General features: G+C 43.5%; 50 protein-coding genes and 1 pseudogene (1 of these 51 running past the window's edge). 34 read left to right on the top strand and 17 right to left on the bottom strand.

All coding sequences use genetic code 11. The features are described from left to right. The 5 genes from H6F41_RS06920 to H6F41_RS06900 form a co-directional block, all read right to left on the bottom strand. Positions 1 to 1,006, bottom strand: the 5' portion of a protein-coding gene (locus H6F41_RS06920; protein WP_190402740.1) for an AMP-dependent synthetase/ligase. It extends 878 nt beyond the left edge of the window; the window shows 1,006 of its 1,884 coding nt (coding positions 1-1,006); it begins with the start codon at positions 1,004 to 1,006; its stop codon lies off the left edge, out of view. A 51-nt stretch (positions 1,007 to 1,057) separates the two neighbouring features. Beyond that, the gene (locus H6F41_RS06915) at positions 1,058 to 1,282 is read right to left on the bottom strand and encodes an Hfq-related RNA-binding protein (protein ID WP_190402739.1); all 225 of its coding nucleotides are present in this window, start codon (positions 1,280 to 1,282) and stop codon (positions 1,058 to 1,060) included. 135 nt (positions 1,283 to 1,417) lie between these two features. Beyond that, positions 1,418 to 1,942 carry an outer membrane beta-barrel protein gene (locus H6F41_RS06910; RefSeq protein WP_190402738.1) on the bottom strand — a complete coding sequence of 175 codons (525 nt, stop codon included), beginning with the start codon at positions 1,940 to 1,942 and terminating at the stop codon, positions 1,418 to 1,420. A 431-nt stretch (positions 1,943 to 2,373) separates the two neighbouring features. Further along, complete coding sequence (gene sfsA, locus H6F41_RS06905) at positions 2,374 to 3,105, bottom strand: DNA/RNA nuclease SfsA (RefSeq protein ID WP_199288691.1); 732 nt, start codon at positions 3,103 to 3,105, stop codon at positions 2,374 to 2,376. 117 nt (positions 3,106 to 3,222) lie between these two features. After that, the gene (locus H6F41_RS06900) at positions 3,223 to 4,329 is read right to left on the bottom strand and encodes an iron-containing alcohol dehydrogenase family protein (RefSeq protein WP_190402737.1); all 1,107 of its coding nucleotides are present in this window, start codon (positions 4,327 to 4,329) and stop codon (positions 3,223 to 3,225) included. Positions 4,330 to 4,623: 294 nt separating this feature from the next. On the opposite strand from H6F41_RS06900, the gene pruA reads away from it, so the two are divergent. The 3 genes from pruA to H6F41_RS06885 all read left to right on the top strand — a co-directional run bounded on the left by pruA (position 4,624) and on the right by H6F41_RS06885 (position 9,873). Next, positions 4,624 to 7,656, top strand: coding sequence for an L-glutamate gamma-semialdehyde dehydrogenase (gene pruA / locus H6F41_RS06895; RefSeq protein ID WP_190402736.1), 3,033 nt, complete (start codon positions 4,624 to 4,626; stop codon positions 7,654 to 7,656). Positions 7,657 to 7,837: 181 nt separating this feature from the next. Beyond that, positions 7,838 to 8,893: a HindVP family restriction endonuclease gene (locus tag H6F41_RS06890; RefSeq protein ID WP_190402735.1), complete on the top strand. Its 1,056-nt coding sequence runs from the start codon at positions 7,838 to 7,840 to the stop codon at positions 8,891 to 8,893. Continuing rightward, complete coding sequence (locus H6F41_RS06885; protein ID WP_190402784.1) at positions 8,893 to 9,873, top strand: DNA cytosine methyltransferase; 981 nt, start codon at positions 8,893 to 8,895, stop codon at positions 9,871 to 9,873. The genes H6F41_RS06890 and H6F41_RS06885 overlap by 1 nt, the downstream gene beginning before the upstream one ends. A 216-nt stretch (positions 9,874 to 10,089) precedes the next feature. On the opposite strand, the gene H6F41_RS06880 is transcribed toward H6F41_RS06885, so the two are convergent. Both H6F41_RS06880 and H6F41_RS06875 read right to left on the bottom strand, forming a co-directional pair. Further along, positions 10,090 to 11,226, bottom strand: a complete 1,137-nt coding sequence (locus H6F41_RS06880) for a citrate synthase (RefSeq protein ID WP_190402734.1) — start codon at positions 11,224 to 11,226, stop codon at positions 10,090 to 10,092. A 147-nt stretch (positions 11,227 to 11,373) separates the two neighbouring features. Next, positions 11,374 to 11,508, bottom strand: a complete 135-nt coding sequence (locus tag H6F41_RS06875; protein ID WP_190351601.1) for a photosystem II protein Y — start codon at positions 11,506 to 11,508, stop codon at positions 11,374 to 11,376. Between the two features lie 231 nt (positions 11,509 to 11,739). Between H6F41_RS06875 and H6F41_RS06870 the strand changes: the two genes are divergently transcribed. The 3 genes from H6F41_RS06870 (at position 11,740) to rpmA (ending at position 13,491) form a co-directional block, all read left to right on the top strand. Next, entirely contained in the window at positions 11,740 to 12,582 is an 843-nt protein-coding gene (locus tag H6F41_RS06870; RefSeq protein WP_190402733.1) for an undecaprenyl-diphosphate phosphatase, read from the top strand. 214 nt (positions 12,583 to 12,796) lie between these two features. Further along, positions 12,797 to 13,126 (top strand): 50S ribosomal protein L21, encoded by a 330-nt coding sequence (gene rplU, locus H6F41_RS06865; protein WP_190402732.1) that lies wholly within the window; start codon positions 12,797 to 12,799, stop codon positions 13,124 to 13,126. A gap of 80 nt (positions 13,127 to 13,206) precedes the next feature. Next, a complete protein-coding gene (gene rpmA / locus H6F41_RS06860) occupies positions 13,207 to 13,491 on the top strand; it encodes a 50S ribosomal protein L27 (RefSeq protein WP_190402731.1) in 285 nt (94 codons plus the stop codon). A gap of 89 nt (positions 13,492 to 13,580) precedes the next feature. Here the strand turns inward: rpmA and H6F41_RS06855 are convergent, their stop codons facing one another. Then, entirely contained in the window at positions 13,581 to 15,872 is a 2,292-nt protein-coding gene (locus H6F41_RS06855) for a heavy metal translocating P-type ATPase (RefSeq protein WP_190402783.1), read from the bottom strand. 539 nt (positions 15,873 to 16,411) lie between these two features. Here H6F41_RS06855 and H6F41_RS06850 point away from each other — a divergent pair. The 7 genes from H6F41_RS06850 to H6F41_RS06820 all read left to right on the top strand — a co-directional run bounded on the left by H6F41_RS06850 (position 16,412) and on the right by H6F41_RS06820 (position 22,793). Then, positions 16,412 to 17,272 carry an MBL fold metallo-hydrolase gene (locus H6F41_RS06850; protein ID WP_190402730.1) on the top strand — a complete coding sequence of 287 codons (861 nt, stop codon included), beginning with the start codon at positions 16,412 to 16,414 and terminating at the stop codon, positions 17,270 to 17,272. A gap of 37 nt (positions 17,273 to 17,309) precedes the next feature. Further along, a complete protein-coding gene (locus tag H6F41_RS06845) occupies positions 17,310 to 17,801 on the top strand; it encodes a thiol-disulfide oxidoreductase DCC family protein (protein WP_190402729.1) in 492 nt (163 codons plus the stop codon). Continuing rightward, positions 17,798 to 18,271: a TspO/MBR family protein gene (locus H6F41_RS06840; protein WP_190402728.1), complete on the top strand. Its 474-nt coding sequence runs from the start codon at positions 17,798 to 17,800 to the stop codon at positions 18,269 to 18,271. The genes H6F41_RS06845 and H6F41_RS06840 overlap by 4 nt, the downstream gene beginning before the upstream one ends. A gap of 88 nt (positions 18,272 to 18,359) precedes the next feature. Then, positions 18,360 to 19,379: an L-histidine N(alpha)-methyltransferase gene (gene egtD, locus H6F41_RS06835; RefSeq protein ID WP_190402727.1), complete on the top strand. Its 1,020-nt coding sequence runs from the start codon at positions 18,360 to 18,362 to the stop codon at positions 19,377 to 19,379. Between the two features lie 24 nt (positions 19,380 to 19,403). Then, complete coding sequence (gene ovoA / locus H6F41_RS06830; RefSeq protein WP_190402726.1) at positions 19,404 to 20,735, top strand: 5-histidylcysteine sulfoxide synthase; 1,332 nt, start codon at positions 19,404 to 19,406, stop codon at positions 20,733 to 20,735. Positions 20,736 to 20,844: 109 nt separating this feature from the next. Continuing rightward, entirely contained in the window at positions 20,845 to 21,165 is a 321-nt protein-coding gene (locus tag H6F41_RS06825) for a DMT family transporter (RefSeq protein ID WP_190402725.1), read from the top strand. A gap of 47 nt (positions 21,166 to 21,212) precedes the next feature. Continuing rightward, a complete protein-coding gene (locus H6F41_RS06820; protein WP_190402724.1) occupies positions 21,213 to 22,793 on the top strand; it encodes a CPBP family intramembrane glutamic endopeptidase in 1,581 nt (526 codons plus the stop codon). A 55-nt stretch (positions 22,794 to 22,848) separates the two neighbouring features. On the opposite strand, the gene tilS is transcribed toward H6F41_RS06820, so the two are convergent. Beyond that, positions 22,849 to 23,847, bottom strand: a complete 999-nt coding sequence (gene tilS, locus H6F41_RS06815; RefSeq protein WP_190402723.1) for a tRNA lysidine(34) synthetase TilS — start codon at positions 23,845 to 23,847, stop codon at positions 22,849 to 22,851. A 307-nt stretch (positions 23,848 to 24,154) separates the two neighbouring features. Here tilS and H6F41_RS06810 point away from each other — a divergent pair, with 307 nt between their 5' ends. Both H6F41_RS06810 and H6F41_RS06805 read left to right on the top strand, forming a co-directional pair. Further along, entirely contained in the window at positions 24,155 to 25,306 is a 1,152-nt protein-coding gene (locus H6F41_RS06810) for a hypothetical protein (RefSeq protein ID WP_190402722.1), read from the top strand. Positions 25,307 to 25,415: 109 nt separating this feature from the next. Further along, positions 25,416 to 25,856 (top strand): hypothetical protein, encoded by a 441-nt coding sequence (locus tag H6F41_RS06805; protein WP_190402721.1) that lies wholly within the window; start codon positions 25,416 to 25,418, stop codon positions 25,854 to 25,856. Between the two features lie 62 nt (positions 25,857 to 25,918). Here H6F41_RS06805 and tyrS read toward each other — a convergent pair whose 3' ends face one another. Then, positions 25,919 to 27,127 carry a tyrosine--tRNA ligase gene (gene tyrS, locus H6F41_RS06800; protein WP_190402720.1) on the bottom strand — a complete coding sequence of 403 codons (1,209 nt, stop codon included), beginning with the start codon at positions 27,125 to 27,127 and terminating at the stop codon, positions 25,919 to 25,921. Between the two features lie 134 nt (positions 27,128 to 27,261). On the opposite strand from tyrS, the gene sbcD reads away from it, so the two are divergent. Continuing rightward, positions 27,262 to 28,557: an exonuclease subunit SbcD gene (gene sbcD / locus H6F41_RS06795; RefSeq protein WP_190402719.1), complete on the top strand. Its 1,296-nt coding sequence runs from the start codon at positions 27,262 to 27,264 to the stop codon at positions 28,555 to 28,557. Here the strand turns inward: sbcD and H6F41_RS06790 are convergent. Next, entirely contained in the window at positions 28,519 to 29,181 is a 663-nt protein-coding gene (locus tag H6F41_RS06790) for a TatD family hydrolase (protein WP_190402718.1), read from the bottom strand. The two genes, sbcD and H6F41_RS06790, sit on opposite strands and share 39 nt — an antisense overlap. Positions 29,182 to 29,393: 212 nt before the next feature. Between H6F41_RS06790 and H6F41_RS06785 the strand changes: the two genes are divergently transcribed. Further along, positions 29,394 to 30,293: a branched-chain amino acid ABC transporter permease gene (locus H6F41_RS06785; protein WP_190402717.1), complete on the top strand. Its 900-nt coding sequence runs from the start codon at positions 29,394 to 29,396 to the stop codon at positions 30,291 to 30,293. Positions 30,294 to 30,324: 31 nt separating this feature from the next. Here the strand turns inward: H6F41_RS06785 and H6F41_RS06780 are convergent, their stop codons facing one another. Beyond that, positions 30,325 to 33,621 carry an ATP-binding response regulator gene (locus H6F41_RS06780; RefSeq protein WP_190402716.1) on the bottom strand — a complete coding sequence of 1,099 codons (3,297 nt, stop codon included), beginning with the start codon at positions 33,619 to 33,621 and terminating at the stop codon, positions 30,325 to 30,327. A gap of 60 nt (positions 33,622 to 33,681) precedes the next feature. Continuing rightward, a complete protein-coding gene (locus H6F41_RS06775; RefSeq protein ID WP_190402715.1) occupies positions 33,682 to 37,152 on the bottom strand; it encodes a methyl-accepting chemotaxis protein in 3,471 nt (1,156 codons plus the stop codon). 656 nt (positions 37,153 to 37,808) lie between these two features. Here H6F41_RS06775 and H6F41_RS06770 point away from each other — a divergent pair. Together H6F41_RS06770 and rpsU are read left to right on the top strand one after the other, a co-directional pair. After that, the gene (locus H6F41_RS06770) at positions 37,809 to 38,867 is read left to right on the top strand and encodes a 1,9-bis(guanidino)-5-aza-nonane synthase (RefSeq protein ID WP_190402714.1); all 1,059 of its coding nucleotides are present in this window, start codon (positions 37,809 to 37,811) and stop codon (positions 38,865 to 38,867) included. A gap of 216 nt (positions 38,868 to 39,083) precedes the next feature. Then, the gene (rpsU, locus tag H6F41_RS06765; protein ID WP_094532977.1) at positions 39,084 to 39,275 is read left to right on the top strand and encodes a 30S ribosomal protein S21; all 192 of its coding nucleotides are present in this window, start codon (positions 39,084 to 39,086) and stop codon (positions 39,273 to 39,275) included. Positions 39,276 to 39,440: 165 nt separating this feature from the next. On the opposite strand, the gene H6F41_RS06760 is transcribed toward rpsU, so the two are convergent. Together H6F41_RS06760 and H6F41_RS06755 are read right to left on the bottom strand one after the other, a co-directional pair. Next, on the bottom strand, positions 39,441 to 39,962 hold the full coding sequence (locus tag H6F41_RS06760) for a thermonuclease family protein (RefSeq protein WP_190402713.1): 522 nt from the start codon (positions 39,960 to 39,962) through the stop codon (positions 39,441 to 39,443). A 136-nt stretch (positions 39,963 to 40,098) separates the two neighbouring features. Continuing rightward, positions 40,099 to 40,599 carry an LmeA family phospholipid-binding protein gene (locus H6F41_RS06755; RefSeq protein WP_190402712.1) on the bottom strand — a complete coding sequence of 167 codons (501 nt, stop codon included), beginning with the start codon at positions 40,597 to 40,599 and terminating at the stop codon, positions 40,099 to 40,101. Between the two features lie 120 nt (positions 40,600 to 40,719). Between H6F41_RS06755 and H6F41_RS06750 the strand changes: the two genes are divergently transcribed. The 5 genes from H6F41_RS06750 (at position 40,720) to H6F41_RS06730 (ending at position 44,819) form a co-directional block, all read left to right on the top strand. Next, positions 40,720 to 41,331, top strand: coding sequence for a sigma-70 family RNA polymerase sigma factor (locus H6F41_RS06750; RefSeq protein WP_190402711.1), 612 nt, complete (start codon positions 40,720 to 40,722; stop codon positions 41,329 to 41,331). Further along, entirely contained in the window at positions 41,328 to 41,762 is a 435-nt protein-coding gene (locus tag H6F41_RS06745) for a hypothetical protein (protein WP_190402710.1), read from the top strand. The genes H6F41_RS06750 and H6F41_RS06745 overlap by 4 nt, the downstream gene beginning before the upstream one ends. A gap of 59 nt (positions 41,763 to 41,821) precedes the next feature. After that, positions 41,822 to 42,466 carry a Spy/CpxP family protein refolding chaperone gene (locus tag H6F41_RS06740; RefSeq protein WP_190402709.1) on the top strand — a complete coding sequence of 215 codons (645 nt, stop codon included), beginning with the start codon at positions 41,822 to 41,824 and terminating at the stop codon, positions 42,464 to 42,466. 299 nt (positions 42,467 to 42,765) lie between these two features. Then, positions 42,766 to 43,767 carry a COX15/CtaA family protein gene (locus H6F41_RS06735; protein WP_190402708.1) on the top strand — a complete coding sequence of 334 codons (1,002 nt, stop codon included), beginning with the start codon at positions 42,766 to 42,768 and terminating at the stop codon, positions 43,765 to 43,767. Between the two features lie 47 nt (positions 43,768 to 43,814). After that, a complete protein-coding gene (locus tag H6F41_RS06730) occupies positions 43,815 to 44,819 on the top strand; it encodes a heme o synthase (protein ID WP_190402707.1) in 1,005 nt (334 codons plus the stop codon). A 43-nt stretch (positions 44,820 to 44,862) separates the two neighbouring features. On the opposite strand, the gene H6F41_RS06725 is transcribed toward H6F41_RS06730, so the two are convergent. After that, a complete protein-coding gene (locus H6F41_RS06725) occupies positions 44,863 to 46,743 on the bottom strand; it encodes a polysaccharide deacetylase family protein (protein WP_190402706.1) in 1,881 nt (626 codons plus the stop codon). An 80-nt stretch (positions 46,744 to 46,823) separates the two neighbouring features. Continuing rightward, positions 46,824 to 47,663, bottom strand: coding sequence for a YdcF family protein (locus H6F41_RS06720; RefSeq protein WP_190402705.1), 840 nt, complete (start codon positions 47,661 to 47,663; stop codon positions 46,824 to 46,826). Between the two features lie 353 nt (positions 47,664 to 48,016). Between H6F41_RS06720 and H6F41_RS06715 the strand changes: the two genes are divergently transcribed. From H6F41_RS06715 to H6F41_RS06670, 10 genes and pseudogenes are all read left to right on the top strand, one after another. Further along, positions 48,017 to 49,321, top strand: a complete 1,305-nt coding sequence (locus H6F41_RS06715) for a response regulator (RefSeq protein ID WP_190402704.1) — start codon at positions 48,017 to 48,019, stop codon at positions 49,319 to 49,321. A gap of 176 nt (positions 49,322 to 49,497) precedes the next feature. Continuing rightward, positions 49,498 to 49,857: a response regulator gene (locus H6F41_RS06710; protein ID WP_190402703.1), complete on the top strand. Its 360-nt coding sequence runs from the start codon at positions 49,498 to 49,500 to the stop codon at positions 49,855 to 49,857. Between the two features lie 42 nt (positions 49,858 to 49,899). Then, complete coding sequence (locus H6F41_RS06705; RefSeq protein ID WP_190402702.1) at positions 49,900 to 50,265, top strand: response regulator transcription factor; 366 nt, start codon at positions 49,900 to 49,902, stop codon at positions 50,263 to 50,265. 1 nt (position 50,266) lies between these two features. Next, a complete protein-coding gene (locus H6F41_RS06700; protein WP_190402701.1) occupies positions 50,267 to 50,755 on the top strand; it encodes a chemotaxis protein CheW in 489 nt (162 codons plus the stop codon). Positions 50,756 to 50,809: 54 nt separating this feature from the next. Beyond that, positions 50,810 to 52,618 (top strand): methyl-accepting chemotaxis protein, encoded by a 1,809-nt coding sequence (locus H6F41_RS18935; protein ID WP_242022952.1) that lies wholly within the window; start codon positions 50,810 to 50,812, stop codon positions 52,616 to 52,618. Positions 52,619 to 52,681: 63 nt separating this feature from the next. Next, positions 52,682 to 55,597, top strand: a complete 2,916-nt coding sequence (locus tag H6F41_RS06690; protein WP_190402700.1) for a hybrid sensor histidine kinase/response regulator — start codon at positions 52,682 to 52,684, stop codon at positions 55,595 to 55,597. A 6-nt stretch (positions 55,598 to 55,603) separates the two neighbouring features. After that, the gene (locus H6F41_RS06685) at positions 55,604 to 56,116 is read left to right on the top strand and encodes a chemotaxis protein CheW (RefSeq protein ID WP_190402699.1); all 513 of its coding nucleotides are present in this window, start codon (positions 55,604 to 55,606) and stop codon (positions 56,114 to 56,116) included. Between the two features lie 138 nt (positions 56,117 to 56,254). After that, a pseudogene (locus H6F41_RS06680) lies at positions 56,255 to 56,419 on the top strand (hypothetical protein); the annotation flags it as partial. Positions 56,420 to 56,645: 226 nt separating this feature from the next. Continuing rightward, positions 56,646 to 56,954 (top strand): hypothetical protein, encoded by a 309-nt coding sequence (locus H6F41_RS06675; protein ID WP_242022951.1) that lies wholly within the window; start codon positions 56,646 to 56,648, stop codon positions 56,952 to 56,954. Further along, the gene (locus H6F41_RS06670; protein WP_190402698.1) at positions 56,951 to 57,520 is read left to right on the top strand and encodes a ParA family protein; all 570 of its coding nucleotides are present in this window, start codon (positions 56,951 to 56,953) and stop codon (positions 57,518 to 57,520) included. Before H6F41_RS06675 ends, H6F41_RS06670 begins: the two co-directional genes overlap by 4 nt. The last annotated feature ends 151 nt before the right edge of the window (positions 57,521 to 57,671 follow it).

Raw genomic sequence — 57,671 nt, 5'->3', positions numbered from 1 at the left:
ACCCAATCACTACAGGTAAGGCAAGCAATTTTGACCCTAGGGAAGGATACAGGTTTTCCACATTTAATCCTTGAACCACGCGCTTAGCGACAATATATGTCTGACTAGCATTGAAGAAAAATTTGACTAGTCCTTGTTTATTCGCAGGTTGCTCACGGAAGTTTTTCTGGACACCTTCATAGATCGATTCCCACAGGCGCGGCACAGCAACCATGTAGTGGGGTTTATGCTCTTTGAGATCCTTTTTGATGGTGCGGAGATTGGTGTAAATCTGGGTGCATCCTTGGGAAAAGATGAAATATTCAAAGGTGCGTTCGTAGGAATGCCATGTCGGCAAGATACTTAAAACTTTTTCATTGACCTTGAGCTGCAAAACCTGTTGCGCTGCTTCCACTTCATAGAGGAAATTACCATGGGTCAGCATGACACCCTTGGGTCTAGCCGTAGTTCCCGATGTATAGATCAACGTAGCAAGGGTATCGCGTTGGATTTGCGGATTGCCCAAGTCTTTGCTACTACCCAAAGCTAATAATTGCTGAAAGTTATAGGCTCCTTCGGGCGCGGTTTCATCAGAAAGCAAAATAATTTGCTTGACTGGTAATGTATGTAGTTCAGGTTCGAGCTTTTTGAGGGTGGCGAGATTTTCGACGACCAGTGCCACGCTGTCACTATGCTCAATGATGTATAGCAATTCGCTACGTTCGGCTTGAGAGCTGCGGGTGGCATTGGCGGCTCCGATCGCTAAAATACCCTGATCGGCAATTAACCAACGGGGTGAGTTATCGGCAATGAGGGCAACCTTTTCGCCAAAGTTTACGCCTAGCGATCGCAATCCTGCACCAAAGGCATTGATTTGCTCAAAGGCATCTCTATAAGAAATTCGCACAGATGGCTTACTGTGTGGATCATGGAGGGCGATCGCATCGGGATGATTGTTTGCCCCCTGCTGCCATAGTTGCCAGAGGCTAGTTGCAGATGCGATCGCAAAATTATTTTGGGTTGGCATAATCTGAAATTTTGTATCCTAATGCGACCGATTATCTCCGATTTTTTGCAATTAACCCTTAATAAATGCGATCGCTTGTTGCCAAATAATTACTTTTTCTGAAGCAACATCCATACAAATACTTTGATCATCAATCCATAGGATGCGACCCACTAATTGATCACCAGTAAGTAATTTAACTTGAGCTTCGCTCTTGTCACGGATGATGCTATGAATGCGACGAATACTGGGAAGGGCAGTATTGAGACCGATTTTGGAAGCTGTGGGTGCGCTCATCGTCTTAACCTATAACAGTTTTACGAATATTATCACCTTATCGTCGAAGTCATGGGCAAAGAAAAATAACGCAAAAAGGCGGCACAATGTGCCGCCTTTTTGCAGTTTGATCGCACATGATCACCAATCCTTACCCTAAAAACGTAAGCCTAAACCAGTTTGAAGAGAAGTTGCCGAGGTTCCAGGAGAATTGCGATAGGCATCAAAGGCAAAAATAACGTTGCCAAATAGAACGAGGTTGCTATTTGGCACTGTGTAATCAATTCCAGGCTGAACGACAAAGCTATTTTTATTGCCGACTGGGGTGGTATCAACGGTATTTGATAGGGATACACCCGCACCGATGTAAACATCAGTATCAAAGTTGAGGGGTACGTCAAAGGAAACCGTGGGGACAACGGCGGTGCTGCTGCCAATCAAAATTTGAGTACGAACAGAGACAGGAAATTCTAGAAATTTATAACGACCTGAGATTAAACCTGATGTGCGTGAGGACTCGCCAGCATTGTTGTTGCCACTGGTAAAGCCAAAACCAGCACCAAGTCCGACATAGCTGCCATAGGCTGGCTGTGCTTGAGCTGGTGCAATTGCGATCGCAGATAAACAACCCAATGCGGTCAAGCCAAGCAAAAATTTAGTTGGATTAATTAGATTTTTCACAGATATCACTTCCTTGTGTGAGAAACGAATTACTTGGTTATTTACTTAGTTTTTTGAATCTAGTTTTAGAAGTAACCCCGTCAGGGAGACAGACTATCACAAGTTGGTAAGTTTGGCGAAAAAATTTGTGATCTGCGGTGAGGGCTTTGGTGTAACGGTTTGCCTGTAACCTATAGAAATCGTTACAAAATCACCCAACTGGAGATATCACAGTTCAGGATTAATGTTGTACTGTATAGATGTAATTAGTAGCATATGTTACTAATTAAAAAATTACTTCTCAAAATCTGTTGATCTAAACCATGGCCGAATTAGCAGTCTGTGTAGTTTTGACGTTTGGAGTTCCCTATACATTTTGGCAAATCGTTAAACCCTTCACCGACATGTAGGAACTCATTCTAAAAAAGGAGCGCTAAGCGCTCCTTTTTTTGTTAGTTTTCTAGGCTCGCCAAGCCCAAATAAGTGATTTTGGTTGGCTCGATCGCAAAACGACAGGGCAATACCTTTACGCCTTTTGCGATCGCCGCTTTTAAAAGCCGAGCATATTCAGGATCAGCCTCGGCTCCTGCGGCAAAGCGATCGCAATCACCACGATTAATAAAAAAGATTAGTGCCGCATTGGTATCTTCATCTATAACTGACATCAGCTCACGCAGATGCTTCTGCCCCCTTGTGGTCACAGTGTCAGGAAATAGCGCCAGCTTTCCCTTACACCAAGTCGTATTTTTAACTTCCACATAGGTTTTCTGCCCTGCCTTTTCCCCATTGGTCAACAAAAAATCAATGCGGCTCTTTTCATTGCCATAGGCAACCTCGCCTTTCACCGTTGTATATGGCTCTAGCTCTGGTAATAAATATTGTTCGAGCATATGACCAATCACACGATTGGGGAGACTCGTATTCACGCCAATCCATTGCTCATCTAGATAAATAGCTTCCCAACTGTAGGATAATTTTCGCTTGGGACTAGGGTGATAGGAAACTAAAACAGGGCTACCAATTTGGCATACACCTGTCATGGGGCCAGTATTGGCGCAGTGCGCCGTAATTAATTCGCCATCATCCAGTTCGATATCCGCAAAAAAGCGTTTGTAGCGACTAACGAGACGACCCGTGCGGAGGTCTGAATAGGTATGAACTTGTGGGGAAGGGATTGACGACATCAAAAACTCAGTAAGGCAAATATTGATTAGTGTAGAGGCAATTCATGAATTGCCTCTACACTAAATAAAAATAGGCTTGTGTCTCCCACGTAGTGGGAGACACAAGCTTATTTTTTGTTAATTTGTGACAAGAATTGGGCTAGTTGTTGATACCATTGCCGCGAGAACTTGGCTTGGCGATACGCTAAAGGGCAAACGGTGGATATCAGAATTTGGCTGACAGGCAATTTCGGCAATTTGCTCTAATTCCGCTAGCGTCACCTGACTCAAGCCTAGATCGGCTAAACAAGTTGGTAAGCCAATCTCTTGATAGAACTTGAGTAATTGATGACGTGAGGAAGTTGCCAGTTGATTGCCTTGAAATTCTTCTAAACGAAGCTGCACCAAAATACCATAGGCAACTTTTTCCCCGTGAAGCGTACCGTGGGTTTGGTGTAAATGGGTAAGGGCATTATGAATCGCATGAGCCGCGACAGTACGACAATTTGCGCCCCCGATACCACCGATTGCTCCTGCTAAACAAACTGTTGCATCGACGACTTCGCGCCATGTTTGACTATGGGGATTTGCGATCGCATCGGCGGACTTTTGAAACAAGATATCACGCAGGATTCGCGCCTCTTGGACTGCCGCAATCACCATAGTTTTTTCACTACTGCCACTGCTGACCGAGGACTCATACCATTTTGCGATCGCATCACCAATACCTGAAACAAGGGTGCGTTTGGGAGCTGTGGCGATGATGTCATAGTCCACAACCATCAAATCAGGGCAACGATCGAGGGTTACGTCATAGTCAAACGCACCATCAGCATCATAGACATTACTCAGAGCTGTCCATGCCGCACAGGTTGCGCCAGTGGTGGGGACGGTGACGATTGGCAGTTGGCTTTGGTGGGCGACCAATTTGGCAGTATCTAACACCTTGCCACCACCAATACCGATAATTACGTGGGGTTGAGCTTGAGAAACAATTTGACGCAACATCGCCAGATTGGCATCACTACAATCTGCGATCGCATCGGCATAGATAATTTCTAGCTCAGTATCTTTGAAATGACTTGCCGTAACTTGATTAGCAGTCTTTCCCGCAATTACTAGCGCTTTATGACCATAGCGTAATAGATATTGTGGGAGTTGCGCTAAAATCCCATTTCCCCGTAAAAGTTGGGCTGGTGCGATCGCTAAGATCGGTAATGTTTCCACCAAAGTTGTGTCTGACATTAGGTTAAGGCATAGTAAACATAGTATCTATTCTATCCTTTTGCTTCAAAATCCGACAATGTGGTTCTATATGGTTACCCAGACCCTCATCTAGTAACATCCATCAATTGGCAGCGCATTGTCATGACTTGGTTACAATTTTGAGGATAAATTTAAACTCGGTGAATCAACGAAAAACTATGAAGAGCAACAATCAGCGCTCCTGATTTTCTGTATGTACATAAAAAAGCTTAAAACAAGTAGAGGATAGTTGCTAGTTATACTGTTTGACTGCAGGGATTATGGACAAAAGTCGTGGTTAGCCAAACACAGCAAGCAAATACAAGCTTTGATACTTCTCTAGATATCTCTAAGTATGAAACGAAAACGCAAGAAATCGCGAAGAAGATTTTAAGTGGAACTGAAAAAAATTCTCTGTGGGCAAAACTATCGCAACTTAAAGATGACTTGCGTCTGGACGACAAGCTGATGGCTTGGACAATGGAAAATGAAGGCTTGCGAGTGCAGTTATTTCGGTTAATTGATTGTTTGCCAGCATTACAGAGCAAGGCAGAAATCGCTAGGCATATGCAGGAATATCTGGCTAGCGATGCTGTGGAAGTTCCTGCTTTACGCGCATTATTAAACTTTAGTACCGATAATCCCAACTCCATTACAGCAACAGCAGCAGCGACCACCCTCTCGACGGCAGTGGGAACACTTGCCAAGCGCTATATCTGCGGGGAAAATCTGGCAGAAGCAACTAAATCCATTGAGAAATTGCGCCGTGATCGCTTTGCTTTTACGATGGATTTGCTCGGTGAGGCAGTGATTAGCGAAGTAGAAGCTGAAGGCTATCTCAATCGCTATATTGGTATGATGGAAGACTTGTCAGCCAAAGCGAAGAATTGGGGCTTAATAGACCAGATTGATCGAGCTGATGGTGAAGAACTAAAACGGGTGCAAGTATCGGTTAAGCTCAGTGCTTTTTATTCCCAATTCGATCCCCTCGATCCTGTCAAAACCACGGAAAAAGTTAGTGAACCAGCCAGAATATTACTACGAAAAGCTCAAGCTTTAGGCTGTGGCATCCATTTTGATATGGAGCAGTATGAGTTTAAATCGCTCACATTACAAATTCTCAAACAAGTTTTAAATGAGCCAGAATTTTGCGATCGCACGGATGTGGGAATTACGCTGCAAGGCTATTTGCGCGACAGTGAACAGGATTTGCGTGATTTAGTAGAATGGGCAAAACAACGCGGTAAGCCTGTGACGGTACGCCTAGTCAAAGGAGCCTATTGGGATAGAGAAACAATTCGCTCCTATCAACAGGGTTGGGCTATTCCCGTGTTTTCCGATAAAGTCTCCACTGATGCCAACTACGAGCGCTTGATTCAGATTCTCTTAGAAAGTCATCAATATCTCTATGCGGCGATCGGTAGCCATAATGCGCGTTCTCTGGCTAAAGCAATTGCGATCGTCCAAACCCTGAATATTCCTAACCGAGCATTTGAAGCCCAATGTCTCTATGGCATGGGCGATAAGTTCGCTAAGGCAGTTGCCGATATGGGCTATCGCGTGCGGGTGTACTGCCCCTTTGGCGATTTAATTCCGGGAATGTCTTACCTAATTCGCCGTTTACTAGAAAATACTGCCAATAGTTCTTTCTTACGCATTAGTGGTGAAGGTAGCGACATCATTAAATTGGTTGCTGCGCCTGTGATGACGGAACGGGATGCGAATTACAACGGCGCACCTGCTCAAAATATTTTTGATGGCTTTGTCAATTCTAGCGATCGTGACTATGCAATTACAACAGAACGTGAAGCCGCACAAACTGCATTACAACAAGTTCGCAATCAACTTGGTAAGACCTATTTACCAATCATCAATGGTCAAGCGGTGGAAACCGAAAACTATATTGAATCAGTTAACCCTGCTAATTCTTCACAGGTAGTCGGCAAAATTGGTCTAGCCAGCATCAATCAAGCCGAAACAGCCGTTCAAGTTGCGAAAAATGCGTTCTCGTCATGGAAGAAACTCAGCGCTAAAGAACGGGGCGACATTCTCCGCAAGGCTGCCGACATTATGGAAGAGAAGCGTGAAGAATTAACGGCATGGATTTGTTGGGAAGTGGCTAAACCGATTCGCGAAGGTGATGCGGAAGTCTCGGAAGCGATTGATTTCTGTCGTTATTATGCCAAGGAAATGGAACGCCTTGAGTCAGGTGAACAGCGCCATATTCCGGGAGAAGATAACACGTACATCTATCAACCCCGTGGCGTGGTGGTGGTGATTTCACCTTGGAACTTTCCTTTTGCGATCGCATTAGGTATGAGTGTTGCTGCGATCGCCGCAGGTAACACCGTCATTCTCAAACCTGCCGAACAATCTTCTGTAATCGGTGCGAAAATCGCCGAAGTTCTCCACGCCGCAGGATTGCCCACAGGCGTATTTACCTATCTTCCTGCTAAAGGTTCCACCGTTGGTTCCCATTTAGTCAAACATCCTGACGTGCATCTAATCGCTTTTACAGGCTCCCAACAAGTCGGCTGTCAAATCGTTACTGAAGCCTCAATTTTGCGCCCCAAACAAAAACACATGAAGCGTGTGATTGCGGAAATGGGTGGCAAAAATGGCATCATTATTGATGAAAGTGCCGACCTCGATCAAGCCGTAGTGGGCGTAATGAATTCTGCCTTTGGTTTTGCAGGTCAGAAATGTTCCGCATGTTCAAGAGCGATTGTCCTTGCGACCGTTTATGACAACTTCATGGAAAGATTAGTAGAAGCCACTCGTTCTCTAATTGTCGGTGAAGCCCACCTGCCTGACACAAAACTCAGTGCTGTAATTGATGCGGCGGCGCAAAGTAATATCCAGAACTACATTGCTAAAGGCAAGGAAACTGCAAAATTAGCCTATGAAGGAGAAGTTCCCAGTCATGGCTTCTATGTCAGTCCAACTATTTTTGGCGATGTCGATCCTGACAGTACAATCGCTCAAGAGGAAATCTTTGGTCCCGTATTAGCAGTCATCAAGGCAACTAGTTTTGATGAAGCCCTTGCGATCGCCAATGGTACAAACTACGCACTCACAGGCGGCTTATATTCGCGCACTCCTTCTCATATCGAACGCGCCTATCGCGAGTTTGAAGTGGGCAATCTCTACATCAATCGTGGCATCACTGGCGCATTGGTAGATCGCCATCCCTTCGGAGGTTTCAAGCTAAGCGGTATCGGTTCCAAAGCTGGTGGACGCGATTATCTATTGCAGTTCCTAGAGCCAAGGTCAATTACTGAAAACACTCAGCGTCAAGGCTTTGCGCCTCTTGATGGAATTGAGTAATTAGGTTCAGACAAGGGGCTTAAGCCCCTTGTTCTTTGGGATATACTTGATAAATGCTGTATCGCATCGCCTAAACCTATGACCCAGACTATTGAGCAAAAATCCACGCTGTATGATCGCGATCTTAATTTGTGGTTAGAAGATGCGATTTTTTTACTTTTGTCAGCACAAGGATAGATTAATGACAACACAAGCAAGCCTATTTGGCTTAAACAATTCCAATCGAGATTTTTCTAAAGCCGATTCTTGGGGTAAAAATCAATTTAATTCAAGTTTTCCAGCAGCTTTATCTTGTTATCTTGACAATCAAGGAATTGCAGCTAATTACATATCTATGGCTAATCAAGAGTTTGTCATAAGTTTAATTGATATTGCTGTCGTATTTGGTATTAAACCTAGCAAAAACAATACCTATTTTGCTTTTGAAGCACAACATACGCCATTTCAAAAATATGTAATTGGTAGCTTACCTAGAACTGATCTGGTAATTCAAGATAGTTTGACAGGGCAATGCTTACGAGGATTAGAAGTTAAGTTAACCGCCATACCTGATAATACTACTTGCAATCTGAGTGATGACAAATTTGGTTGCGAGCTTGTTGTTAGACCTGACACAATCGTATATCTAGCAGCCAGTATATTTAGTGCAAATACCGAGATAGTCAAACATCATATAGAAAGTAGTGATGTTGTGATTGATAATTGGTCTGATGCTAGAGAAGTAATTACCAGTATTCAAAAAATTGTTGGCTGTATATCTGATATCAGTATTGCTATTGAAAAAAGTCAATCACCATTTCTTTTACATCCAATTTGGAAGACAGTTGGCAAATCGCCGAAGCTTGCAGAGAATTGTCTAGATGTTTTTGTATGGAGTGATGCAGCGTTTGCTTGGTTTATATCACAAATATCAAAAAATGATAATACTGTAACTCACATAACTCGTCAAACAAGAACAAGTATTTGGCTGTATAAAATGCTTTTAGATATCTGTATTCACAGCAGATGTGACTACAAAGACATCATTGACAAGCTTTCTTATAATACTAGAAATGATAAAGCTTTTGCTTCCGCAGGTAATGTAACTAATCCCTATATGTCATGTGAAAATTTGACATCTCCGAGGATTAAAAAAGACGAAATCAAAAATATTATTTTAGGAGGAGGACAAAATCTACTTAGTCCAGAGCGTAGATTTGACGCGATTATTTTTAATTCACCAGAGCTATTCTCATGATTACAGCCGTTGATTTATTTAGTGGCTGTGGTGGATTATCTCTTGGCTTTCAGAAAGCGGGAATTGAGATTTTGGCAGCTATTGATAATTGGAATATCGCTTTAGATATCTATAGAAAAAACTTTGATCATCCTGCTATTCAACAGGATTTATCTGAAGAAATTACGTCAATTAAAATAATTGAAAAATATGCTCCTCAAATGATTATTGGTGGTTCACCATGTCAAGATTTTTCGAGTGCTGGTAAACGCAATCTAAATGGTGATCGTGCCAATCTAACTTATAACTTCGCAAACATTGTCTGCGCGATTAAACCACAATGGTTTGTGATGGAAAATGTGCAAAGAATTACAAAGAGTCCTATTCTTTCCGAAATATCGAAGCAGTTTATGAAATGTGGCTATGGTTTATCTAGTGTTGTTTTAGATGCTTCACTTTGTCATGTACCACAGGCAAGATCGCGTTTCTTCTTAATTGGTGAGTTTGGTGGAGATCAAAATGCTTTAGTAGATTTATTTAAAATTAATTTAGCAAATAAACCTATGACAATTAGGGATTATCTTGGAGATAGATTAAATCTACAATATTATTATCGACATCCTAGAAGCTATGCTCGAAGAGGGGTTTTCTCGATTGATGAGCCAAGTCCAACGATAAGAGGTGTGAATCGTCCTATGCCGCCAAATTATCAACTGCATAGTGGCGATCCACAGGATATTGATATTTCAACTATCAGACCTCTAACGACAATCGAACGAAGTTATATTCAAACTTTTCCCGAATCATTTAAGTTTTTTGGCACTAAAACAAATCTAGAGCAAATAATCGGTAATGCTGTTCCTGTGAATTTAGCTTTTTTCGTTGCTTCTACTATTTTAAAACACAAAAGATTTTCTAATTCTTTCTTGGAAACGAAAACTTTGTGTAAGGCAACCAAAGCAAAGGATAAAAGAATGATAGATTTAGTTGATGTTATTTAAATTCTTCCTCGCCTAAACTCATGACACAGAATGTCGATCAAAAAACGATGCTGTACGATCGCGATCGCAATTTGTGGTTAGAAGAAGCGATTTTTTACTTTAGCTTATTCAAAAAACTATGATTAAAACTCAAATTTTAGAAGAAATCAAACAAATGCCGAATAGCGATCGCTTGGGGCTAATAAAAAAGCGGCGCAATGCACCGCTTTTGATGATTTAGCGTTGATCGATGGGTTTATAGGTTACATCATGTAAGCCTGTATAAACCTGCGTGGGGCGGAAGAGACGGTTGTCAGAAAGCTGTTCCTTCCAGTGGGCAAGCCACCCCGGTACTCTTGCGATCGCAAAAATAGTTGTAAACAAATTACTAGGAATGCCCAGTTTTTTGTAAACCAATCCCGAATAGAAGTCCACGTTAGGGTGAATCCCTTTCGCACCAAGCTTTTCAAAGACTTGTTTTTCTAGTTCTAGTGCAATGTCATAGTAAGGATCATGTCCGAACTCATCAAACATTTTATGCACTAAATCCTGTAAAACGATGGCGCGAGGATCTTTAACTTTATAAATGCGATGTCCAAAGCCCATTAATTTCTCTTTACGGGCAATTTTGCGCTCAAGGTAAGCGGTGACATTATCAATCGAGCCAATTTCTTCGAGCATCATCATCACTTGCTCATTTGCGCCACCATGCAGGGGGCCAGCTAAAGTGCCGATCGCCGAAGTAATCACTGCATAGGGATCAGTCAATGTCGAAGCAGTCACCAAGGCGGCAAAGGTGGAAGCATTAACGGTATGCTCTGCATGAAGGGTGAGGCACACATCAAATACATGCGCTGCGAGCGGATCAGGGACTTGCTCATTGAGCATGTAGAGAAAATTAGAGGCATAGTCTAGATCATCGCGGGGCATGACAGGATCATTACCTTGGCGCATCATATGAAAAGCCGCTACCATTGTCGGTACTTTTGCCAATAGCCTTACAGTTGCCTGATAGATAAAGTCCACATCATGGAAATTGGCTAAGGGATAAAACATCCCCAAGGCAGCGACACTAGTTTGCAGTGCATCCATCGGATGGGCATTATCGGGAAAGGACTTGATCATGTCCCGAATCCGATATTTAATTCTTCTTCTATGGGTAATATCGCTTTCAAATCTTTCTAGCTCGGCGGCTTTTGGCAATTCACCGAAGATTAATAAATAACTGGTTTCGAGGAAATTACTGTGAACACAAAGCTCCTCAATGCGGATGCCCCGATATTCCAGCAAACCTGCTTGACCATCAACATAACTTATATTGGACTGGGTTGCAGGAACCCCCTCTAAACCGGGTTTATATTCTCCGATCGCCATGTTTTAGCTACCTTACAAGATTAAATTTTGTTTATTTCTTAGCTTATTTTATCGCTATGTTTGCTTATGGATGTGCATCGGTAACAATCCACAGAGCAAAAGAGGACGCAAAGCGTCCTCTTTTGCTCTTGAGGCTTTACCCACAAGTTATTGAAAAGGGTTGTTACCTTGTTTGCCAAACAGAGATGCTTCTCCCTTAATTACGGCTTTACCAAGGTTAAAAGCTGCCCATAAAACCACTAAAGCAATTGGGCCTAAAACCACTAATACTCTTAAATCCATATACTTATACCTATTAAATAGAAACTGTTAGAAATTGCGTTTGTGTTCCATTATGCCAGCAAAGCCAGTAATTTCAACCCCAAAAACTAGAGCCAAGGCTTGCGAATTTCTAGGATTTCAGGGTTTTGCTTAGAGTATAAAACCAGAAGATGAGTGGCGGCGAGTAGCGCCGCTACTCGCATCTTGGGTTCAGTTGGTGATATATGTCTTTTATTCGCTCTCGAATTTTTTATGGAATACTGGCAAGCTTTTGTTTTAGGAATCGTGCAGGGACTAACTGAGTTTTTGCCGATCAGCAGTACCGCACACTTGAAAGTAATTCCCGCAATTTTGGGGTGGAAGGAAGCGGGACTATCCTTTGATGCCGTAATTCAACTGGGAAGTATTGCGGCGGTAGTTGGCTACTTCTGGAAGGATCTTAGTCATATTACATTGGGCAGCATCAAGGCAGTACGATCGCAAAATTACAAATCCCACGATTTCAAATTAGCTGTAGCAATTGCCCTTGGCACTGTGCCGATTTTATTTGGTGGCTTACTAATTAAAATTTTTGTCCCCGATTATGACAAGTCGGCATTACGGAGTTTAACTGCGATCGCAATTGCCTCCATCATCATGTCGAGTTTACTTGCCCTCGCGGAAATAATTGGACAGCGCAGTACCAAGGAAAAGCGTCAATTTCAGAGGTTAAGGGTAATTGACGGCATTTTAATGGGCTTAGCGCAAACCATGGCACTGATTCCGGGGGTATCGCGCTCTGGCTCGACCTTAACCGCAGGTCTGTTTTTAGGCATGGATCGGGTTGCGGCAACCAGATTTTCTTTTCTATTGGGTATTCCTGCAATTACGATCGGGGGTATTGTTGAGCTAATTAGTTTAATTAAGAAAGGATTTGGCGATGTGGGGATGCTCCAATTGGGGATTGGACTACTGTCATCGGTAATTTTTTCCTATCTGGCGATTGCATGGTTACTGAAATTTTTTCAAACCCATACCACATGGGTATTTGTCATCTATCGCTTAATATTTGGGGCGTTGTTACTGACAAGTGTGGGCTTGGGCTGGCTCAAGTAACCTAGTTTTGATATGAGAGGCGGCACTTCGTGCCGCCTCTCAAGTTTTTGGGAATAATAATTTTTCGCACTGTCAAAATTTATTTGTTTATTTCCTGTATAGTTATAGATCGCACGATCTTTCATGCTCGGATCGGGTTATTTCCAAAATTGGCGAAACTAAGTGAAATTAATTTCCCAATACCTGTACGGCATCTACTGAATATTTAAACACCATGAGTTACGCAATCATTGAAACAGGCGGTAAGCAATATCGCGTCGAAGTCGGCAGATTTTATGACGTTGAGCTACTTGAAGCCGAAGAAGACAGTAAGTTGACCATTGATAAAGTTTTATTTGTCAATATGGATGGCGATATTTCCATTGGTCAGCCCGTAGTTGATAGCGCCAGCGTAGAAGTTACCGTTATGCGCCATTTTAAGGCGAAAAAAGTAATCGTTTACAAAATGCGTCCTAAGAAGAAGACTCGTCGCAAGAACGGTCACCGTCAGCCCTTGACTCGGATCATGGTTGAAGCGATCAATCTAAGCGGTAAGGCTGCTTAATAATCGATAAAAGCCGCTTAATAATTAATAAAACGGCTTTTATTTGTGCATCTTTAATCATTAATGAGGATACAAACAAAATGGCACATAAGAAGGGTACAGGTAGTACAAGAAACGGTCGTGACTCTAATGCTAAGCGCCTTGGTGTAAAGCGTTATGGTGGTCAAGTCGTTAAAGCTGGCAGCATCCTAATTCGTCAACGTGGTACTAAGGTTCACCCTGGTAACAATGTTGGTCGTGGTAGTGATGACACCCTATACGCAACCGTTGATGGCGTAGTTACTTTTGAGCGCTTTGGTAAGACTCGTAAGAAGGTCAGCGTTTATGCAGTGCCTGTTGTAGAAGCTACAGAAGCAGTTGCTTAGATTAAATCAAAAATAATAAAAAAAGCGAGCTAAGCTCGCTTTTTTTATGCCCAAACCAGAAGATGAGTGGCGGCGCAAAGCGCCGCCACTCATCTTCTGGTTGCTCGCAATGACAAAGAGCTAAGCACCACACTCACAGAGCTAAATGCCATGGCTAAGCCTGCAATTGTCGGATTGAGCGAGATGCCAAAACTAGGATAGAGAATCCCTGCGGCGACGGGAATTGCGAGGGTATTGTAGCCAAAAGCCCAAAATAAATTTTGGCGGATTTTACTGAAGGTAGCGCGACTGAGTTGGATCGCAGGCACAACATCGCCGATGTCATGGCGCATTAAGACAATATCAGCGGTTTCCATCGCCACATCAGTACCAGAACTGAGAGCAATGCCCACCGTGGCACTGGCGAGGGCAGGGGCATCATTTACCCCATCCCCCACCATGGCGACGCGATGACCTTTTGCCAACAAATCCATCACCGCCGCCGCTTTACCATCGGGCTTGACCTCAGCAATTGTCCGATCAGCGTGAATTCCTAACTGATTTGCGATCGCAATGGCAGTTGCTTGACGATCGCCCGTGAGCATCCACACCTGTAACCCCATTGATTCCAGTTGACGAACTACTTCAGGAGCTTCGGGTTTAATGCGATCGCGCATGGCAATCATGCCCACCAGTTGGCGATTAGCCGCAATAAAGATGGGGGTTTTACCAAATTCTGCTAATTGTTTGGATCTCTCGAGCATTTCGCTAGAAATCTCGATATGACGATCCTTCAACCAATCACCATTCCCCACCAAAAGCTGCTCACCACTGCTCAGCGTCGCTTCCACACCACAGCCTGCAATGATTTGCGAAGATTGGGTTGACAAAAGTTCCAGATTTAATTCGGCGGCTTTGGCAATGGTCGCTGCGCCAAGAATATGATTCGCGCCCACTTCGGCACTGGCGGCGAGTTGCAAAGCTCGCAAAGCCGATGCTGGCACTTCGCGTTCTGCAACCAAACTTTTAAAGGTGGTTTGTTCGATTAGTTTGCGTCCGAACACGATTAGATCATCGGTAACGACATCGGTAATTTCAGGTTTACCTGTGGTTAAAGTACCTGTTTTATCAAAAATTACGGCGGAGAGTTGATCGATCTTTTCGAGACTTGCGCCACCTTTGATCAGGATACCTTTCTCTGCGCCTATACCTGTCCCCACCATGATCGCTGTCGGTGTGGCTAATCCGAGCGCACAGGGACAAGCTACCACTAAAACTGCGATCGCAAGTTTGAGGCTAAATACGATTTCGGCATCAAGTAGCCCGTACCAAATTAGGAATGTCAGTCCTGAGATTGCCATCACCGAGTAAGCAAAATATCCCGCCACACGATCGGCGAGATATTGAATGGGGGCTTTGCTCGCTTGGGCTGACTCCACTAATGCCACGATTCGCGCCAAGGTCGTCTCTGAGCCAGTTTGCAAAACTTGGACGGTGATTGATCCCGTCAGATTTAAAGTTGCCCCTGTTACCTTTGCACCTAATTGTTTTGCCACAGGCATTGACTCACCCGTGAGCATCGACTCATCGATACTAGAGCTACCGCTAATAATTTCCCCATCAACAGGAATCTTCTCACCGGGCAAGACAACAATGCGATCGCCAACCTGTAAATCTTCTACGGCGATGGGTACTTGTAGCTCACCATCAGCACTATTGACCAATAGCCTCGCGCTAGCTGGTTGCAACTCCATCAAAGCACGAATTGCCTGCGATGCTTTGCCCTTAGCCCGTTCTAACAAAGCTTGCCCCAACAGCACAAAACCTAACAGCATCACTGGCTCTTCAAAGAAACATTGCCAATTTAACTGCGGCACAAATAAGGCGATCGTACTTGCTAAATAGGCAGAAATCGTCCCCAAGCCCACGAGAGAGTTCATGTTGGGGGCGCGATACCAAAGTGATTTGAGCCCATCCCACCAAATGGGGCGACCAATCCAAGCGAGGGCAACGGTCGCGACTACCCAATGGGCGTACATATTGCCAATTAAGGGCAGATCCGCCACACCGATTAAGCCTAAATGTCCAACCAGCGCTAGGGTCACTAGGGCAGCAGGGATCGCTATTTCTCTGCTTAATTTTGAATTTTGAACAGAATTTGCGGTTGTAGAATTTGTGGTTGTTAAGCGGCGAGCGCTTTGCTTACTTTTATCGACAAATTCCGCTGCAAAACCTGCTTTTGCGATCGCATCAATCAATTGAGTTGCTAAATCCTGTGCTTCGCGTTCATCGCCATAGACTACGGTTGCCTTCTCGGTCAGCAAATTAACACTCGCGGCTTTTACCCCCTCACAGGCAAGCAAACGCTTTTCTACGGTTGCCACACATCCTGCACATTTCATCCCTGCGATCGCCAGAGCCAGCGATCGAGACGGGGTAGCGGGTGTTGATTTTATTACTGATCGAGTCACGGTCACAAGCTTGTATCCAACGTTGATGATCTAAAATATAGCCCCTAAACATAGTCATTTAGTGATAAATAGCTAGGCATAATTAAAACCCAAATCTAAAACCTGTGGCGCACGCTGCGCGTGCGCCACAGGTTTTAGGGTTTTATATTTAATTGCACCTAGCTACGCAGTCATTTAGTAGCACAGCTTTGCCGTGTCACTAAAAACTTTTAAATACGCCTAATTGCTGAACTGATCGAGATTAAATTACCTTCGCTCAGCTAGTTTGATAAAGTTCTGATACAGTGTTTTGACAACTTGGTATTTACTAAATTAGCTTACTGCATTGGCACTACTGCTAAAATTAAAACCAAAGTTGAGATACAAAGCTTACAGAATTCAACAGTTAAAGGATAGAGATTGACTAATATTTTCTAGACTTTATAGACTCGGCTCCGATAGTTCAAAATTCTCTGACCATGAGTTAGCTAATGTCCATTTCTGACAGCGAGTTCTCGATCCATTTTTGGGGTGTCCGTGGCAGCATCGCTACTCCCGGTGCAGACACAGTCCGATACGGTGGCAATACCCCCTGTGTGGAAATGCGTTGCCAAGGTCAGCGCATTATTTTTGATGGCGGTACAGGCATTAGGGTTTTGGGTCAGCACTTGCTCAATCACATGCCCATCGAAGCCAGTATTTTTTTCACCCATAGCCATTGGGATCATGTACAGGGCTTCCCATTTTTTACCCCTGCCTTTGTCAAGGGCAATATGTTCAAAATCTATGGCAAGGTTGCGCCGACGGGACAGACGATGCAGGTGCGCTTAGAAGAACAGATGCACCACCCAAATTTTCCCGTACCATTGGGGGTCATGGCATCCTGTTTAGAGTTTTTTGATGTCGAAGTCCCCAGCGTCATTGAGATTGGCAATGGTGTGACCGTCGAGGCAGGTACGCTCAATCATCCTGGAGAAGCCACGGGATATCGGGTGAGTTGCGGGGATCGGGTGGCGGTATATGCCACCGATACAGAACACTATAGCGATCGCCTCGATGAAAACCTGCTATACCTAGCGCGTGATGCTGATGTGTTGATCATGGATGCGACGTACTCCGATGATGAATACTATGCGTCCAATAATCCGAAAATTGGTTGGGGGCATTCGACATGGCAGGAGGCAATTAAAGTCGCTGAGGCCGCCAACGTCAAAACCTTAGTCATTTTTCACCATGACCCATTGCATAGCGATGATCAGCTTGACGAATTTGGACGAATGGCTAAGGAAAAGTTTGCAGGCGCAGTCATGGCGAGAGAAGGAATGCATATTTCCATCCCGCTTCGCACTTGAGGCAAAATAGGTAGATAACACAATCACTTCAACAATAATGTTATCTCCGCAAACCAGTTCACCCAATATCATCGCCAATCCCAGTCAGTCTTGGCAGATCAAGCTGCTGTTTGATGGCGCATGTCCCCTCTGTGTGCGGGAAGTTAATTTTTTAAAGCGTAAGGATCGCGATCGCAATTTGATTAAATTTGTTGATATTGCTGCCGATGATTACAACCCTGACGACAATGCGGGGATTAGTTTTGCAGAAGCCATGGGGCGGATTCACGCAGTAACAGCAGATGGCGAAATCATTCAAAATGTGGAGGTATTTCGCCGCATCTATGACCTCCTCGGCATTGGCTGGATCTATGCGATCACCAAATTACCACTAGTCGGGAGCATTGCCGACTCACTCTATGGAGTTTGGGCAGACTATCGACTCTTGCTGACTGGTCGTGCCGACCTCAAGACAGTGATCGCAGAAAGAGAGCAAAGATTACGCGCCTGTGATCAACGCTGTGCAGTCACCGAGCCAAAATCATCATGATCATCACTTGGATTGCGATCGCAGTAGTTACCTTTGTCATTGGTTTTGCCCTCAACCAACTTTATCCTGCGGATTACAAATGGTTTATGCGCCTGCGTCGTCCCCGATGGCTCACCTTTGAACGTGCTATTCCCTTTATTTGGATTGCGATTTTTATCTGTGGGATTACTTCGGCAAGCTTTGTTTGGCAAGCTCAGCCTGCCACTGTCAATACTTGGCTATTGATGGCTAGCTATGCAATTGTCGAGATCGCAGTTCTTGCCTATACACCAGTGATGACTCGTTTACGCAATGTCAGGGCAGGGGCAATCACTGGCGCAATCGGTTTTGGATTGGGTTTGATATTGACAATCCAAATATGGAGCATTTCTAGCTTGGCAGGATGGCTATTAATGCCCTATTTGCTATGGAGTCCTGTCGGTACTTATGTAACATGGGTGATGGCAAGACTCAATCCTCCCGAACCTTAGAATCAAAGTGAGAATCAACCGTAGGGACAATTCATAAATTGCCCCTAGTTGATATCCTGTAAGCACAAACCAAAACCCAAATCTGAGCATGACTGTCAAGCATTTACAAATTCTCCATCAACATAATTCCGCGATCGCACAGGCAGTTAGTAAAGATGGCGATGATGTGATTAAAGGTTTGACTCAAACAGCGAAGAGTTTACCATCTAAGTATTTTTATGATGATCGCGGTTCTGATTTGTTTGAGCAGATTTGTGATTTGCCCGAATATTATCCCACGCGCACCGAGGCATGGATTCTCAAGGAATATGCCGATGAAATAGCAACAATTACAGGCTGTTGTGAATTAGTGGAATTAGGTAGTGGTAGCTCCACAAAAACCAATTACCTATTAAATGCCTATCAAAAAGTTGCCGATTCCTTAACTAATCCGATCCCTGATGCCTTTAGTTACATTCCCATTGATGTCAGTGGCGGCATTCTCAAAACTACAGTTTTACAGTTACAACAAAAATATCCCACTCTCACGTTGCAAGGACTGATCGGCACATACGAAGAAGCATTGTTATATTTAGGCAAAAACCATTTGCGATCGCGAATGATCTTCTTTTTAGGTAGCTCGATCGGTAACTTCAATCAAGCGGAATCGGATGATTTTTTAAGCAAGGTTGCCCATGCCTTAACTAAGGGTGATTACTTCCTATTGGGAATTGATTTACAAAAGCCCAAATCAATTCTTGAGGCTGCCTACAATGACAGTCATGGCGTAACGGCTGCGTTTAATTTGAATATGCTTGCCCATTTAAATTGGCGCTTTCAAGGTAACTTCAATCTTGACTTATTTAAGCATCAAGCAATCTACAACGAAGTCGATCATCAAATTGAAATGTACTTACATTCACAATCCCCACAGCAGGTATCACTAGAAATCCTCGATTTGCAAGTCCAGTTTGCTGAAGGAGAAAGCATCCTCACCGAGATTTCTCGCAAGTTTGATTTAGAGGCAATTCAAGTACAACTGCGATCGCAAGGTTTAGAAACCATCAAAATTTGGACAGATCCCCAAAAGCGATTTGGTCTAGTGCTTTGTCAAGTTCCCCACGATTAACTCAAATTAGTGCTATTTAGTTCTATGCGGCCACCAAATCTCCACCACTGCGATCGTCAAGAAATTCTTGCCTATTTCCAAAATGCTTGGCAAATTGAAGATAGCTTAATGAAAAGTTTGGTTAATCCCGAAACCTTTTATACCAACCCCGATCCTCTTCGTAACTTACTGATCTTCTATTTAGGACATTCGGCGGTCTTTTACATCAACAAATTAGTGAGAGTTGGTCTCTTACAACAGCGACTTAACTCACATTGTGAAGCACTCTTTGAAATTGGAGTCGATCCTGAAAAGCCCGATGAGATCGCGGGTATTTTTGACAATCTCCGTCAAGCAGAAGTCGCCGCCGTATGGCAATATCGGCAACAGGTTTACCAATGCGTTACTGACCTAATTGAGCGCGTCAATATCCAACTGCCCATTACACAGTCTGATCCGCTCTGGGCGCTAATGATGGCAATTGAGCATCAATACATTCATATTGAAACCTCGTCAATGCTAATTCGCCAGTTACCCGTAGATAAACTGCAACGTCCTACAGGTTGGGAATATGCCCCCGCCAATGGCTATACCAAACCCAATGCGATGGTAGCAATTCAGGGCGGACTCGTGCAATTAGGGAAACCGCAGGATTCACATACCTATGGTTGGGATATTGAATATGGCGATCGCAGTGTACAGATAGAGAGTTTTTGGGCTAGCAAGTATTTGATTACCAATGCCGAATTTCTCGATTTTGTCAAAGATGACGGCTATGCAAATCGGCAATATTGGCATGAGAGCGCATTGGCTTGGCGAGTAGAACACAATATCCAGCATCCTAAATTCTGGATTCCTCAAGATAATGGCAGTTACAAATATCGCGCCATGTTTGATGAAATGGCGATGCCCTTTGATTTTCCTGTGGAAGTAAATCATTACGAAGCGGTCGCCTATTGTCGATGGAAAGGCGAACACATTCGCCTACTCAGTGAGGCAGAATGGCATCTTGCCTCCTATGGCGCAGCCGATCGGATAGAGCATCATAATCTCAATTTACGATTTGCCTCGCCTAGCTCTGTGGGATATTGCGATCGCAATATCCCTGATCAAAGCGATACAATGGATACAGGCTTATCAGATTTGCGCGGCAATGTTTGGGAATGGCTCAGCGATCATTTAACACCCCTCACAGGATATCAGCCGCATTATCTGTACGAAAATTACTCCGCACCATATTTTGATACGAAACATCAAATGATGGCAGGTGGCTCATGGATTACCTGTGGCACGGAAGCTGGCAAGTATTACCGCAACTGGTTTCGTCCCAATTTCTATCAACATGCAGGCTTTAGAATTGCTGCAAATGATTATTAGTCCAGTATATTTAAAACCCAAAACCATAGCTAGTGCAGTCCGCTACGTGGGCGGCACTAGCTATGAGTTACTTATTCAATAACAATTCATGAATGGAAAGAAGACAATTATGGATTGGATTATTTTAATTATTGCAGGACTATTGGAAGCTGTATGGACAAGCAGTCTCAAATATACCGATGGTTTTACTCGACCACTACCCAGCATCGTCACCATCGTCGCCCTTGTCCTCAGCTTTTTGTTGCTAGCACAATCTGTCAAAACCCTGCCCGTCGGTATCGCCTACACAGTCTGGACTGGCATCGGTGTGGTTGCAACGGTGACTGTGGGAGCAGTATTTCTCGGTGAATCACGGGATTTACCGCGCTTTATCTGCATCGGTCTCATTGTCGTCGGCATTATCGGTTTGCGATTGATAGACTCCAAATGATAGGATCAGCCCTGCCTTGACCTGTCCTATCGTCTGAAATCAAAAGAATGGATTCCGAGTCGTTGAATAAGAAATCCGCAAATACTAAGTCATTACTATTAAGTATTCTTAGTTTGTTATCTGTTTTATTTATTGTTTTAACCCTACAGGCAAGCTGGAATAATCCGCAGGAACAAACGAAATTAGACCTGTTGCAAACCGATCTGATTTTACAAGCTACCCAGAAAACATCTCCAGACCATGCTGCCGATGATATCTTTCAAGTTTTATTGGGCGATAGGAACCCTCAAGAGCTGTATCAACAATCCCTAGATAGTTATCAACAAGTTCTCAATGCGAGTAGGACTGCGCTCTCACGTTTTGATCCCGTTGATGCAGAAACTAATAATCCCCAAGTTCTATCGAAACTAAGACAAAAGAAACAAAGCAGCATCAGTGAAATTAGTATTCGCGCAGGTTTGTTGCAGGTACAAACGGGGGACATTCAAACTGCGATCGCAACATGGTCAAGTGTGGAAGATTTAGAAGGTAAATCTATGACCACCTATGGACTGACTGCTCAAATCCTCAAGGGATTATGGTCAGAGCCATCGATCCTATTTCCCAATGCCGAAACTCAAATTCGACGAACCCTTGATGGTTGGTATCGGAAAACTGCTTTGACTCGCCTTTACCAAGTCCAACAAAGAACCGAGAAACTTCCTGAATTAGCACAACAGGCTCAAATAGAAGTCAATGCTGCCATTAACCGTTTAGTAATTGTCAATTCAATTCCCCTAATTGGCGGCGGTGTCGGTATTTTGGTTTGGTTAGGATTACTAGTTCAATGGATTTTCTTTCGTAAGTCTTCGCCATTTCACAATAATTCACAGGAGCAAGGAGATCTACAAAAGAATCAATCACAAATTACTTGGCAAGTACCTTGGGGACTCGATATCACATGGGAAGTAATGGTGTTATGGTTCACTGCATTTTGCTTGATGACGCAATTAATTTTGCCGTTGATTTTTGAGCTATTGGGATTGCCATCGCTAGCCAGTGAAAATTTTACGATCCAAGCCCTATTAGTGCTGCTGCCCTATGTGTTGTCAGTTGCATCAATGTTGCCAATTTTGCAGACTAGTCTCGCTGCCTATCGCCCCTTACCCGAAGGTTGGTTTCGCTGCAAGTTTACTTCGCCACAGTGGTTAGCATGGGGCATCGGTGGTTATTTTGCCGCAGTTCCCCTAGTTTTGATTGTTTCTGTGATCAGTCAAAAATTCTTACAAGGACAAGGTGGCGGCAACCCCCTATTACCGATTTTGACCGATAGCCAAAATATTCTGCCTAAGTTTTTGCTCTGGACAACCCTTGCGATCGCCGCACCATTTTTTGAGGAATATCTATTTCGGGGATTTTTATTGCCCTCTTTAACCAAGGTTTTGCCAGTTTGGGCGGCGATTGCCGTTAGTGGTTTTGGCTTTGCCCTTGCCCACCTCAATGTTGCCGATATTATTCCCCTGAGTGTCTTGGGCATGGTGATGGGATTTATCTATTGGCGCTCCAAAAATTTACTGTCATCGATGTTGCTACACTGCCTCTGGAATAGCGGTAGTTTCTTTGCCCTCATTGCCCTCGGCGGTAAATAAAATTACAAAATAAAGGCGGCGCTTTGCGCCACCTTTATTTTGTAGTTGGCGACAGCTATATTTTGAGGATAATCCAAGGATGATCAATAAAGGCGGAAATATTGCCTTTAAAGGGTGAACTTTGGGCGCGATTTTGCTCTGTTAATAATTTTAAGAATCGCTCAATATCTTCAAAATTGACTTGATGTGGTAGGTATTTGCTCAAAAAATGCCTGACGATTCTTCTTTGCAAAGCTAGCGGCTGCGCTTGCAAAAGCTGCCGATGCAAACATGGTGCATGATCATCCCAAAATACCGAAATCCCCTCTTCAAAAAAGCGACTTGCCTGTGATTCCAAATACATCACATCATCGTGGAGTAGCTCAGCAGTCTTTGCGATCGCAATTTCTAGCTGCGGATTAAAATGCTGTTGCAAATAGGGAATGGTCTCCAAACGTAAACGATTACGGCGATAGTCAAGATTTTGATTGGTGCTATCTTTCCAAATTGGAATTTGTTGTTCTTGACAAAATCCTAAAGTTTCCGCTCGGCTGACATTGAGTAACGGACGCACCAACTTAATCTCATCAGTCAGCGATCGCCACCAAGTTAAGGATGCTAAGCCATCGGCTCCACTGCCACGCATCAAGTTATATAGCAAAGTTTCCGTGCGATCGCTGCGCGTATGCCCTGTCACCACATAGCTCGCTTGCTGCACCTGTGCCATTTCCACCAGCATTCGATAGCGCCATTCCCTCGCCATCGCCTCACTGGTGAGTTTAGTTTCCGTCGTTCGCAAACAAAAATTAACTCCCCATATCTTCGCAAGCTGTTCTACATGTTCCGCATTTGCCTGTGAGTCATCGCGCCAACGATGATCGCAATGGGCAATTGTGAGCCGCCAATTGAATTTAGCTTGCTTCATGAGCAGTAACTTCGCTAAACACAATGAATCTTGCCCCCCTGAAACCGCAATTAAGAGATGGGCATGTTTGGGCAAGAGGTCGATTTGCGATCGCAAAACCGCATTTAAATTGGCGCGTAATAAATTCGTAAAACGATCTGTAGGTTTCAAAATTTCAAAAAACACTTAAACAAGTAAAGACATGAACTTCTGTATTGAGTATGTAGGCTAATTTTTAGGCAGTTACGGGTAATGTATAATTGTGAGGACTCAGCATACAAAAAGCTTGTATCCTGAAAAACATCTTCCCAGTCTTAGAAAAGTATTGTATTTTTGTGTTGATTTTATAGAGGTAAGCGATAGTCTGTCTAGATTGTTGCGGGACTGTGGAGATTGCATCGAGATTAGGATGTCACGATTTTTGCTAATTCATCTAAGTTTGTGAGTGAGGAATGTACAAATGCAAAAAAGCAGCTCTATGATCAATAAGTTACTCTTGGTATATGCAGGGGCAATTTGGGGTGGTATCGCCATGCTCCCAGTTGCAACTATATCTGCACAGTCCAAAGTTTCCTCAGCCAATGTATCTAGCCAGAACAATTCCAAAGGAAAAGTAACCGCAAATGCCTCCAAGAAAAAGCCTTCTGCTAGCAAGGTTGTAACTAAACCCGCAAGTAAAAATCAGACTGCACAGGTAAAAGTTGTTGCCGCACCTCCTAAGAAGCTGCCACATACAGCTCAAGACCTCAAAGAACGCAGACCAGAAACTGTGTCTATGCCTGTAGCATTCAACGCTAGTAATTCTATCGCCATCGACACCACACCGAATGAGAACCTTATCCAACTTGCTCAATCGGGAACAGCTACTTCTAATTCCGCCGACATTCTTCGCAACGAACTTTTGATTCGTCCCATTGATGAACAAAATGGAAATGTATCCGTTCAAAGACTGTTTACTCCATCCCTGAATGCAGGTACACCAATCGCCTTTGGACTACAAACTGGTGATGTTTTTGTTGGGCTTTTTGGCTCAACCGCAGGAAAATTGAGAGATACCGTTGACGGCAGTATTTCTCTGGGTGCAGGTCTTGGTGATGCGAGAGAATATCTTGCGGTTGAAGGTGTCTACAACATTAACAGTATTCGGCGCTTTGCCTCTAATGGAACCTTTGACCTCAAAGTGCACCGTCTCCTCTATGAAGATTTTGATAAGCAAGTCGCGGCGGCTGTAGGCTGGACGAACTTTGCTAACTATGGCTCTGACTCTGGCGGAACCCGTTCCTCAGTCTATGGTGCTCTTAGCTATTCGCAATTCACAGACCCGCTAAATCTTGAAGATCCTAAAACTCTGACGGCTACCCTTGGCGTTGGTGGTGGCGTTTATCGCAAGTCTACCAGTAACGATGGCGTGGGTGTCTTTGCGAATCTAGGGTATCAGTTTGCCCCACAGTGGGGAGCTAGTACAGCTTGGTCTGGACAAGGCTTAAATTTTGGTCTTAGCTTTTTACCAGAGCCAACTGTTCCTCTTAATGTCACTCTTACCTATTCCGATGTAACTAATAATAGTGATTCAGGTACTCAACTCATTTTGGGTATTACCTATGGGGCTAATTACAGTCGACGTAGGTAGCTTTCATTTGTCATGGGGGAATATTCTAGCTATCTCTTGAGTATTCTTGCTGTGATATCTCGTGACAAAGTGACAGTATGTTTTAACCCAGTCAATCAACCTGATTCCTATGAAAAAGTTTCTCAGTTCAATCATTGCCTCTACGATCTGTCTAAGTGCAGCATTTCCCGCTTTTGCAGGTCAGACCCCTATCGGTGGTTCTACATCTAATGCACCATCCTATTCCAGAGTAAAGTTTTCTTTGCCTGATGGAAGAGATCCTTACTCTATTGAGCTTCCCTCAGAAATTGTTGCTCGACTAAATGAAATACTGCCATCTTTCAGGAATGGCTCATTTGGCAGTAGATTACAGTTTGTTGTTAACTTGATATTTCCAAATACAGAGTTATCTGACACGCTTGTTGTTGATGTCAATAGTCTTGGCAATGCAATCACCGCTTTTAATGAAGCATTAACCCCTGAATTTCTGAACAGTTTAACTCCTGAGCAAATTGCACAGCTTAATGATTTAGCTAACATTCTCAAACGACTACGAGAGCAAGTAAAGTAACGCATCGAAAAGAACGTAAAAAACGCTACTACAAGACTGTAGTAGCGTTTTTTCTTTAAAATCTAGATTAATCTCAAGAACTTTTTCTTGCCAACTTGTAACACCTTGCCCGATAGCTCATCTACACTCGCAAAAGTGCGATCGCATAATTTTTCGCCATCTAGTTTCACCGCACCATTTTTGATTTGGCTTTGGGCTTCACTGTTACTTTTGCAAAGACCAGAAGCTTTGACTAGATAATGTAAAGGTGCAGGGAAATTGATTTGAGCAAGATCAAATTCGGGAATGTCTCCAAGATCGGTCGTATTACCAGCAAGGACAATTTTCTCAGCATCCTGCTGGGCTTGGACTGCCAATTCAGGGCTGTGGTATTGACTGACTATTGCTAGAGCTAGTTGTTTTTGCTTGTCACGGGGATTGGTGGGCAAGGTGGCAAGATCAATATCGGTCAACAACTCAAAATATTTATCGACAAGGGCATCAGGGACTTTTTCGAGTTTGGAGTACATGCTTAATGGCTCGTCCGTCAAACCCACATAGTTGCCCAGAGATTTCGACATTTTCTGAACGCCATCTAAGCCGACCAGCAAGGGCAGTAGCAACCCAAATTGGGCAGGTTTACCTTGACGATTTTTATCCTTGAGTTGCAGGTCACGCCCAACGAGGATATTAAACTTTTGGTCAGTGCCACCTAGCTCCACGTCAGAGTCAATGGCTACGGAGTCATAGCCCTGCAAAAGTGGGTACAAAAATTCATGCAAATAAATCGGATTGCCTTTTTCGTAACGATCGCTAAATCCCTCTTTAGCGAGCATCTGTCCCACGGTCATGCTCGCTTGCAAATTAATAATTTGCTGCAAATCTAGTTTGTTTAACCATTCCCCATTGCGACGTAACTCAAAGCGATCACTAGAAAAATCAAGGATTTTTTTTGCCTGATCCAGATAGGTTTCCGCATTGTAGGCAACTTCTTCGGGTGTAAGTCTTGGTCTTGCCTCGGAGCGTCCTGTGGGATCGCCAATCTGTGCAGTAAAGTCGCCAATAATCAATACAGCTTTATGTCCTGCATCTTGAAATTGACGCAACTTTCTGAGCGCGACGGTATGCCCTAGGTGCAAGTCAGGACGGGTGGGATCAATGCCGAGCTTGATTCGTAGAGAACGTTCGCTCTTTTGGATGCGATCGCGAAGGTTGTCTGATTGGCTATCAGGAAATATTTCGACAACGCCGCGTTCTAGTATGGTTGAGAGATTGGTTGAGCTTGGAGACATTACTAAAAAGGGTACTTAAAATTTTTGCGAAATGTTGCTAAATTTTGCTAACTGTGAGATGGCAAGATCCAAATAATAGTACGTTACTGATACATTATCGATACATTCTCAGGGCGTTATTGGCTGCCAAGATTATGACGATTAAAGTTCTCCATCTTTCTGATATTCACCTTGGCAGTACAACCCACGGCAAGGTGAATCCGCAAACAGGTTTAAATACGCGCCTAGAAGACTTTGTGAGTGCATTGACGCTATGTATTGATCGCGCCATCAATGAACCCGCGGATTTAGTGCTATTTGGTGGCGATGCCTTTCCTGATGCTACACCACCGCCATTGGTGCAGCAGGCTTTTGCGAAGCAATTTCGTCGCCTTGCCGATGCAGGGATTCCCACGGTGCTATTGGTGGGGAACCATGACCAACATTCTCAAGGTGTTGGTGGCGCGAGTTTAGCTATTTATCGCAGTTTGGCTGTACCTAAATTTACGGTGGGTGACACCATCACCACGTATCGGATTGCCACGGAGGCGGGTGACATTCAGATTATTACTTTGCCTTGGATTACACGCTCGACTTTGCTGACTAAGGCAGAAACTGAAGGCTTTTCGATGACGGAGGTAAGCCAATTTTTGATCGAGCGTTTGCAGGTTGTGATCGAAGCCGAAATTCGCCAGCTCGATCCCCAGTTGCCAACAATTTTATTAGCGCATGTGATGGTGGACACGGCAACTTATGGCGCAGAGCGTTTTTTGGCGGCGGGCAAAGGTTTTACAATTCCTCTATCAATGCTAACCCGTGAAGCCTTTGATTATGTTGCCCTTGGTCATGTCCATCGCCATCAAATTCTCGCTACCCAGCCGCTAGTGGTCTATCCAGGGAGTATTGAGCGGGTAGATTTTGGAGAGGAAAATGAAGCAAAGGGATATTGCTGGTTAGAAGTTGAGAAGGGAAATGTCAAGTTTGAGTTCTGTGCTATTCCCACGCGCACTTTTCGGACGATGGAAGTAGATGTCACTCAAGCGGAAGATCCACAGGCAAAGTTGTTGAAGACGATTCAGAAGGGGAAAATAGATAATGCGATCGCAAGGTTAATTTATAAAGTCCGTGCCGAGCAGTTAGCGCAAATCGATGATCGGGTACTGCATGAAGCGATGGCAATTGCCCATAACTATGCGTTGATCCCTGAAGTGGTGAGTCAAAATCCGCGCACTCGTTTACCCGATCTGAGTACAGCAGAAGCACTCGATCCAATTACGGCTCTGAAAACATATCTTGGTACTCGTCAGGATTTAAAAACTCTAGAGCCTGAAATGCTCAATGCTGCCCAAGAGTTACTCAGTGAGATCGGTTTGGGGATTGATGGACTTGATGCCGTAAGTTCAGAGGATGGCTCAGAACCGCCCAGTCAACTGGTGATAAGTTTTAACTAATTGAGTTTGCAGCGCTTCTACATCGAGATGACGTAACTGAGCGGCGCGATCGTAGATTTGCTCAATGCTGATATCAGTCCGATCGTCAGTTTCCAACAGAAATTTGCCATCGGGAAGCATGGCGATCGCAGTTACGACAGGATTGCGATCGCACAAAATTGCCGCTCCAAAGGAAAAGTAAAAATCATGACGGAGCAGTTGCTCAAATACAGCTTGCTTTTTATGAAAACCATGAATAATCCAAGGGATCGTGGATTTAGTATTTTTTTTGAGTGCAATTAATTCTGCGAAGGCTCTGACGCAATGGATTACTAACGGCTTTTGCAGATTTTCGGCTAATTGGATGTGCTTTTTAAAAATCTCAATCTGAGTCGCTAAGGGTAAATCAATATGGCGATCTAAGCCACATTCACCGATCGTAATTACCTGTGATGAGCTGGCTAAAGTGACTAAGTTTTGCCAAGCATCTTGCCAAGTATCACCTTGCACAAACCAAGGATGTAGACCCAAACTACAAATATCGGGTAAGTCGTCAGCAGTTAAGGCAGGTGTAACGTGCAGCGTTAAGACGTTAATCAAGTTATGAGCTTGATGCTCATGGTGAGTATGAAAATCAATCAACATATTCGTAAAACCTAAGAGGGAATTGTAGCGCTTCGCGCCATTACAGCCTATTGAACCTAGAGAAATTTTTGAAAGCGCCGCAAAGCGGCGCTTTCAAAAATTTCTCTAAGTTTTAATTCAGAGCAAAGCGCTGTAGCTATACAAACAATCAGAACTGGAAAACGGTACTATGAATATCTATCAAGTCCCTCAAGTTTTATCTAAATCTCTTAATGCTAGAAGTTCTGCAATCAACTGTTGATGGTATTGCTGTTGGAAGTATTATTGCGCTTGCCGCAGTCGGTTTAACGCTTACCTATGGCATCCTCCGCCTTGCAAATTTTGCCCATGGCGACATTCTTACCTTGGGGGCATATCTCGCTTTCCTTGCCAATACTACCTTCAAGCTCAATATCTGGATATCGATGGCCTTTGGTTGTAGCATTGCGATCGCAATTGTCCTCCTGTGCGAAAAAATTCTCTGGCAACCATTGCGAGCCAAACGCGCCACCTCGACCACAATGATGATTGTCTCTATTGGTTTAGCTTTAGTGATTCGCAATGCCATCATTTTAGTCTGGGGCGCAAAACCACAGAAATATGAATTACCAACATTTCCCGCTATCAATGTTTGGGAATTGGCGATTACCCGCAATAAAATCGTGGTCATCGTCGCCGCTTTTGCGGTGATTGCAGGGCTTTACTATCTATTACAAAACACAAAAATTGGCAAGGCGATGCGGGCTGTCGCCGACAATCCCGAATTAGCCAAAGTTGCTGGTATCAATGTCGATGCGGTGATCCTCTGGACATGGATCATTGCAGGGGGCATGACCGCTTTTGGTGGCAGTATGTATGGCTTAATTACCAATTTACGTCCGAATATGGGATGGTTCTTGATTTTACCGATGTTTGCCGCCGTCATTCTTGGTGGTATCGGCAACCCCTACGGTGCAATCGCAGGTGCATTAATTGTCGGCATCTCCCAAGAAGTTGCCACCACTTGCCCTGCTGCCTTAGGCGAATGGCAACAATATTGCATTGGCACAGACTATAAACTAGGCGTGGGGCTAGTCTTGATGATTTTGGTCTTACTATTTAAACCGCAAGGCTTATTTAAAAGCACAATCTAAATCAAAAAGCTTGCCTAGCAAGCCTTTTGATTTAACTCCCCAGCAATTGCTGTAGCTTATCAACCAATTCTTGAGCTTGATAGGGCTTACTAAAATAGGCATCAGCTCCCAGCTCTTGGGCTTGTTGCCAGTCATCTTGATTGTCTTGAGCATTTAACACAACCACAGGCAGACCTTGCAACTGCCGATCATCACGAATATCAGAGAGCAAATTAAAGCCCTCACGATTTGGCATTTCTAAGTCAGTAATTACTGCCTCAATGCCCGTCTCTTTCTCTAAACATTGCCGTAAAATTGCGATCGCATCCGTACGACCACCCGCTTGATAAGTTTCAAACCCTAACTTATTTAGAGTCATCGCCAAATAACGTCTAATATTTGCCGAAGATTCCACAATTAAGACCCTTGGTGGCTGTGAGCGCGGACTACTATTGAAAATCTGCCCTTGAATTTGACTACTAATGAACAACTGAGAGCTTTCTAGATTTTCTGGCTCAGGCAAAAATTCAGAGTCCTTCTCCCCATTATCTGTCTCCACATCAGAGGCACTGAAAAAATCTGACAAGCTGCTCAAGCTATCTAAATCAGAATTATGGGAAATTAACACCGCATCATTGGGACGCGATCGCAAACATTGGCTAACTATTTCCGCAGGATTCAGCAACGCCATCGCTTGATTTGTCCCCAAAACAACAGTGCCGAGGAAAATTTGTGGTAGCAAAATATCGCCTTCCACCTGATGAAATGTAGCCTCCTGCTCATTCCAACAACCGTCAGTTTGCATCGCAAACAAATCATTTTCATGCTGCACAATCACAAACGTTGGGACAGCATGGGGAGGGCGAGAGCGTTCCAGAGAGTTACTTGATGGATTGGTTTGACTAATTTGCAGCGCATCCTGATGATGACGGCGACAATTCAGTTTCAAGACTTCATCAAGGCGTACAATCGGCAAGAAGCGATCGCGCCATAACAAAGCGTCTTGCTCAAGATAAGACTCGTTATGACTATCAATCGGAATTACAGCTAGCACGCATTGACTCGGCATTGCTAAGCACATTTGATTAATGTCAAGCAATAAAATGCGCATCAGTGATAACAAATGGGGCAACACCATCGTAAATTGTGTACCTTGTCTGGGCTGAGAGCTAACCGAGATTGTGCCACCAAATTCGCGCAATTTTTTTCTAATATCACTTAGCTTTGGCTTCGTGTCCGCAGAACTGGAACTATGGGCTTGATGGAAACTTGGCTCAAAAATTAATCCCACTAACTGCTCATCCGCCATATCCATTGCCGAGAATCCTGGCATCCCTGCAACTGCCGCCGACTGCTCGACGTGATTGCGGATTTTATCAATATCAACCCCATTGCCATCATCGCTAATTTTGATGATAGTACTGTCATCAGTCTGTGTAACAATAAATTCGATCTTGCCCTGTACAGGTTTCCCCTGTCTTTGGCGCTCATAGGCAGACTCGATACCATGCTCAAAAGCGTTACGCAATAGCACCTCTAGGGGCTCGGCAATAATTTCAGAAATCAGTCTTTCGACACTAATATCTGCTCCCTGTACAACTAGTTCAACCTGTTTGCCATGCTGAATCGACAGATCGCGTAAAATGCGGGGAAATTTTCTGACAAGGCTAGAAATAGGATGTTTCAAGACTTGACGAAGATTTTGACGGAGATGGCGGACATCTTGACTCATCGCGTAGGTTTGTTGTTCAGTTAAATCTAAAACATTGACAATCCGCTCAACTGATTTTTGTAAACCTGCGATCGCAGTTTGGTTTTGATCAGATACATCAGATTCCAATAACTGTAAATGTCTTTGGGCTTCGCCCGACAATACCCGCATTTGACCTAAATAAACATCTAGGCTTCCCTTACGGACTAATAGCTCTTCAGACAAATCTCCTAAAACTTCTAAGTGACTTACAGGAATGCGGATAGTTGCATCATTTTTGGAGACAATCTGCTGACCTTGCCGTAAGGAAAGCGGATTTGACAAATTCTTCTCTTCCGCTCCAACAGTATTACTAGCATCATGATTATGACTCTCTTGGGAAGTAGTTTCGCCTTGTAATTCATATCTATGTTCAGCCTCTTGCTCTGAAGAAGAATTGACAAACTCCTCATAGGAAATGCCTTGCTCTTCTATCTGATGATCTGGTAAGTTCGCAGATTGGCTCTGGTAAATAGGTGACTCCTCCAGTGCCGTCTCACAATCATCGGATTTACTTTGGTAAATGGGTGACTCCTCTAGAGCTGTATCCACATCTGCGGTAGAGAAGTCTAGATTAATAAATCCATCCCAATCACTTTCGAGATGATCATCATCGATAGTAACAACCTCATGGTCTTCATCAACCATTTCTACAATTTCAGTATCCTCCTGCTCTCCCAATAAAGGCTCAGATGATGACTCTAAAAAAATATCCGCCAGTAATTTAGGAATTGGTAAGCGCACTTCTTGATTAGGAAGATGTGTACCATTCAGTCGAGCACCATTTTCCTTGATTGACTCATTAGGGAAAGGATTAGATAAAGCAGGGGGTAAAGCAATATCTCCTGCTGTACTATCAAAGATATCCGATGATAATTCAGGAAAGAAATCAGGACTTAGTTCCTCGGAGTCATTACTAAATAAATCGAGAGATTCTAAGCTTTCATCTTCATCAAGCTGGATCATCAAAAAGTTTTCCGAGTCATCGTGATTAATTTCTGAATCTAAATCATGAGAATCGATTTCTGTATCAAAATCAAAAAGATGTAAAGCCTCAGCACTATCCTCTAACTGAAAAGGATCATTAATCGCATCAATTTCAGCATCAGTAATACTATTTGCGCTATTTAGATTGTTCGGATTGTCTAAACTCTGATTTATTTTAAAAAAGCTCGTGTATTCATCCTGTTCTTTGGATAAATGTTCAGAAATTTGATTAAATAAATTATTTTGTAGAGATATTTTATCTTCGATTATTTTTCGGTCTAGACAATATTCATTAATTATTTGGCTGGTGATATTAATTACCTCTAGAAATAGCTCCTTGGTAATCCAATCAACTTCTTGCTGAAGTCCTCTCAATAAGTTAATAGAAGACTCAAATCGACTATTTAGTTCAACTAAAAACTCCTTAGAAGTACCAAACTCTGAATCTGCTAATAAACTATGTAACCTATGATTAGTCGAGATCAAATCTTCAAGCTGTTCGTGAAAATTAGAATGCCCAACATTTAGCTCTAGAACCTTGTTCTTTAGCTCTTGAATATAACTCTGAGCTTCCTTAGAGAAGACTTTTTTAACTGATATAGCTTTACTCATTGGAGAACCTATGACATCTGTTTTTAGTTGGTTTCTGCGTGCATATATCGTGAATAAACGCTAGCGACTTTTAAAGTGCGACAAGGTTTTCTGGAGTTCTCCAGCATGTTGCTTGGTTTCCTTAATCGATGTTGTCGCTTCCGAAGAATAGTCCATTGTCCGCTTTGCCATATGAGAGATATCAGTCATCAAATTAGCCAATCCTTCGGAGGTTTGGGACTGAGCGGTCGTCGCGGCGGCGATTGATACCATCAATCCATCGATTTGATTGGATATTTGTGCAATTTGCTGGAGATTTTCCCTCGCAGAGCCAGCTAAGGTTTCGCTCTCAGAAATTTGACTGCTACCTGATTCAACGGCAGCCATTACCGCATTAGTTTCTTGCTGGATATTACTCAAGAGGCTTTCTACTTCTTTACCCGCAGCCACAGATCGAGCCGCTAGTTCTCCCACTTCTTCCGCAACAATCACAAATTTACTGTTAACATCACCCGATCGCGATGCTTCAAGAGTCGCGTTAATTGCTAAGAAATTAGTTTGAATCGCGATTTCATTGATCGAGGAGATCGCTTTGGCGATTTTTTGAGAGGCAACCCCCAAATGTTTGACCCGCTTGGCAGTTGTAGCAATAGTATTTTGCAATTCACTAATCTTTGACATAACTGCATCAATACTGCGATCGCTGTCGGATAGCTTTTCAGCAACCAAATGCGCGGACTGGGACAGTTGCTGACTGTCGTCCATAATCGTATTTGCTGATAACTTTGCCATCTGTACTGTATTTAGCGATCGCGAAACCGCATCTACCTGTCGTTGAGACACCAGAGCCAAATTTGCGATCGCATGTTCATTTTGTCCGAGGGCAATATTGACTTGCTTAGCAGAAGACTTCACTTGCCCCACAACATTTTGCAATCCCTGTAAAACCCCATCAAACACCACAGGCAGATTGTCAAAATTACTATCTATTGCTGTCACCGCAACGGGCAGTTCGCCACTAGTCAAGGTCTGCATTTCTCTAAGCATTTCCGTCAACTGCGTCTGAATTTGTCCTTGCTGTTGACGATACTTTTCGACATCATTGTGCTGCTGCACAATCTCAGCGCGGACTTTCTTGCCAAGATAAAGAATCTTTTGATCGGATATCTCCGTAAGTACAACTTCCTGTTGCTCTTCCCTTGCCAACTTAGACAAAACCTTAAACAACTTAACCACTTGTATCTGGAGGCGCTGATTTTCTTTTTCTTGCTTCTGGAGCATCGCCTGAAACTGTGCAGCCATGGTATTGATGCTCAAGGAAATATCCGCCAATTCATCATTTCCCTCTACCTCTAAGGACTGAAAACCCATATAGGATTTCTTGAGCTTCCATAGAGCAGTCCGAATTGCTTTGAGCCTAGCACTCAAAGAGCGTGACATGGCATAGGCGACAATCCCCACAAAAAGAGGAGTTGAGGCAATGCCGATCGCAATCACCAGTAACAAGTTTTGACTACTTGCAAGGGATGCAGGCTTATCTGCGGTCACGAATACAGCCCAATTCAACATATTGTCCTGCGTATTGAGTACAGGGGCATAGGCAAGCATCTGCACATTACTGCGATCGCTTCTACTCAAATCACGCACATCCACTGTCTGGGATGCTCGCAAGCTAGGTAATATGGCGAAATCACCTAAGGCATCCGCACCAATCTTGACAGACTGGGAACTAGCTACATATCGATTAGTACCATCAACCACATAAAAACTGTTGGTACTGCCAATAGAAGTTCCATTATCACTATTCAAACCTCCATTTTCTAGCTCACGGTCTAATTTCTGCAAAGGGATTTCAACTTGTAAAATCAAATTAGGCATTTGAGCTGCGGAACTCTTAATCATCGAGATGGCATAGATATTCGCCACCTCTTTCCCAGCGACAGGATTAGTCAATAGCACTGTCTGCATCAAACTTACTTGGCTGCGGATTTCTGGGCTTAAAGTTGGTAATGTTTGCGAGTTACTAGACTGAGCCAGTAAATCACCATTAGCACTGAATAGGGAAATGCGGCTATATTCAGGATAGGCTTGTCTATATAAATTGAGACGACTAGTTAACTGTTGCTTATACTGACGCTGTTGAGCAATGGGCAAAGAAGCTAATGGGTTCGCCGCCTGATTCGGCGCAACATTCGGCGGGCGATTGACGACAGGTGCATTAGGCACAGTTGCGTTCGGATTGGGAACTACTGTCGGTACTTTAGGGAGCAAAATCTGATCAGTTGAACTTAATAGCTTTTGTAATACCTCCACATCAGTCGCTTGCTTATTCAGGAAATTACTAGTGCGATTAGCAATAGAAGTCGCCTCATTGCGCAACCCTTGCTTCACTTTGCTAGTAAGCAAGTTGTCACCAACTTGATAGGCAAACACACCCAATACCACCGTGGGAATTGTCGCCACTAAAGTTCCCCAAAGGGTTATTCTCTGACCAATGCTAGAGAATTTAAACATGTCTTCTAGGGCAATTCCTTGAGGCTTCTCGGGGGCGATCAGATCAGCCATTGTTAATATCGCAGGACTACCATTAGCTGATTGATCCGCAGGCTTAACACGATGAGACTTCTTGGTTGCCCGAGATTTTTTTTCCATCTTCGAGGTCACTTCACGAATATCCGTAACCGCCTTATTGAGAGATACAGTTAAATCATCATCATGGATATATTCAGAAACCGTTGTTGCCGTTGGTGACGATTCCTGCTCCCATAGTGGATCAGCAATAATCACATCCTGTGATTCCTGCTCTGGCTGTTCCAAGTCTGCTTTTTGGCGCAATAACATCGCTATGGCTGGTGGTGGCGGCACAGCTACCGAACCACTACTAATATCTTGGCTATCTCCAATCTTTTGGTAACCATTAGTACCATTTGTCAAAGGTGAAACTAATGTGTCTGGAGGATTTGTTTTGGCACTAGCATCGTCAATGAGATCATGAATATGATCAAGATTTTTGAGAATATTGATATTGCTCGTAACTCCATTATTAGAGTTTCCATTGAGCTTAGCACTGCCATTTTTAGTATTACCATTCATCGCATTACTATTTGTCGCATTACCATTTACGAAAACTCTTGATGATGCACTAACACCATTGGTAATGTAGGTAATTTCTTGCGGATCAGCTTGATGCTCTTGATGAATAGGCTCTTGATGAATATTTGTGACTGGCAAATCTTGAATAACTGCCATGAAATCTGTTGATTTGGCAGCACCCCGTCCCTGTGCAGTGCTGTCCAATCGGTTTTGAATTTGAGCAAGTGAGGTATTTGCAAGATCAAGTAAATCTGGTTCTTCGGTAAGCGTTAAAACTTGGCGATATTGAGCCTGAGCCAACTCAACCTTTCCTGCCTTGCGAAAAGTTGCCCCTAGCCAAATGTGCAGCTTGGGGTTATGAGGATCTGATTGCAACAACTCAGAAAACTGCTGCATCGCCTCTTCATATCGACCTTCCGCATAGGAGTGTAGAGCGGTCTGATACTGCGCTGTCATCATGATCGTCCCTGCATGAAATACGTCTATCTTGCTTCAAGAAGGAGGTTTAAGTCCCTACAATTCCTCTGATACATAGTTAAACTTACATATATATAAATTCTCTAGCGCCATTTTGCTTGTGTTTATACATAAAAGTGCTAATATGATTAAGGATTTATTGCAATCAGCTAAATAGAAATTGAAAAAACTGGTTTTACTGCTTGAATGTAATTGGCTACTCAACTTAAAGTTGGACGACAGACGTGAGTCTGATCCTACTCTTTCTTGGGATGATGCCTGCGAGGGACCCAGTATGTTCCGATCGACCTTCTAAATCTTGGGGTTGTAACCACTGTTAACAACCTAGGTCGATCGCTTCTCATTGATTGAGAAGATTAAGTATTTTTCAAAACTGAATAAGCAGTCAAAATCTCTACAGAGAGTGATGTTTTCTGCGATTAACTTTTTAAGTTGGCGCTTTAAATTGGTAATAACTATGCCTCTAGATAGACGTAGATATTACCAAGCCAATAAACTGTGACAGCGCAGATATGATTTTTTTGTTGTAGATTATATGATTTTGCTTGTTCTGTTCTGAAGTTCTGATCAAAATTTTTCTCTCATACTTTATTTCTCGCACACCTTTACAACACAAAGCATCTAGGACAAACAGAATCATGAAACGCGAACTACTTAAACAGACTGTTGAACACATCGACATCAAAGCTTTTGATGTGGTTGGATTAGTTGACGCAATGGCAAATACCGCTTTCCAAGGTAGAAATCTTGGTCGTGCGGCGCATATCTACGACGATATGATCAAGGACAAAGATTGCGCGATCATTCTGTGTTTGGCAGGTTCTTTATTTAGTGCAGGACTCAAGGGGGTTGTTTACGATCTGATCGCCAACAACATGGTAGACATGATTGTCTCTACAGGCGCAAATATCGTTGACCAAGATTTCTTTGAAGCCCTCGGATTTCGTCACTATGTCGGCGATACCTTCGCTGATGATGCCGTACTACGGGAAAATGCGATCGATCGCATTTATGACACCTATATCGATGAAGATGAGTTGCGCGTTTGCGACATGACCATCGCCGAAATTGCTAATTCACTACCTCGTCGTACCTACTCCTCCCGTGAGTTTATCCATGAAATGGGTGCATATCTTGATAAGAATGCCAAAAATCGCCACTCAGTTGTTTTGGCAGCTTATGAGCATCAAGTGCCAATCTTTGTCCCTGCCTTTAGCGATTGTTCCGCAGGTTTTGGTTTAGTTCATCACCAATGGAACTCTCCTGAAGATCATATCAGCATTGACTCTGTACGCGATTTCCGCGAATTGACTCAGTGCAAGTTGGCAAGTCCTCACACTGGTCTATTTATGGTCGGTGGTGGTGTGCCGAAGAACTTTGCACAGGACACTGTGGTAGCAGCTGAGTTGCTTGGCTTTGAAACTGCGATGCACAAGTACGCTGTGCAAATCACCGTCGCTGATGAGCGTGATGGGGCTTTGTCTGGCTCTACCTTGAAGGAAGCACATTCTTGGGGCAAGGTCGATATTGTACAGGAGCAGATGGTTTACTCTGAAGCAACTGTAGCTTTACCTTTGATCGCTGGTTATGTTTATGGTAAGCGTAACTGGTGCGATCGCGCTCCTCGTCATTTGGCACAGGTATTTAACAAGCCCCTCGCCTCTTTTAAGAGTATTCCTGATGCCGTTGGCGTTTAAGTTGAGAGTTCGCTAAGCTGGACTATTAATCTGGAATATCAAAAAGTGGGTCTGGAGATTGACTTCAGACCCACTTTTTTGTGACTGTCATAGGGGGATTCAAAAATAAGCTTTACAACTCATGCTTAAATTTGCTAACCTAGATACTCGCCGCTTAAATTTAAATGCGCCAAACTAAAGCATAATTAAGAACAATACTTTGCTACCTAAATAAGCATGACTCAAATAATCGTTGGTGAAAATGAAGGGATTGAATCGGCGCTGCGTCGATTTAAGAAAAAAATCCAAAAGGCTGGCTTACTAGCGGATATTCGTCGCTGTCAGTATCACGAAACCGCAGGCGAAAAACGTAAGCGTAAAGCCGAAAATGCTAAGCGTAGAGGACGTTTTCGTCGTCGCGATAGTTAATATAAAAAAAGGAGTGCAATGCACTCCTTTTTTTATGGGTATCTGCGTTATGGCTGTTGCCAGCCCTATTAGGACATAAAATCCAAAAAGCGAGTTGCGGTGCAAAGCACCGCAACTCGCTTTTTGGATTTTGATTTGTATTGATGCAAGTGACTATAGCTATATTTAATAGCCAACTCCTAATAATTTATTATCCCGACGAAATTGGGCTGGCAGCATTACATCAGTCCCATTTGTCCAAACACCTAGATGCTCGCTTTGGGCTTTGGCTTCTAACTCTGCATATCCTTGGCAATCCTTTTCTTGAATGCGATCATAATGGGCGAGTCCCAGAGACACCATCACTTTGTTAGCGTTCTGCCCACCTGCTAAGACTTCGCCAATGTAGCGTCCAAATTTATCTTTTTTGAATACTTTGACATAGACCTCTTCATCGTCAAGGATATTTTGCAGTACCTTACGGGCATGTTCACCTTCGGTTTGTAGCAATTCGGGGGCATCGATGCAGGCAAGATGGACTTTGGTTTTGATACCGCGCTCGACAAGGGTTATATTGTCGCCATCAAATACCCGAACTGCGAATGATGCTGACCATGCAGGCTGAATTGCGATCGCAAAGTAGGCAATGTTGATAATCGCGATTAAGGTTAGCTGATGTAAAGTGCGGACAAAATTGGCAAGGGACATTGATTGAGGTAACTAGGAATTAGTCTAATCATAGAGGTTCCCTACTCTCTTCCCAGCCTAAAAAATAAATCACCAAAACAAAGTTGCGGCGCTTCGCACCGCAACTTTGTTTTAGTCTAGGAAGGAGTAGTTGTTTTTAAGTGGCTGCGATCGCAAATTCCCCACGACATTTTGCCCGTCCTTCTGCGATTGCTAATTCATGGAGCGTAAATTCATCACCAAGTTTATGCACGAGAGATTCTAGCAAAGTCCGAATCTCGTCATCACCATTGATGATGGGCGGCGTATCGGCGGCGATTGCCTCTAAAAAAATTGGGGATTGGAGACAGCTTTGTAAATCTTCTGGTGACAGCTCAACATCCATCGTCACCCGAATCGGATTAAGTAAACGCAAGGCTTCACCCTTGAGAATCTGAGCAATATTTAGTTGAATTGCTTCGGCACATAGATCGATATTCGTGACTGCTAAGCCTTGATATTTTGCTCCCGCCCCAATCACGTTGGCTCTAGGAATATCACCACTTAATATTTGACGGCTTTTACCTGCGATCGCAATTTCGATGTGGTCGATATGCTCGACCTGCGATCGCAACCATAGTTTAATGATAGGAATTAATACAGAACTAACCACAGACATGAGTTGAACCTATTTAAGGTTTTGGCGGTCAAAATTAATAGCTTAGAAATAAGTCAAATAAGTTAAACCTGCCAATATTGCCTCAATAAGTATAGAAGCTCATATGGATGTTCGCCATAGATGTTCAGAGCGGTAAGTATAGATATCAGAGAGTCCCCTAACCCTGATCCCGATCTCGCGATTGTGCAAGCTTGCTTGCAAGGTGATCCCCATGGATTTAAAAAACTATATCAACGTCATCACCAAAAGGTGCGCTCAACGCTGTATCAGCTATGTGGCTCCGATGGACTCGATGATTTGACGCAGGATGTGTTTTTACGGGCATGGAAAGGGTTGCCAAAATTTCGGCAGTCTTCACAGTTTGCGACGTGGCTCTATCGAATTGCCTTTAATGTGGCAAGTGATCGGCGCAAAGCCTTGGCAAAAATGCGATCGCGAAATGTCTCCGTCGAAGATGAGCAGTTAGCAAATTTAGCCGATGATGCCATGTCCCGTGATGGTGAGACGCAGGCGGGATTGAACCAAATGCATTATCAAGATCTGATGCGGCGTGGTTTAGACAAACTCAGTGAAGATCATCGCACCGTATTGGTATTGCATGATTTGGAGGAGTTGCCGCAAAAAGATATTGCCGAAATATTGGATATTCCTGTCGGTACGGTCAAGTCGAGGCTATTTCATGCCCGCAGTGCCATTAGAAAGTTTTTAGAAGCGCAAGGAGTCGAGTTATGAAACCCAAATATTCCCAAGAATCTCAAGATTTGCCTGAAAACTTGGATGATTCCGATACTTCTCTAGTTCACTTTCTTCAAGAGCATAAGCCAACTGCCCCAGCACCTGCGGCAAACTTTGAGCAAAAACTATTTGCGGAAATTGCTAAATATCCTTTGAAATCTCCCAAGACTCAAAAATCTGGGCGATGGCTACCTTTGACTTTGTTGATCCCTGCGGCGATCGCCACGGCGATTGGATTTAACTGGTCAAATAATCGCCAGTATCAGGTTGCCAATATGAGTGAGGCGGAGCAAGTTGAGATCGAAAACTCATTGATTAATAGCTGGAATATGGCTAACGACTCCTTAGATGATCCAACCATAATTACAGCATCCAATAGCATTGAAAACGAGCTTTTGAGTGAATTAGCACCTCTTGAGTATGAATAAACCCTAAATCAACTGCTTAGAAGAAAATATCGAATTTAAAGGTCAATAAGTGAGGGAATATGATGTTTAAAGCAAAAGTCTGGCAATATATTGCGATCGCAACGGCGGCCGTTGCCACTAGCGGCGCAATCTGGGCTACTAATGCCAATTTCCAGTCGCAGTCACAGGCGCAATCGCAAATAAAGCCTCTAGTGAAAAATGCGCCAATGGCAATAGATTCAGACTTAGAGTCAGAAATATTAGCCCAAGCCTCGCCGCGTCAGGAGCGGGGAGATGTTGTGGATATGCCATCTGGTCGATTTTTAAAGCAATTAAATCTCACCCCAGATCAATTACAAAAGCTTAAGACAATTCGCGATCGCGATTTAGCTAGCATCCGCGAACTTGCCGAGCAATCTCGCCAAGCTAATCAAGAATTAAGGGAATTGTTAGCGGGAACAGCAAGCAGTGATGCCATTCGTGTCAAGCATAACCAAGTTCTAAAACTCCAACAAGAGCTGCGTCAGCAACATTTTGAGCGGATGTTAGCCATGCGAGATATTCTCACGCCACAACAACGATCGCAACTTAATGAAATCATGAAAAATCGCCCCAATCGTAGAATGCGAGGTGATCTCAGAGAAAACATGAGAGAGAGGATCAAGAATCGGATTCAAGATCGCACTCAAGAGCGTCTGGATAATCGCGATCGCTCAACGCTGTAATCTCAAAACTAAAAATGGCTACGCCATTTTTAGTTTTGAAAAGCATTACTTAGGTTTGTTTTTTTAATTTATGCAAGTGTTGTCACACTTGCATAAATTGGTATAAAATCACCAACCCGATCAAAAAAAGCCTCGCTAAGCAAGGCTTTTTTTGATCAGTGTAAATACCTAACGCGAAGAAATTGTTAAATCCCCCTACCAATCCCAGAACTGCTCTTAATATAAGGTCTAACTATTGTCCATACTTCTGTTGAGTTTTATCAAGATTCACGAAGAAATCATGAACTTATTTAACTTGCATGACTGACTCTTTATCTTCTTACAAATCCACACAACCACCCGTAGCCATTGCCAAAGGTGAATCTAAAAGCTTTATAGAGCCAGTTGTCCTCATTCGTCGCATTGCCTTTGGCATTGCGATCGCAACTTGGATGGTAATGGCAATTGGTAGTGCCACTCGCGTAATGAATGCGGGCTTAGCTTGCCCCGACTGGCCCCTGTGCTATGGGACAGTCTTACCCGCCGAGCAGATGAACCTACAGGTATTCTTAGAATGGTTTCACCGCCTAGTTGCCTCCACAGTTGGTTTCGCCACAATTGTTTTATGCGGTGCAAGTTGGTATTTCCGCAAATCCTTGCCAAAGTGGACACCTTGGGCAACGTCAGGCTCTCTATCATTGGTAGTTTTTCAAGGAATTTTAGGCGGACTCACCGTCACGCAACTACTAAGATTTGATATTGTCACAGCCCACTTGGGAACGGGGTTGTTATTCTTTTCGAGCTTACTAGCCACGGCCGCCGCCCTCAGCTTGACCAGCAAATTTGCTGGTGAACAATCAAATTCCTCAAAATCTGTTACTAAACTTGCTTGGTTAGGCACAGCCGCCGCACTTTTAGTCTACTTACAAAGTATCCTCGGTGCATTAGTTGCCTCACAATGGGCGCTACACCAATGCTTCGCGACAAAAGATATGTGCATCATTTTGAATGCTCACTTAATCGGTGTGATTCCTGCAACCCTCGCTAGCATTGCCGTTGTCGTTACTACATGGCTTATCAAATCGATTAGCCCAATCCTGCGGTATGTGGCAACCTTGGCGGGTTTGTTAGTATTGGCTCAAGTTGCGGTCGGCTATGCCACCTATAAATTACATCTACAAGTTGAGCCATTAACGATTGCTCACCAAGCCACAGGTTCAGCATTACTAGGCACGCTCGTTTGCTTTGCTGTCTTAGCATTTAGAATCATCAATCAAGACCAACTTCAAACACAGAATCAAGCGCAACCTGCGATTCGCTAAACGTAAATCAACGTCACATCTGCGAAATATTTTAGGAGTCAAGCGCAATGCAACAAACAGCAATTCCAGAAATCACTAACCCCGACAACTTTGCTGAAACCAGCACCGCGCTCAATGCTAAACGTAACTGGCGCGAGGTTATTCAAGATTACACAGAACTTACAAAGCCACGCATTATCGTTTTATTGTTAATCACCACCGCAGGTGCAATGTGGATTGCGTCGGAAGGTGCGGTTGATCCTTTCTTGATGTTCATTACGGTTTTTGGTGGGGCAATTGCCGCTGCTTCGGCAAATACGATCAATTGTCTGTACGATCGCGATATTGATGCCAAAATGGAGCGCACCAGTTGGCGACCACTGCCATCGGGAAGGATTCAACCCCGCGATGCCCTCATTTTTGCGATCGCATTAGCGGTGATTTCTTTCACGATGCTGACTGTTTATGCCAATCTCTTGGCAGCCTGTCTCGCCATGTCAGGGATCGCCACCTATGTTGGGGTGTACACAATTTGGCTTAAGCGTTCTAGCACTCAAAATATTGTGATTGGCGGAGCCGCAGGCGCAATCCCACCCCTAGTCGGCTGGGCGGCAGTAACGGGGGATCTCAGTTGGTCAGCATGGGTACTGTTTGCGATTATTTTTGTCTGGACTCCGCCGCATTTTTGGGCGCTAGCATTAATGATTCGCGATGAATATGCCAAGGTGGGTGTACCAATGTTGCCCGTCGTTAAGGGAGCCGAGGTGACGGCAAATCAGATTTTGCTATATACGCTGTTGATGGTTCCCGTATCGCTGTTGCTGGTTTATCCCTGTAATGTGATGGGCATGGTCTATGCAGTGTCCGCAGTTTGCCTCGGTGGTGCATTCATTTATAAAGCCACTCAGTTACTAAAAGAACCTAGCGATCGCAATGTTGCCCGTTCGGTTTTCAAATATTCGATTCTTTATTTAGCATTACTTTGTGTGGCGATGGGAGTTGATAGCTTGCCTATTGCCCATATATCGAGTCAACAGGTTATTGCACTGCTCCAAATAGCTCACAATATCTAAATTTAAAAGCGCCGCAAAGCGGCGCTTTTAAATTTATCTCGTTTTAAGGATTTAAACTGACGGGACAATTAGGCTTTTCAGCAGTTTGCACAGGTGCAGGGTCAGGTGGCAACAGTGCAACGATATGTGGCACAGGTCTTGGCTCATATGCCATTACAGATTTACCACGATAGGCGAGGGCAGCACTTGCCCCAGAATCAAGCATCACCACATCGCGTAACCCCGCCTTAACTAAAATTTTACCCAAACCAACAGAATCAATCATTTCCATGGTTACACCAATCACAGGTTTACCCGAAGCATCAATGCCCCAGAAAGCCCGATCGCGTGAGGCATCAAACCCATAAAGTTTGCCAAAGGACTCCGCCGATTGGGGTTTGCCATCACGGACGAGCCAACCTGCGCCGACAAAGGCATCGGTGACATCGGGGAGTTCCGCTTGGATTGCCTCTAGGGAGTTATGTTTAGCAGCATTGTAAGGAATAAACTTCACATTGGTAGGGCTAATTAACACCAGAGGTCGATTATTCAACAATGGATTTTCGCCTTTGTTACCATTGATGAAAACTCCCGCTTGATTGGAAAATTGGCTCATGACTGGACCAATCATCTTATTGCTATCAAGATGTTCTAAGGAGAAAAAAGTGCCGTCAACGGCGGCGATCGCATTGGGGGTTTTGGTTAATATTTGCTCAACTTGATAGCGGGTATCGGCATGGTGAGTCACAACTTTGCCACCCTGTACCAAGGTAAGCGGCAGTCCATCAATGGTGACAGTCCGTTTTTTGACAGGGGCGGTGAAGTCGATTGCCCCATTGCTGACCGATGGCAGGAGCGTAAATTGGTTCTGATTTGCCGCAGTTCCCGCCGATGCAACTTCAACTACTTCTTCAAAGCGTGATTGACCAAACCGCATAATTGTCATCAAGTCTTCCGACTCATTGGCTGAGCGCTCTTGCGTTGGATCAAGGCTCATGCTGAGAGCGGCTTTATAGCCAGCCTTGATGAGTTTTTCTCTAGCTACATCCGTAAAGTCCCCTTCAGGATAGGTAAAGTAATCGATTTCAATACCCAGTTCCCGTTCTAGCACTTGCTTGGATTCGGTCACTTCTTTTTCTAGTACCGCATCGCTGAGATCTTTGACATTTAAGTGATTCACAGTGTGAGAGGCGATGGTGATTAGACCAGATTGCTGCATCTCGCGCAATTGATCCCAAGTGGCTTTCGGTTTTTGACCACCAGTACCGACAAAGCGGGTATGCACTGACCAAACGGCGGGGTAATTATATTGTTTGAGTAATGGAAAGGCATATTTATACTGACCTACATAATTATCATCAAAGGTCAGTAATACGGGTTTGTCGGGAAGCTGTGAGCCTGTCCGTAAATGGTTGACCATCATCTCCATGCTAATCGGTGTATATCCACCATCTTGCAGGATTTGGAAATGTCTTTCTAAGTCGGCAACGCTGGTGTCCCAGCTAACGTCTTTGGTTTCGACGATATCGTGATACATGATGACTGGTATTTTGGCATCACGGGCGCGATCGCTAATTTTTGGGAATTGGGCAGGGGTAAGACTAGCAATTAGATCGGCATTGATGTTGCTGCTCAAGCTGGAAAGTATTGGTAATGGATCATTTGCGATCGCATTAATTGCTCTGACCTGATACAAAGAAGCAGTTACCGATTCCAGTGCATTGTATTGACAAAAAGCTTGTGAGCCGTTGGCGTTAGTGGTGCTAGCTACAACAGCATTAGTTGTTTCCCCATTAACTTCCGTGACAACTGAGCTAGGGGAGGATGAACGATAAATCAATCTCGATGCGATCGCAGCGCCCATTCCAGTGCCGAGTGCAGCTAATGCCAACACGATCCAAATCGTATTTAGGCTGCTGCTCTTCTTACCTTTGCCCCTGCTCATAGATATATATTGCTTTTTTGATATTACTAGCGCCTATTTAATCAGAGAGCCATGATGTACACAAGAGGCTAGATGGAGAACTAAGCCCACCCTGCTAGTTGATACACCAATAGACCAACATATTCTTTGATGGCATTGGTCGTATTTTTGAGGGCATCGACACTAGGTAGTAAATCTAAGATGATCGCAAAGCCCTTGTTATTGTCACTTTGTCCTGCCAAAAAGTCGGTCGGGGCAGCAATCGACTCAAGACCAATTTTGCGGAATATTTCCATAGATCGCGGCATATGCAAAGCCGAAGTTACCAGTAATACTTTACTAATATTCCGTTGGCGCAAAATTTGGCGCGTATTCACCGCATTGTCACGGGTATTAAAGGATTGAGACTCTTGGATGATTGCCTCACGCGGAACCCCCATTAACTCAAGAATTGCTGCCATATCTTCAGATTCAGGATTGCCCCCCTCGCCGAGCCATTCTGCCCGACCACCCGTAACTACAATCAACGGTGCTTTTTGCTGTTTATAAAGCAATGCGCCATATAAAAGGCGATCCCCTGCTTCATTGACTTCATACCAAGGTCTTGGTGCAATTTTTGGGCGTGTCGCTCCTCCTAAAATTACAATTGCTTCGGCTGTAGGTAATTCACCTTTCGGAACATACTGACGCTCTAGAGACTGCACTAATAATCTTGAACAAATATCATTACTACTTAATAGTAGAAGTACCAGAGCAATACTCAATAAAACAGCCGAAATACGGGTTTTTTTGAATAGAATGATGCCTTTTGCAACATTACTGATCCTTCGAGATCGTTTCGGTTGCCACCATAGAATGAATAGGGAAATTGCCCCTAGTAAAACCGATAACCCCAAAGGGTAAATAAAAACAGGTAAAAGCTTTGATAAAAATAGTGACATAGGTTACTAACCATTTCACAAGAACAATATAGGGAAGTGTTAGAGATTTTCAAACGCTATCGTAATCTAGATTTGATGGTTATGGAATAGAAGTTTTTTGATGGTTGGGTTATAGAAATTTGATTGTCAGTCAATTGTAAAAGTGAATTGTAAATTTGACGTAGGTATGTTTTAATTTCATTAGTATAGATAAATTAACAATCAATATATCCAGATAAATATGTGTGACTAAGAGTAGACAAACTCTTAGTGCTTTGGGGGAGAAATATCTAGATTAGATATTTTTATTAGTATCTACTAGATCGGCATTAGCGATTATTTGGAAGAAACTCAAATTTAAGGTTGGGATAGGCATGATCAGTACGACTAAGAGTATGTCGGTAGACCCTACAGAAAAATCTCAAAAACAGTCTGCTACAGAGTTTTTTCAAGGATTAGCCACATTACAAGATGGCTCTGCACATATTGTTCGCGATCGGATTCGGTGGACATTTTATGTGGAGCGTGGCAAGTTGGTTTATGCAACACACTCCTTAGATGGATTTGAAAGATTAGAAAGGCATTTACGGCGGCTGAGTCGCGAATTACCATCCTTAACGGACAAACTGCGATCGCAGTTAAGACTGATGTTTGATGATGCTTCTTCAGAGCATGTACAGACCATTAACCATAGCAATGAGTTTATTTGTGTTGAATATCTAGCAGTCATTTGGCTAGTTAATGAGAACCATCTGCCAAAGCCAATGGCAAATAAATTAATTGCTCGCATCATGCAAGAAGTGATTGAAATATTTCTTTGTTTGCCAGATGGAGAATTTACAATTGTCCATAGCAAACATTCTCTTCAAGAGGTTTATTGCGGATTATCAATTGATCGAATTTTAGAGGTGGTTCCCCAAAGACTCAAAGCTTGGTATGAGCTTGGACCGACGATTTCTTCGCCCTATCAATGTCCCTATCTAGTCAGTCAAACTAGCGCCGAAAAACGCATGACGCCCGAAACTGTGCAGAGATTAGGCAGGGTTTTGCGCGGTTTTAACTTTTGCCAACTTGGGGCGTTATTAGGTAAAGATCCACTTGCGATCGCCAAACAACTTAGCCCCCTGATCAGTGATGGAGCAATTTTACTGAGAGATCCCATGTCACCTCTAGACATGTTACCCCGCACCTACTATCTAGCTCCAGAAGAAGAACTGGAAAACATTGAAAAGCTATCGGAAACCTTTACCGAAACAACAAATACTGGTGCAGATATCTCTGACCTGTCGCAGATCGTGAGACATCAAGCAGCGAAAACATGGAAGATTGTTTGTATTGATGACAGTGAATCGATGCTGAGTATGATTAGTAGTTATTTGGGCAACGAAGACTTTGAGCTAACATTAATTCAAGACTCAATGAAAGCGTTAATGCGAATTACCTCGATCCGACCTGAATTAATTTTGCTAGATATTGGAATGCCAAATGTGGACGGTTACCAACTTTGCTCATTAATTCGCAAGTCTTCTCTTCTCCGCGAGATTCCGATTGTGATGGTTACAGGCAATAAGGGATTAATTGATCGGGCTAGAGCCAGAATTGCAGGGGCAACTGACTATTTGACTAAACCCTTTGATCGAGCTGATCTCTTAAAAATGATCATGCGTCATCTGATGTAATTTATGATCTAACTTGTCAAGGGCTTTGTGATGTAATTATGGTATCTTTAGAAATAATTCTTCATATTTTATTAAGAATTATCTGGCTCAAGAAATCAGTTTCGATAATAAACACAAAGCCTTACCACTAAAGTTTTTATTCATCTCAACATCAAAAATAGGATTAGCACAATTTTATGACAACAGTTCTTGTGGTTGAAGATACTGCTTCTGAGCAGGATTTGATTGTTAGCTATTTATCAGAGGGTGGCTACACAGTAATTAGTGCTAACAATGGACAAGAAGCGCTCAAAAAAATTGAAACTAAAAAGCCAGATGTTGTGATTACTGACTTGGTAATGCCAGGGATGAGTGGATTAGAACTTTGTCGCAGCTTGAAGAAAAACGCTGAAACCAAAGATGTTCCTATTGTCGCCTGTACATCCAAGAACCAAGAGCTAGACAAGCTGTGGGGAATGAAGCAGGGAATTAATGTATATATCACCAAACCATTTTCCCGCGAAGATATTTTACGCGCAGTCCGTTCTGTTGCTTAAATAGGTTTTGCCAGTTTTTACCATTAAAGCAGGAGAAATATATTGGTTACAGTATTAGTTGTCGAAGATACAAATTCAGAGCGTGAGTTGATCTGCGATTACTTACGGCAGGGCGGATATAACGTGGTCAGTGCGACGAATGGCACAGAAGGCTTGGATAAATTCATGCAAATTAGTCCCCATGTGGTGATTACGGATTTAGTTATGCCGGGCATGAGTGGATTGGAGATGTGTCGAGCGATCAAAAAGATCGCTACCAAAAAAGTGCCAATCGTTGCTTGTACTTCTAAGAACCAAGAACTTGATCGCCTTTGGGGGATGAAGCAGGGTGTCGATGTATATCTCACTAAGCCATTTACCAAAGAGGATATCTTGCAAGCACTGCGATCGCTAAATCTCGGAGGATGAGATGCTGGACTTGACGATCGAATTACAGGAAGAACAAACACAGGTTATTGCAGGGTTGCCCTATCTGACCTTGCAGCTAGATCGTCATACGACCGTGGCGTTGCAATTGAAGTTTGTCCGCGAAACCTTGGTGTTACCTGCGGAAAGATTTATGCAGATGCCCAATGTTGATCCCTGTTTGGTTGGACTAGTTGAGCATCGTAGTAATGTGTTTTGGGTACTAGATTTACCGCAATTATTGGGATTTAGTCCCGTTGATACGGCGATATCGGATACACATATCGCGATTTTGCAAACTGGCAATATGTTCTTAGGATTGGGAACCTATCGCATTGGTCGAGTTAAAAGAATTATTGATGCCGATATTCGCTCACCGACTAGTGATAGTTTGCCACCTGAAATGATCCCTTTTCTCCGTGGGTGGGTCGATGATGACCAAAAGATTTACATATTAGACGCATCTGCGATCGCAAAGCTTGACTTTAGATAATCAAATAATCAGTAGCACTCACAAAATACACTTAGTAAATACGAGTAGATAACCATGCTAGTTCAAGACGAAGTAATCACAACTAAGAACAATACTGAAGTTGCCAAATCAGACGCAAGCTTGCAACAGGAATCAGCAGTTGTAAATCCTAATATTGAGAAGATCGAATCTGCTGAAGACTCCAAGCTCATTCGTGGGTTAACTTCCTTTGTTGGCGTTGGCTTAGTTGTGTTTGGACTATCTTCATGGAACTTATTCGATATCTATCGTGGATTCAAGTCAATTTCAGAACAGAACTTCCGACTAGAACAGCTAGCTGGCAAGATTGTCCATCTTGATGAAGTATTAACCATGTCGGCACGGATGGGCGCAGCGACAGGTGATCCCAAGTGGGAGAAACGCTATCAACAGTATGATCCTGAACTAGTCAAGGCAATTGAAGAATCAGCCAAAATTGCCCCTGAAGCCTATCAAAACACCTCCGCCGAGGTAAATGATGCGAACAACAAACTGGTGGAACTAGAGAAAAAATCCTTCGATCTAGTGCGTCAGGGCAAGCGCAATGAGGCTACCCAAGTTCTTAATGGCACAGAGTACGAACGTCTCAAGAAAGTTTATGCTGATGGCTCTGCAAAAACCCTTGAGACCATTGCTAAAGATACGGAAGAGCAATTGCAAGCTTTCAGTCAACGGCTATTTATTTCTTTGGGCTTCACGATCTTGAGTTTGCCTGCTCTCATTGCCGTCTATTTAGTTGCCTTGAAGTTGATTCGGAACTACCTCAAAGAACGTGATCAATCGCAGCAAAATATTGCCACCTTAGAATTACAACAATTAGCCACTCAACAGGAAAGAGAACGCAGTGAAGCCTTGCAACGCGAATTGCTGACTTTGCTAAGCGATGTTGAAGGCGCAGTTTCAGGGGATTTGACGGTACGCGCTCAAATTACGGCGGGTGAAATTGGCATTGTTGCCGACTTTTTTAATGCGATCGTCGAAAGTTTGCGGGACGTTGTGACACAGGTAAAGGAAGCCACTTTACAGGTAAACACGTCGGTAAATACGAACAATGAATCAATCCGTGAGCTTGCCGAAGATGCCACCCTGCAAGCAAAACAACTAGACGAAGCTTTGCAGTCTGTAGAACAGATGACGGAATCCATTCAGCAGGTTGCCAGCAATGCGAGACAGGCGGCGGATGCTTCTAACAAGGCGGCGGAAACGGCGGAAACAGGTAGCTTGGCAATTGAGCAGTCGGCGGCGAGTATTTTGCAACTACGCCAAGCTGTTGCCGAAACGACGAAAAAGGTCAAACGACTTGGTGAAGCTTCCCAACAAATTTCTAAGGTGGTTGTCCTGATCGACCAGATTGCTTTGAAAACTAACATGCTTGCTGTAAACGCCAGTATTGAGGCGGCACGGGCAGGGGAAGAGGGTCGTGGATTTGCGGTGGTTGCCGAAGAGGTCGGGGCATTGGCAGCACAGTCAGCCACGGCAACTAAAGAAATTGCGCGGATTGTGGAAAGCATTCAACAAGAAACTAGTGAGGTGGTGGAATCGATGGAATCTAGCACTTTACAGGTTGTTGAAGGTACAAACAAGGTTGAAGATGCGCGGAAGAGTTTGCGTCAAATTGTGGAAGTAGCCCGTAGGGTAAATGAGTTATTTCAGGGGATTTCGAGCGCTACAACTTCGCAGGTACAAACTTCCCAATCTGTGAAGCAGGTTATGGAAACTATCTCTAATCAATCGCAAAAGTCGTCCGCAACTTCACGAGAAGTTGCGATCGCACTTCAAGAAACCGCCAACGTCGCCAGTAAGCTGCAATCATCAGTGGAAACCTTTAAAGTCGATGCGGCATAATTTACAAGACTTTGGCTTTGTCAAAGTCTTGCTAAATAATTTAAAAATTTAGTAGAGGTCGATATGGCAATCGATACATTAACCGATCGCGAATGGGCAGTACGATTATTATTCCTTGATGAAGTTAGAGATTTTCTGGCTGATATTGAATCGGAGATCTTAGGCGTTTGCGATCGCAATTTGTCGCGATCGGCGATTGACAAAATTTTACGGGCTGCCCATTCCATGAAGGGTGGCGCAGCGATGATGGGTTTTGAGGCTTTAAGTGAACTTGCTCACCGTCTCGAAGACTTTTTTAAAATCTTACAGGCCAATAAGCAAACTAAAATCACCCCAGAAATTGAAAGTTCATTTCTGACTGCGATCGATAATATGGGTAAGGTTGCCAATATCCATAAACAGCGAAAAATCCCTAATGCAGAGTGGTTAGCAGCACAGATTCATCCTCCCTTTCAATATTTGCAAGAGGTTCTCGGCGAACTATCGGCACAGGATGAAGCTAGTCTGCTTTCGGAAGAGGCAGGACAGGATATGCGTGTCCTCATGTTTGCCACTGAGGTAGATGCTTGCTTACAGCGATTAACTGGCGTTCTGGATGACCCCACCTCACAGTTACTCCGCGAAGAATTTGAACTTACCAGTCAAGAATTTGGCTGTTTAGGGGAAATGTTGGAATTACCAGCATTTAGTCAACTCTGTGAAGAGATTAGTGATGCCCTTGCCGATCGCGATCGCAATTTGCGGGAGGTGGCGACTGCTGCCCTCGCCGCATGGCGACAATCTCAAGCGCTAGTATTGGTTGGTCAGTTTGAGATTTTGCCCAAGCATCTCATCGAATTTAGTCAGAAAAACCCATCAATCGCCTCCACTGTTCCGCTTGCCTCTCCAAGTCTTGAGGATATTCCCCAAGAAGGAATAGAGTACGGTCTCATCCATGAAGATGAAGTCATTAGTCTGGATCAATCGCTGCTCGACTTGACAGTATTTACAGATGTCAATACTAGAACTGGGGAAATGGAAATTCCTCAACATTCAGAAACAAATCTAGAAACCACCATCCGTATTCCGAGTCGTCAACTCGAAGCTCTCAGCGATCGCTTTGGTGAGTTGAATGCTGAACGCAGTGGCTTACGTTTACAGCTCAAGCGGATGCGCGATCTGATTCAGCTTTTAAATACAAGAATGCATGGTCTGGAGCAATCTAACGCACAACTGCGCTCAGCCTATGATCGGGTGGCAACTTCATCGGCTTCGTTTATGACCGTCAATGCGGCAATTAGTGAAAATGGTATTGCTGCAAATCCCCCGTATCATCCTGAGCCATTACTTGCCTATACCAGTCTCTTTGACCTCTTAGAAATGGACTCCTATAGCGAGTTGCATGTCATCTCACGGGAAATCATGGATAGCGTTGTGCAATTGCAGGAAGTCTCAAGCGATCTGGAAACTGCTTTAACTGATACGGAAGGAAATGAAAGGGAACTAGGTCGAGCCTCGCGCCAGATGCAAACTGCGATCGAGCAGGCAAGAATGCGGATGCTTAGTGAAGTAACTAGTCGGTTTCCGCGTCTACTCAGAGATTTATCATTAGCCCATGGTAAGCAGGTGGAACTGATTTTGCGAGGTAGTTCTACCCTAGTAGAACGCTCAGTTTTAGAATTTTTAGAAGATCCACTCTTGCACCTAATTCGCAACGCCTTTGATCATGGCATTGAATCTCCCGAAGAACGTATTGCCAAGGGTAAACCAGCCAAGGGCAAAATTGAAATCTTCGCAGGATATCGCGGCAATCAGACCGTTATTACCGTCAGTGATGATGGTAATGGGATTGATTTACAGAAATTACGCGATCGCGCTTTACAGATGGGCATCAGTGAGAGTGATCTTGCTAATTCCGCAGAGTCGGAGTTACTCGATCTCATTTTTGAAGCAGGGTTTAGTACCGCCGATCGGGTCACCGATCTCTCAGGGCGAGGTGTGGGTATGGATGTAGTCCGCTCTAATTTGCAGATTATTGGCGGCAGCGTAAATGTTGCCACCGATGCGGGTAAAGGTACAACTTTTACTCTAACTGTTCCTGTGTCTCTCTCAATTGCTAGGGTACTTTTAGTGGAGAGTAATGGCTTGCAAATGGCAATTCTCACCAGTGCCGTCGAAGAAATTATTTTAGTCAAAGAGACTTCTATTTATACGGTTGCTAATCAGGAAGTATTGGACTGGCAGGGATATTCGGTCCCCTTAATTAAGCTGAGCGATCGCCTCCATTTTTCGCGCCCTCAATTTCAGAATGAAACTGAAAATCGACCGATTGTTGACGAGCCATTAATCCTGATTGTGGCAAAAAACAATGCTCCCTTTGCTTTACAAGTCAATCGATATTGGGGTGAGCAAGAAGTCACTATTCGCGGAGTCCAGAGTGCAATTCCTATGCCGACAGGATTTATGGGCTGTGCAATTTTGGGTGGTGGCAAGCTGGCACCACTTGTAGATATTGACAGCCTGATCGCTTGGGCAATTAATGATTGCGATCGCAAACCTAGCCATCCCCTCACCCTGCCATCCGCAAGAACCGATCAACGCACAACGATCATGGTCGTTGATGACTCGATCAACGTCCGCCGATTTTTGGCAATGACCCTAGAAAAAGCTGGCTATCGCGTTGAACAGGCAAAGGATGGACTAGAGGCGATGGAAAAATTACAGAAATTATCAACTTTGCCAATTAGTTCCCCAATCAGTGCTGTGATCTGTGATATTGAAATGCCCCGTCTCGATGGATTTGGATTCTTAGCCCAGTCGCGCCATGATCAATATTGCAAAAATATTCCCGTCGTCATGCTCACCTCTCGCAGTGGCACAAAACATCGAGATTTAGCAATGCGCCTCGGTGCGTCTGCCTATTTTGCAAAACCCTTCAAAGACAATGAGCTGCTGCAAACCTTATCTAAACTCGTATCCAGATATTCCACTATTTCCTAATTAGTTATGCCAGCCATATCCTCTTTGCGATCGCAACGCCTTTCCGCATCTCGACCTGATATTGCTCAACAATACGTCGCCTTTCGCCTCCGTTTGGGCTGGTTTGTTTTACCCATCGAATCTATTTATCGCGCCATTCCACTCACCAAACATATCCCGAAACTTACCTTGTCAGGACAGCCTGTGACAGTCATAGATCTAGGAAAACTATTGTTTGGACAGGTCAAAGTCAACACTACTGAGATCCCACAACTAGTCGTGAATAAGGCAGTCGTCTCATCAAAGCCATCTTTAATCGTAGCCAGTAGTCAAACTAAAGGTGTAATTGGCATACTCAGTAACTCCCAACCTGCTCTACAAAGAATTGCTCAAGACCAACTAGTACCCCTACCACAAACCTACAGCCAACAATGGAAGGTTGACTTCATCACCTCAATGACTCTTCCCACCGACGATAGACCGTCACTCTTTGCCATTGATTGCGATCGGCTGATTGAGAGAATCAAGCAATCAAAATAGCTTACAAATCTGATTAATTGCCTTGTTACAGATTGGATTCGTCAATATTAAATCCTCTAATCCAGATGGAATAACGCCAAATAATATCGCAGCGTTGCGATAAGATGAGAGCTACAAGCTCAAAATTTGTCTTTATCCATGACCGCCAATATTCCCAACTCCAAATTTTCACCAGCCGAGATCAAATCTGAAGGCTTGACTCTTGATGAATATCAAATGATTTGCGAGCGCCTTGGTCGTGAACCCAACAAAGCCGAATTAGGGATGTTTGGTGTGATGTGGTCAGAGCATTGCTGTTATAAAAAATAATCTATACGTCATACAAAACTAAGATTTCCATGATGTATAGTGATGAAATAGAAATAAAGTATCTATGACAGTACATTTCACCGACCGAGAAATGCAAAGAGCTTAGAGAAATAACTTTCAAGCTTATGAAAAAGCCTACAATCTTACTCAAGAACCATTAACCAATGCACATAGACTACTTCTGTTTTATGCAATTTAATGTGGTTTAAAGACTGCTTTGATGAAAAGGGAGTCTGCAAATTGTACAGATGTTTGTTATCAAATTATTGAAGCTAGCCATAATATTAACAAACTTCTAGATGCCTTAAAAGCTGGTCATAGTTTGAAATTACCTAGTTCAATTAGCATGAAAGGCTCCCAACAAAATAGAAATTTAACTTCTGGTGAAATCAACCAAATGTGGCGTTATGGAGGAGAAGCTCAAAATACACGCAATCAGAATGGTGGCTTAGTCAAATTAACTGACGAAGATTTAGAAAAACATTTGCTTAAAATTTCTACTTGGATTAAAGGAGAATTAAGTTCATGAGAGCTTTAAGATACTTAACTTGGCTTGATATTAGAAGGGTTATCCGTAAAAAAACCTCTTATGGAAAGCAACTTCCAGAGGGTGTTAATTCAATCAACTGTTTCTCAGATGCTGTAGAAATTAGCTTGGTTAGTATCGAAAACCAGTTGACAATGGAGTCTAAATTACAGGACTGGTTTAGTGAATGGTATCAACGTGAGAACCAGTTTATTCAGTTAGATCTTGGTGAATCAGTTTTACCAGTAGAGTTTTTGGTAGAAGGACTAAATCAAGATAGTACAGCACCTATCCGTCCTTTTTGGGAAGAGATAGCTTATATTGGTGGTGATTCTGATGAATCTAAAGGCTTATCTCAAAACTTACCTTTGCCAGAACCATATACAAATTCACCTTCACTGGTTGCCTTTCATTCTTTTAAAGGAGGTGTAGGCAGAACAACACACTTGGCAGCATATTTATTCGCAATATTAGAGCGTGCAAGAGAAATCAATAAACCTATCACCATTTTGGTCATTGATGCTGACTTAGAAGCTCCAGGGCTAACTGAGATCTTGCACCATTCCTAAAAGAGTTAAGTGGGAATGGGTTTGAGAATAATTTCAAAGCCATGACGAGCAGCAATATCGGCACTAATTTGAAGATACCTGAGAAGTTTCAACCAAAGGACAGAAGGGAATAAAACTGAAAGAGTTAAATCACAAGTAGCTTTCCAGTCCA

The organism is Pseudanabaena mucicola FACHB-723 (assembly GCF_014696385.1).
Classification (GTDB): Bacteria; Cyanobacteriota; Cyanobacteriia; order Pseudanabaenales; family Pseudanabaenaceae; genus Pseudanabaena.
The sequence above is the reverse complement of the archived record's forward strand: the minus strand, read 5'-3'. Positions and strand labels throughout refer to the sequence as shown.

Coding starts and splice junctions, on each gene's coding strand:
- H6F41_RS06725 (WP_190402706.1), bottom strand. CDS start 46,743: ATGAGCAGGGGCAAAGGTAAGAAGAGCAGCAGCCTAAATACGATTTGG.
- H6F41_RS06870 (WP_190402733.1), top strand. CDS start 11,740: ATGGAATACTGGCAAGCTTTTGTTTTAGGAATCGTGCAGGGACTAACT.
- H6F41_RS06755 (WP_190402712.1), bottom strand. CDS start 40,599: ATGTCTGTGGTTAGTTCTGTATTAATTCCTATCATTAAACTATGGTTG.
- H6F41_RS06740 (WP_190402709.1), top strand. CDS start 41,822: ATGATGTTTAAAGCAAAAGTCTGGCAATATATTGCGATCGCAACGGCG.
- H6F41_RS18935 (WP_242022952.1), top strand. CDS start 50,810: ATGCTAGTTCAAGACGAAGTAATCACAACTAAGAACAATACTGAAGTT.
- H6F41_RS06840 (WP_190402728.1), top strand. CDS start 17,798: ATGATCATCACTTGGATTGCGATCGCAGTAGTTACCTTTGTCATTGGT.
- H6F41_RS06915 (WP_190402739.1), bottom strand. CDS start 1,282: ATGAGCGCACCCACAGCTTCCAAAATCGGTCTCAATACTGCCCTTCCC.
- H6F41_RS06670 (WP_190402698.1), top strand. CDS start 56,951: ATGAGAGCTTTAAGATACTTAACTTGGCTTGATATTAGAAGGGTTATC.
- tyrS (WP_190402720.1), bottom strand. CDS start 27,127: ATGTCTCCAAGCTCAACCAATCTCTCAACCATACTAGAACGCGGCGTT.
- H6F41_RS06810 (WP_190402722.1), top strand. CDS start 24,155: ATGATCAATAAGTTACTCTTGGTATATGCAGGGGCAATTTGGGGTGGT.
- H6F41_RS06715 (WP_190402704.1), top strand. CDS start 48,017: ATGATCAGTACGACTAAGAGTATGTCGGTAGACCCTACAGAAAAATCT.
- H6F41_RS06805 (WP_190402721.1), top strand. CDS start 25,416: ATGAAAAAGTTTCTCAGTTCAATCATTGCCTCTACGATCTGTCTAAGT.
- H6F41_RS06685 (WP_190402699.1), top strand. CDS start 55,604: ATGCCAGCCATATCCTCTTTGCGATCGCAACGCCTTTCCGCATCTCGA.
- rpmA (WP_190402731.1), top strand. CDS start 13,207: ATGGCACATAAGAAGGGTACAGGTAGTACAAGAAACGGTCGTGACTCT.
- H6F41_RS06745 (WP_190402710.1), top strand. CDS start 41,328: ATGAAACCCAAATATTCCCAAGAATCTCAAGATTTGCCTGAAAACTTG.
- rplU (WP_190402732.1), top strand. CDS start 12,797: ATGAGTTACGCAATCATTGAAACAGGCGGTAAGCAATATCGCGTCGAA.
- H6F41_RS06735 (WP_190402708.1), top strand. CDS start 42,766: ATGACTGACTCTTTATCTTCTTACAAATCCACACAACCACCCGTAGCC.
- egtD (WP_190402727.1), top strand. CDS start 18,360: ATGACTGTCAAGCATTTACAAATTCTCCATCAACATAATTCCGCGATC.
- H6F41_RS06675 (WP_242022951.1), top strand. CDS start 56,646: ATGAAAAGGGAGTCTGCAAATTGTACAGATGTTTGTTATCAAATTATT.
- sbcD (WP_190402719.1), top strand. CDS start 27,262: ATGACGATTAAAGTTCTCCATCTTTCTGATATTCACCTTGGCAGTACA.
- H6F41_RS06875 (WP_190351601.1), bottom strand. CDS start 11,508: ATGGATTTAAGAGTATTAGTGGTTTTAGGCCCAATTGCTTTAGTGGTT.
- H6F41_RS06850 (WP_190402730.1), top strand. CDS start 16,412: ATGTCCATTTCTGACAGCGAGTTCTCGATCCATTTTTGGGGTGTCCGT.
- H6F41_RS06690 (WP_190402700.1), top strand. CDS start 52,682: ATGGCAATCGATACATTAACCGATCGCGAATGGGCAGTACGATTATTA.
- H6F41_RS06710 (WP_190402703.1), top strand. CDS start 49,498: ATGACAACAGTTCTTGTGGTTGAAGATACTGCTTCTGAGCAGGATTTG.
- H6F41_RS06770 (WP_190402714.1), top strand. CDS start 37,809: ATGAAACGCGAACTACTTAAACAGACTGTTGAACACATCGACATCAAA.
- H6F41_RS06775 (WP_190402715.1), bottom strand. CDS start 37,152: ATGATGACAGCGCAGTATCAGACCGCTCTACACTCCTATGCGGAAGGT.
- ovoA (WP_190402726.1), top strand. CDS start 19,404: ATGCGGCCACCAAATCTCCACCACTGCGATCGTCAAGAAATTCTTGCC.
- H6F41_RS06750 (WP_190402711.1), top strand. CDS start 40,720: ATGTTCAGAGCGGTAAGTATAGATATCAGAGAGTCCCCTAACCCTGAT.
- H6F41_RS06760 (WP_190402713.1), bottom strand. CDS start 39,962: ATGTCCCTTGCCAATTTTGTCCGCACTTTACATCAGCTAACCTTAATC.
- H6F41_RS06790 (WP_190402718.1), bottom strand. CDS start 29,181: ATGTTGATTGATTTTCATACTCACCATGAGCATCAAGCTCATAACTTG.
- H6F41_RS06825 (WP_190402725.1), top strand. CDS start 20,845: ATGGATTGGATTATTTTAATTATTGCAGGACTATTGGAAGCTGTATGG.
- H6F41_RS06820 (WP_190402724.1), top strand. CDS start 21,213: ATGGATTCCGAGTCGTTGAATAAGAAATCCGCAAATACTAAGTCATTA.
- H6F41_RS06720 (WP_190402705.1), bottom strand. CDS start 47,663: ATGTCACTATTTTTATCAAAGCTTTTACCTGTTTTTATTTACCCTTTG.
- H6F41_RS06900 (WP_190402737.1), bottom strand. CDS start 4,329: ATGTCAGACACAACTTTGGTGGAAACATTACCGATCTTAGCGATCGCA.
- H6F41_RS06780 (WP_190402716.1), bottom strand. CDS start 33,621: ATGAGTAAAGCTATATCAGTTAAAAAAGTCTTCTCTAAGGAAGCTCAG.
- H6F41_RS06700 (WP_190402701.1), top strand. CDS start 50,267: ATGCTGGACTTGACGATCGAATTACAGGAAGAACAAACACAGGTTATT.
- H6F41_RS06880 (WP_190402734.1), bottom strand. CDS start 11,226: ATGGCGATCGGAGAATATAAACCCGGTTTAGAGGGGGTTCCTGCAACC.
- H6F41_RS06730 (WP_190402707.1), top strand. CDS start 43,815: ATGCAACAAACAGCAATTCCAGAAATCACTAACCCCGACAACTTTGCT.
- sfsA (WP_199288691.1), bottom strand. CDS start 3,105: ATGTCGTCAATCCCTTCCCCACAAGTTCATACCTATTCAGACCTCCGC.
- H6F41_RS06785 (WP_190402717.1), top strand. CDS start 29,394: ATGCTAGAAGTTCTGCAATCAACTGTTGATGGTATTGCTGTTGGAAGT.
- rpsU (WP_094532977.1), top strand. CDS start 39,084: ATGACTCAAATAATCGTTGGTGAAAATGAAGGGATTGAATCGGCGCTG.
- H6F41_RS06845 (WP_190402729.1), top strand. CDS start 17,310: ATGTTATCTCCGCAAACCAGTTCACCCAATATCATCGCCAATCCCAGT.
- H6F41_RS06890 (WP_190402735.1), top strand. CDS start 7,838: ATGACAACACAAGCAAGCCTATTTGGCTTAAACAATTCCAATCGAGAT.
- H6F41_RS06855 (WP_190402783.1), bottom strand. CDS start 15,872: ATGAAATGTGCAGGATGTGTGGCAACCGTAGAAAAGCGTTTGCTTGCC.